Annotated in this window: 61 protein-coding genes and 1 rRNA gene (1 of these 62 only partly in view); 30 read left to right on the top strand and 32 right to left on the bottom strand. The window is 71.9% G+C overall.

Annotated elements, in window-relative coordinates; translation table 11 throughout:
* On the top strand, positions 1-573 hold the 3' portion of the coding sequence (locus tag ACZ3HQ_RS15730; RefSeq protein WP_467511194.1) for an aldo/keto reductase. The gene continues 465 nt to the left of window position 1, outside the view; the window shows 573 of its 1,038 coding nt (coding positions 466-1,038); its start codon lies off the left edge, out of view; it ends in the stop codon at positions 571-573.
* 3 nt (positions 574-576) lie between these two features.
* On the opposite strand, the gene ACZ3HQ_RS15725 is transcribed toward ACZ3HQ_RS15730, so the two are convergent.
* From ACZ3HQ_RS15725 to ACZ3HQ_RS15695, 7 genes are all read right to left on the bottom strand, one after another.
* On the bottom strand, positions 577-1,059 hold the full coding sequence (locus ACZ3HQ_RS15725) for an HAD domain-containing protein (RefSeq protein WP_467511192.1): 483 nt from the start codon (positions 1,057-1,059) through the stop codon (positions 577-579).
* Between the two features lie 54 nt (positions 1,060-1,113).
* Complete coding sequence (locus ACZ3HQ_RS15720) at positions 1,114-2,193, bottom strand: phosphotransferase family protein (RefSeq protein ID WP_467511190.1); 1,080 nt, start codon at positions 2,191-2,193, stop codon at positions 1,114-1,116.
* Between the two features lie 138 nt (positions 2,194-2,331).
* Positions 2,332-3,057: an HAD family hydrolase gene (locus ACZ3HQ_RS15715; RefSeq protein ID WP_467511188.1), complete on the bottom strand. Its 726-nt coding sequence runs from the start codon at positions 3,055-3,057 to the stop codon at positions 2,332-2,334.
* 38 nt (positions 3,058-3,095) lie between these two features.
* Entirely contained in the window at positions 3,096-3,974 is an 879-nt protein-coding gene (locus ACZ3HQ_RS15710) for a GntR family transcriptional regulator (protein ID WP_467511186.1), read from the bottom strand.
* Positions 3,975-4,062: 88 nt separating this feature from the next.
* Positions 4,063-4,971 carry a winged helix-turn-helix domain-containing protein gene (locus tag ACZ3HQ_RS15705; protein WP_467511184.1) on the bottom strand — a complete coding sequence of 303 codons (909 nt, stop codon included), beginning with the start codon at positions 4,969-4,971 and terminating at the stop codon, positions 4,063-4,065.
* Between the two features lie 303 nt (positions 4,972-5,274).
* Positions 5,275-6,513 carry a GNAT family N-acetyltransferase gene (locus ACZ3HQ_RS15700; RefSeq protein ID WP_467511182.1) on the bottom strand — a complete coding sequence of 413 codons (1,239 nt, stop codon included), beginning with the start codon at positions 6,511-6,513 and terminating at the stop codon, positions 5,275-5,277.
* A 61-nt stretch (positions 6,514-6,574) separates the two neighbouring features.
* A complete protein-coding gene (locus tag ACZ3HQ_RS15695; RefSeq protein WP_467511180.1) occupies positions 6,575-7,162 on the bottom strand; it encodes an RsiG family protein in 588 nt (195 codons plus the stop codon).
* Between the two features lie 162 nt (positions 7,163-7,324).
* Here ACZ3HQ_RS15695 and dtd point away from each other — a divergent pair, with 162 nt between their 5' ends.
* Positions 7,325-7,750: a D-aminoacyl-tRNA deacylase gene (gene dtd / locus ACZ3HQ_RS15690; RefSeq protein WP_467511178.1), complete on the top strand. Its 426-nt coding sequence runs from the start codon at positions 7,325-7,327 to the stop codon at positions 7,748-7,750.
* Between the two features lie 9 nt (positions 7,751-7,759).
* Here dtd and ACZ3HQ_RS15685 read toward each other — a convergent pair whose 3' ends face one another.
* The 4 genes from ACZ3HQ_RS15685 to ACZ3HQ_RS15670 form a co-directional block, all read right to left on the bottom strand.
* Complete coding sequence (locus ACZ3HQ_RS15685; protein ID WP_467511176.1) at positions 7,760-8,170, bottom strand: hypothetical protein; 411 nt, start codon at positions 8,168-8,170, stop codon at positions 7,760-7,762.
* Positions 8,171-9,136, bottom strand: a complete 966-nt coding sequence (ygfZ, locus tag ACZ3HQ_RS15680) for a CAF17-like 4Fe-4S cluster assembly/insertion protein YgfZ (protein ID WP_467511174.1) — start codon at positions 9,134-9,136, stop codon at positions 8,171-8,173. It lies immediately after the preceding gene.
* Between the two features lie 10 nt (positions 9,137-9,146).
* Positions 9,147-9,584, bottom strand: a complete 438-nt coding sequence (locus tag ACZ3HQ_RS15675; RefSeq protein WP_467511172.1) for a Fur family transcriptional regulator — start codon at positions 9,582-9,584, stop codon at positions 9,147-9,149.
* 69 nt (positions 9,585-9,653) lie between these two features.
* Positions 9,654-10,229 carry a heme-binding beta-barrel domain-containing protein gene (locus ACZ3HQ_RS15670; protein WP_467511170.1) on the bottom strand — a complete coding sequence of 192 codons (576 nt, stop codon included), beginning with the start codon at positions 10,227-10,229 and terminating at the stop codon, positions 9,654-9,656.
* Positions 10,230-10,494: 265 nt separating this feature from the next.
* On the opposite strand from ACZ3HQ_RS15670, the gene ACZ3HQ_RS15665 reads away from it, so the two are divergent.
* Entirely contained in the window at positions 10,495-10,857 is a 363-nt protein-coding gene (locus tag ACZ3HQ_RS15665) for a DsrE family protein (protein ID WP_467511168.1), read from the top strand.
* Between the two features lie 24 nt (positions 10,858-10,881).
* Complete coding sequence (locus ACZ3HQ_RS15660; protein ID WP_467511166.1) at positions 10,882-11,262, top strand: VOC family protein; 381 nt, start codon at positions 10,882-10,884, stop codon at positions 11,260-11,262.
* Here ACZ3HQ_RS15660 and ACZ3HQ_RS15655 read toward each other — a convergent pair.
* The 8 genes from ACZ3HQ_RS15655 to ACZ3HQ_RS15620 form a co-directional block, all read right to left on the bottom strand.
* Positions 11,259-11,522, bottom strand: coding sequence for a DUF3099 domain-containing protein (locus ACZ3HQ_RS15655; protein ID WP_467511164.1), 264 nt, complete (start codon positions 11,520-11,522; stop codon positions 11,259-11,261). The two genes, ACZ3HQ_RS15660 and ACZ3HQ_RS15655, sit on opposite strands and share 4 nt — an antisense overlap.
* Positions 11,523-11,620: 98 nt before the next feature.
* Positions 11,621-11,908, bottom strand: a complete 288-nt coding sequence (locus ACZ3HQ_RS15650; protein ID WP_004986406.1) for a DUF1416 domain-containing protein — start codon at positions 11,906-11,908, stop codon at positions 11,621-11,623.
* 66 nt (positions 11,909-11,974) lie between these two features.
* A complete protein-coding gene (locus ACZ3HQ_RS15645) occupies positions 11,975-12,820 on the bottom strand; it encodes a sulfurtransferase (RefSeq protein ID WP_467511162.1) in 846 nt (281 codons plus the stop codon).
* A gap of 127 nt (positions 12,821-12,947) precedes the next feature.
* The gene (locus tag ACZ3HQ_RS15640) at positions 12,948-13,028 is read right to left on the bottom strand and encodes an Ms5788A family Cys-rich leader peptide (protein WP_350751515.1); all 81 of its coding nucleotides are present in this window, start codon (positions 13,026-13,028) and stop codon (positions 12,948-12,950) included.
* 229 nt (positions 13,029-13,257) lie between these two features.
* Positions 13,258-13,995, bottom strand: coding sequence for an LmeA family phospholipid-binding protein (locus ACZ3HQ_RS15635; protein ID WP_467511160.1), 738 nt, complete (start codon positions 13,993-13,995; stop codon positions 13,258-13,260).
* Positions 13,996-14,183: 188 nt separating this feature from the next.
* Positions 14,184-15,272 (bottom strand): hypothetical protein, encoded by a 1,089-nt coding sequence (locus tag ACZ3HQ_RS15630; protein WP_467511158.1) that lies wholly within the window; start codon positions 15,270-15,272, stop codon positions 14,184-14,186.
* 4 nt (positions 15,273-15,276) lie between these two features.
* Positions 15,277-15,531 carry a MoaD/ThiS family protein gene (locus ACZ3HQ_RS15625; RefSeq protein WP_391299468.1) on the bottom strand — a complete coding sequence of 85 codons (255 nt, stop codon included), beginning with the start codon at positions 15,529-15,531 and terminating at the stop codon, positions 15,277-15,279.
* A 67-nt stretch (positions 15,532-15,598) separates the two neighbouring features.
* Positions 15,599-16,441, bottom strand: a complete 843-nt coding sequence (locus ACZ3HQ_RS15620; protein ID WP_467511156.1) for an alpha/beta hydrolase — start codon at positions 16,439-16,441, stop codon at positions 15,599-15,601.
* 111 nt (positions 16,442-16,552) lie between these two features.
* Between ACZ3HQ_RS15620 and ACZ3HQ_RS15615 the strand changes: the two genes are divergently transcribed.
* From ACZ3HQ_RS15615 to ACZ3HQ_RS15590, 6 genes are all read left to right on the top strand, one after another.
* On the top strand, positions 16,553-17,347 hold the full coding sequence (locus ACZ3HQ_RS15615; RefSeq protein WP_467511154.1) for a response regulator transcription factor: 795 nt from the start codon (positions 16,553-16,555) through the stop codon (positions 17,345-17,347).
* 107 nt (positions 17,348-17,454) lie between these two features.
* Positions 17,455-18,480: a LacI family DNA-binding transcriptional regulator gene (locus ACZ3HQ_RS15610; RefSeq protein WP_467511152.1), complete on the top strand. Its 1,026-nt coding sequence runs from the start codon at positions 17,455-17,457 to the stop codon at positions 18,478-18,480.
* A 102-nt stretch (positions 18,481-18,582) separates the two neighbouring features.
* Positions 18,583-19,611 carry a S1C family serine protease gene (locus tag ACZ3HQ_RS15605; protein ID WP_467511150.1) on the top strand — a complete coding sequence of 343 codons (1,029 nt, stop codon included), beginning with the start codon at positions 18,583-18,585 and terminating at the stop codon, positions 19,609-19,611.
* 57 nt (positions 19,612-19,668) lie between these two features.
* The gene (locus ACZ3HQ_RS15600) at positions 19,669-19,902 is read left to right on the top strand and encodes a hypothetical protein (RefSeq protein ID WP_467511148.1); all 234 of its coding nucleotides are present in this window, start codon (positions 19,669-19,671) and stop codon (positions 19,900-19,902) included.
* 90 nt (positions 19,903-19,992) lie between these two features.
* Positions 19,993-20,727 (top strand): response regulator transcription factor, encoded by a 735-nt coding sequence (locus ACZ3HQ_RS15595; RefSeq protein ID WP_467511146.1) that lies wholly within the window; start codon positions 19,993-19,995, stop codon positions 20,725-20,727.
* Entirely contained in the window at positions 20,724-22,169 is a 1,446-nt protein-coding gene (locus ACZ3HQ_RS15590; RefSeq protein ID WP_467511144.1) for a sensor histidine kinase, read from the top strand. The genes ACZ3HQ_RS15595 and ACZ3HQ_RS15590 overlap by 4 nt, the downstream gene beginning before the upstream one ends.
* Here the strand turns inward: ACZ3HQ_RS15590 and ACZ3HQ_RS15585 are convergent.
* Positions 22,166-23,785 carry an ABC-F family ATP-binding cassette domain-containing protein gene (locus tag ACZ3HQ_RS15585; RefSeq protein ID WP_467511142.1) on the bottom strand — a complete coding sequence of 540 codons (1,620 nt, stop codon included), beginning with the start codon at positions 23,783-23,785 and terminating at the stop codon, positions 22,166-22,168. The genes ACZ3HQ_RS15590 and ACZ3HQ_RS15585 overlap by 4 nt on opposite strands.
* Before the next feature lie 88 nt (positions 23,786-23,873).
* Here ACZ3HQ_RS15585 and mshD point away from each other — a divergent pair, with 88 nt between their 5' ends.
* The 7 genes from mshD to ACZ3HQ_RS15550 all read left to right on the top strand — a co-directional run bounded on the left by mshD (position 23,874) and on the right by ACZ3HQ_RS15550 (position 31,074).
* Entirely contained in the window at positions 23,874-24,800 is a 927-nt protein-coding gene (gene mshD / locus ACZ3HQ_RS15580) for a mycothiol synthase (protein ID WP_467511140.1), read from the top strand.
* 105 nt (positions 24,801-24,905) lie between these two features.
* A complete protein-coding gene (locus ACZ3HQ_RS15575; RefSeq protein WP_467511138.1) occupies positions 24,906-25,292 on the top strand; it encodes a GntR family transcriptional regulator in 387 nt (128 codons plus the stop codon).
* Positions 25,289-26,173: an ABC transporter ATP-binding protein gene (locus tag ACZ3HQ_RS15570; protein ID WP_467511136.1), complete on the top strand. Its 885-nt coding sequence runs from the start codon at positions 25,289-25,291 to the stop codon at positions 26,171-26,173. Before ACZ3HQ_RS15575 ends, ACZ3HQ_RS15570 begins: the two co-directional genes overlap by 4 nt.
* Positions 26,170-27,126 carry an ABC transporter permease gene (locus ACZ3HQ_RS15565; RefSeq protein ID WP_467511134.1) on the top strand — a complete coding sequence of 319 codons (957 nt, stop codon included), beginning with the start codon at positions 26,170-26,172 and terminating at the stop codon, positions 27,124-27,126. Before ACZ3HQ_RS15570 ends, ACZ3HQ_RS15565 begins: the two co-directional genes overlap by 4 nt.
* A gap of 216 nt (positions 27,127-27,342) precedes the next feature.
* Complete coding sequence (locus ACZ3HQ_RS15560) at positions 27,343-29,595, top strand: RNA degradosome polyphosphate kinase (RefSeq protein WP_467511132.1); 2,253 nt, start codon at positions 27,343-27,345, stop codon at positions 29,593-29,595.
* Positions 29,576-30,619, top strand: coding sequence for a CHAD domain-containing protein (locus tag ACZ3HQ_RS15555; RefSeq protein WP_467511130.1), 1,044 nt, complete (start codon positions 29,576-29,578; stop codon positions 30,617-30,619). Before ACZ3HQ_RS15560 ends, ACZ3HQ_RS15555 begins: the two co-directional genes overlap by 20 nt.
* Before the next feature lie 23 nt (positions 30,620-30,642).
* Positions 30,643-31,074, top strand: a complete 432-nt coding sequence (locus tag ACZ3HQ_RS15550) for an NUDIX hydrolase (protein WP_467511128.1) — start codon at positions 30,643-30,645, stop codon at positions 31,072-31,074.
* Between the two features lie 26 nt (positions 31,075-31,100).
* Here the strand turns inward: ACZ3HQ_RS15550 and ACZ3HQ_RS15545 are convergent, their stop codons facing one another.
* Positions 31,101-31,265 carry a hypothetical protein gene (locus ACZ3HQ_RS15545; protein ID WP_350904633.1) on the bottom strand — a complete coding sequence of 55 codons (165 nt, stop codon included), beginning with the start codon at positions 31,263-31,265 and terminating at the stop codon, positions 31,101-31,103.
* Positions 31,266-31,420: 155 nt separating this feature from the next.
* Here ACZ3HQ_RS15545 and ACZ3HQ_RS15540 point away from each other — a divergent pair, with 155 nt between their 5' ends.
* Together ACZ3HQ_RS15540 and ACZ3HQ_RS15535 are read left to right on the top strand one after the other, a co-directional pair.
* Positions 31,421-32,293 (top strand): SCO4651 family lipoprotein, encoded by an 873-nt coding sequence (locus tag ACZ3HQ_RS15540; protein ID WP_467511126.1) that lies wholly within the window; start codon positions 31,421-31,423, stop codon positions 32,291-32,293.
* A gap of 80 nt (positions 32,294-32,373) precedes the next feature.
* Positions 32,374-32,547: a hypothetical protein gene (locus tag ACZ3HQ_RS15535; RefSeq protein ID WP_467511124.1), complete on the top strand. Its 174-nt coding sequence runs from the start codon at positions 32,374-32,376 to the stop codon at positions 32,545-32,547.
* Here ACZ3HQ_RS15535 and ACZ3HQ_RS15530 read toward each other — a convergent pair.
* Positions 32,544-32,849: a metal-sensitive transcriptional regulator gene (locus ACZ3HQ_RS15530; RefSeq protein ID WP_161190550.1), complete on the bottom strand. Its 306-nt coding sequence runs from the start codon at positions 32,847-32,849 to the stop codon at positions 32,544-32,546. The genes ACZ3HQ_RS15535 and ACZ3HQ_RS15530 overlap by 4 nt on opposite strands.
* A gap of 206 nt (positions 32,850-33,055) precedes the next feature.
* Here ACZ3HQ_RS15530 and ACZ3HQ_RS15525 point away from each other — a divergent pair, with 206 nt between their 5' ends.
* Positions 33,056-33,676, top strand: coding sequence for a DUF47 domain-containing protein (locus ACZ3HQ_RS15525; protein ID WP_030804247.1), 621 nt, complete (start codon positions 33,056-33,058; stop codon positions 33,674-33,676).
* Between the two features lie 7 nt (positions 33,677-33,683).
* A complete protein-coding gene (locus ACZ3HQ_RS15520; RefSeq protein WP_350904637.1) occupies positions 33,684-34,682 on the top strand; it encodes an inorganic phosphate transporter in 999 nt (332 codons plus the stop codon).
* Between the two features lie 105 nt (positions 34,683-34,787).
* On the opposite strand, the gene pstB is transcribed toward ACZ3HQ_RS15520, so the two are convergent.
* The 4 genes from pstB to pstS all read right to left on the bottom strand — a co-directional run bounded on the left by pstB (position 34,788) and on the right by pstS (position 38,891).
* Positions 34,788-35,564, bottom strand: a complete 777-nt coding sequence (pstB, locus tag ACZ3HQ_RS15515) for a phosphate ABC transporter ATP-binding protein PstB (protein ID WP_467511121.1) — start codon at positions 35,562-35,564, stop codon at positions 34,788-34,790.
* Between the two features lie 36 nt (positions 35,565-35,600).
* Positions 35,601-36,662: a phosphate ABC transporter permease PstA gene (pstA, locus tag ACZ3HQ_RS15510; RefSeq protein WP_467511119.1), complete on the bottom strand. Its 1,062-nt coding sequence runs from the start codon at positions 36,660-36,662 to the stop codon at positions 35,601-35,603.
* Positions 36,659-37,660 carry a phosphate ABC transporter permease subunit PstC gene (gene pstC, locus ACZ3HQ_RS15505; RefSeq protein ID WP_467511117.1) on the bottom strand — a complete coding sequence of 334 codons (1,002 nt, stop codon included), beginning with the start codon at positions 37,658-37,660 and terminating at the stop codon, positions 36,659-36,661. Before pstC ends, pstA begins: the two co-directional genes overlap by 4 nt.
* Before the next feature lie 106 nt (positions 37,661-37,766).
* Positions 37,767-38,891 carry a phosphate ABC transporter substrate-binding protein PstS gene (pstS, locus tag ACZ3HQ_RS15500; RefSeq protein WP_467511115.1) on the bottom strand — a complete coding sequence of 375 codons (1,125 nt, stop codon included), beginning with the start codon at positions 38,889-38,891 and terminating at the stop codon, positions 37,767-37,769.
* Between the two features lie 322 nt (positions 38,892-39,213).
* On the opposite strand from pstS, the gene ACZ3HQ_RS15495 reads away from it, so the two are divergent.
* Complete coding sequence (locus ACZ3HQ_RS15495) at positions 39,214-40,767, top strand: FAD-binding oxidoreductase (RefSeq protein ID WP_467511113.1); 1,554 nt, start codon at positions 39,214-39,216, stop codon at positions 40,765-40,767.
* Between the two features lie 58 nt (positions 40,768-40,825).
* Here the strand turns inward: ACZ3HQ_RS15495 and ACZ3HQ_RS15490 are convergent, their stop codons facing one another.
* From ACZ3HQ_RS15490 to ACZ3HQ_RS15475, 4 genes are all read right to left on the bottom strand, one after another.
* Positions 40,826-41,530 carry a phosphatase PAP2 family protein gene (locus tag ACZ3HQ_RS15490; protein WP_467511111.1) on the bottom strand — a complete coding sequence of 235 codons (705 nt, stop codon included), beginning with the start codon at positions 41,528-41,530 and terminating at the stop codon, positions 40,826-40,828.
* 229 nt (positions 41,531-41,759) lie between these two features.
* Complete coding sequence (locus ACZ3HQ_RS15485; RefSeq protein WP_467511992.1) at positions 41,760-42,704, bottom strand: C40 family peptidase; 945 nt, start codon at positions 42,702-42,704, stop codon at positions 41,760-41,762.
* Between the two features lie 171 nt (positions 42,705-42,875).
* A complete protein-coding gene (locus ACZ3HQ_RS15480; RefSeq protein ID WP_467511109.1) occupies positions 42,876-43,643 on the bottom strand; it encodes a trypsin-like serine peptidase in 768 nt (255 codons plus the stop codon).
* A gap of 117 nt (positions 43,644-43,760) precedes the next feature.
* Positions 43,761-44,702 (bottom strand): oxidoreductase, encoded by a 942-nt coding sequence (locus tag ACZ3HQ_RS15475; RefSeq protein ID WP_467511107.1) that lies wholly within the window; start codon positions 44,700-44,702, stop codon positions 43,761-43,763.
* An 89-nt stretch (positions 44,703-44,791) separates the two neighbouring features.
* On the opposite strand from ACZ3HQ_RS15475, the gene ACZ3HQ_RS15470 reads away from it, so the two are divergent.
* From ACZ3HQ_RS15470 to ACZ3HQ_RS15440, 7 genes are all read left to right on the top strand, one after another.
* Entirely contained in the window at positions 44,792-45,409 is a 618-nt protein-coding gene (locus ACZ3HQ_RS15470) for a TetR/AcrR family transcriptional regulator (RefSeq protein ID WP_467511105.1), read from the top strand.
* Positions 45,410-45,707: 298 nt separating this feature from the next.
* Entirely contained in the window at positions 45,708-46,016 is a 309-nt protein-coding gene (locus tag ACZ3HQ_RS15465; RefSeq protein WP_003991275.1) for a hypothetical protein, read from the top strand.
* Positions 46,017-46,127: 111 nt separating this feature from the next.
* The gene (locus tag ACZ3HQ_RS15460) at positions 46,128-46,946 is read left to right on the top strand and encodes a DUF8175 domain-containg protein (protein WP_467511103.1); all 819 of its coding nucleotides are present in this window, start codon (positions 46,128-46,130) and stop codon (positions 46,944-46,946) included.
* Positions 46,936-48,264, top strand: coding sequence for a hypothetical protein (locus ACZ3HQ_RS15455; RefSeq protein WP_467511101.1), 1,329 nt, complete (start codon positions 46,936-46,938; stop codon positions 48,262-48,264). Before ACZ3HQ_RS15460 ends, ACZ3HQ_RS15455 begins: the two co-directional genes overlap by 11 nt.
* Positions 48,261-49,820 (top strand): SCO6880 family protein, encoded by a 1,560-nt coding sequence (locus tag ACZ3HQ_RS15450; protein WP_467511099.1) that lies wholly within the window; start codon positions 48,261-48,263, stop codon positions 49,818-49,820. The genes ACZ3HQ_RS15455 and ACZ3HQ_RS15450 overlap by 4 nt, the downstream gene beginning before the upstream one ends.
* A gap of 9 nt (positions 49,821-49,829) precedes the next feature.
* Positions 49,830-51,242, top strand: a complete 1,413-nt coding sequence (locus ACZ3HQ_RS15445) for an ATP-binding protein (RefSeq protein ID WP_350904662.1) — start codon at positions 49,830-49,832, stop codon at positions 51,240-51,242.
* 9 nt (positions 51,243-51,251) lie between these two features.
* Positions 51,252-52,703 carry a type VI secretion protein gene (locus tag ACZ3HQ_RS15440; RefSeq protein WP_467511096.1) on the top strand — a complete coding sequence of 484 codons (1,452 nt, stop codon included), beginning with the start codon at positions 51,252-51,254 and terminating at the stop codon, positions 52,701-52,703.
* Here the strand turns inward: ACZ3HQ_RS15440 and ACZ3HQ_RS15435 are convergent.
* The gene (locus tag ACZ3HQ_RS15435; RefSeq protein WP_467511094.1) at positions 52,692-53,240 is read right to left on the bottom strand and encodes a GNAT family N-acetyltransferase; all 549 of its coding nucleotides are present in this window, start codon (positions 53,238-53,240) and stop codon (positions 52,692-52,694) included. The two genes, ACZ3HQ_RS15440 and ACZ3HQ_RS15435, sit on opposite strands and share 12 nt — an antisense overlap.
* 35 nt (positions 53,241-53,275) lie before the next feature.
* Here ACZ3HQ_RS15435 and ACZ3HQ_RS15430 point away from each other — a divergent pair, with 35 nt between their 5' ends.
* Entirely contained in the window at positions 53,276-53,824 is a 549-nt protein-coding gene (locus ACZ3HQ_RS15430; RefSeq protein WP_467511092.1) for a cysteine hydrolase family protein, read from the top strand.
* Positions 53,825-53,875: 51 nt separating this feature from the next.
* Here ACZ3HQ_RS15430 and rrf read toward each other — a convergent pair.
* Positions 53,876-53,967, bottom strand: a 5S ribosomal RNA gene (rrf, locus tag ACZ3HQ_RS15425); the annotation flags it as partial.

Genomic DNA, 53,967 nt, shown 5'->3' with positions numbered 1-53,967 from the left:
TACCCGGCCTCCGACATCGTCGAGGCGCAGTGGGTCGCCGAACACCACCGGCTCCAGCGGTTCCGTACCGAACAGCCGACGTATTCGCTGCTCAACCGGGGTATCGAGCGCGAGGTGCTGCCGGTGTGCGAGCGGTACGGGATGGGGACGCTGATCTACAGTCCGCTGGCCGGGGGCATGCTCACCGGGCGCTACCGCAAGGACCGGCCCGCCGACACCCACCGCTCCACCTACGGCTTCCGGTACCTGCGCGACGAGCGGCGCCTCGACACCGTGGAGCGGCTGGTCCCGGTCGCCGAGGAGGCCGGTGTCTCGCTGACGCACCTCGCGCTGGCCTTCGTGATCAGCCACCCCGGTGTCACCTCCGCGATCATCGGCCCGCGCACGATGGAGCAGCTCGACGACCTCCTCGCGGGCGGCAAGGTCACGCTGTCCGACGAGATCCTGGACCGTATCGACGCGGTGGTGCCCCCCGGTACGGACGTGGGCGCGCTCGACATGGAGTACGCCCCGCCCGCGATCACCGAGGCGCACCTGCGGCGCCGGTGGGCCGGGGAGCGGTCGGCCGCCTGAGGGTCAGTCCGGCGGGTTCCTGCCCAGCCACTCCCGCAGGGTGGTGAAGTCGGCCGGGGTCAGGCCGTAGTCGTGGTCCACGCGGTGCAGCAGGGCTCGGGCGGGGTGGTGGACGGCGACGTAGGCCCGGTCGGCCTCGGTGATCTCGTCGTCGATCCAGATGAACGGCCGGCCCGCCGCGAACTCGACCAGTGGGCGCGTCTTCCAGTGGATCAGCGCGGGCGGCGCCTCCTCGTCCGGCCACGGCACCACGGGCAACGGCGGCAGCCCCAGCCACGGCGCGACCACCGCGTTGGCGTCGTCCATCCAGGTCGACGCCCACACCAGCTCACACCCCAGCGCCACCAGCTCGGCGCCGAGCCCCGGATCGACCCGCCCCAGCAACGGATGCCCACCCGTGCCACCGCCCCGCTGGAACTCCGGGTACGCGGCGTCGGGCGCGCCGAAGGGGATGAGCGGACCGTCGATGTCGAGAAAGAGCAGCATCACCCCTCAGCATCGGCCATCCACCGGCGCCGGGCGGCAAACGGCTCGCCCCCGTCACCTCTCGCGCCCCTCCAGCCGGTGCCACCGCACCAGCGCGGCCGCCACCCGCCCCGCGTCCGGCACCTCCGCCACCCCCAGCGGGCCCGCACCCCGCGCCAGGATCTCCCGCAGCTTCACCGCAAGGACCTCGGCCGGTGGAGCGTCGGGGGAATCGAGTGCCAGGGCCGAGCGGATGACGTCCGTGAAGACGGACTGGGCCCGCTTGTAGGCGAGGAGGGGTGGCAGGTCGTCGGCCCAGCCGCGCACGCTCCCCGGGCGGACCGCCCGCACGGTCGTGTGCCAGCGGGCGGCGATCTCGCGGGACTGGGCGGCGGGGTAGCGCATGAGGTGGAGGTGGGTGGCGAGGTCGTAGAGGGGGTCGCCGGCCATGGCCAGTTCCCAGTCGATGGTCCACAGCCGGTCTACGGGATCGACGATGAAGTTCTCGCGGTGCAGGTCGGCGTGGAGAAGGCAGAAGGGGCGCCGGGACAGGCCGTGCACATGGGCCCGCAGATGCCTGAACGAGGTCTCGGTGAGGCCGAGTTCGGCGAAGAGCCGCTCGAAGCGGTCGAGGTTGCGGCGGTAGACGCGGTGCTCGGTGAAGTGGACGAGGCGTTCCAGGAAACCGTCGCTGTCGCCGTCCGCCGGGCGGTCCTCGGCGGCGCAGCGGCGCTCGGCGGTGATGTCGTCCGGGCCGATCGCGGCCAGCCTGCCGAACAGCTCGGTGATCTGGCGGCACAGCGCCTCCGGCACCTCGGTGCCGGAGGGGTGGAGCGTGCCGAGGGTGGTGCCCTCGATGAACCGCATCAGCCGCAGTCCGCCGACCTCCACCAGGCCGGGGACGCGCGGCACGCGGTCGCCCAGCGCGGTGAGCAGGCGCTCCTCCGAGGCGAAGCAGCGCCGGTCGAACCAGAGCAACCCGTCGCGGGGCTCCCGGCACTTCCACCGCCCCGGATGGAGCCGCGCGGCCTCACCGGCCAGCGGGAAGACATACGTCTCGTGGTGGTAGCCCTGGAGCGGGCCCTCGACCACCTTGTCGTCGCCGCTGGCCTCGGCCGCGTTCAGCCAGGCAGTAGAAACCGTTTCGGGGGACATGGCCCGTTCTCTCGCCGTGCGCCCTGCCGAAAGGGGCGGAAGTGGCAGCACGGTACCGCCTCGGGAGCGGGTCCCGGCCCCACGACTCCGGGCTGGTTCCCCCGTACCGGGGACCGGGCGTACGCGCGTACGAGCCCGCTAGCCGCGCAGCGCGAGCAGCAGGGGTTCCAGGGAGGTGAGGACCGTGTCGGCGCCCGAGGCGCGGAGCTGCTTGGCGCGGCGCTCGCCGCTCGCGTAGCCGAGGAAGCGGACCCCGGCCCGCTCGGCGGCGACGAGGTCGGTGGGCGAGTCCCCGATCATCAGCGCGGACTCCGGGGCGGCGCCCAGGGCGGCGAGGGCGCGGTCGAGGCAGTACGGGTCGGGTTTGAGGCGGTGCAGCTCGGCGGTGCGGCCGTAGATGTGCGCGGCGAAGCAGCCGGTCAGGCCGCGTTCGGCGAGGTAGGCGTGGACCACGCGCGGGGAGTTGTTGGTGGTGACGGCCAGCCGGGAGCCGACGGCGGCCCAGGTGCGGATCAGCGGATCGGCGTACGGGGTCGGCCACGCGGAGGCGGCGGCCAGCAGCTCGTCCTGGGTGAGGCGCTCCTCCAGTTCGGCGACGAGGTCGCTGCCGGGGTGGCGGCGGTCCACCGCGCGCAGCACCACCTGCGGGTCCAGCGTCTCCCGCTCGTCCTCGGTGAGCAGCCCGCGCAGTCCGCGCCCGGCCAGCCACTCCACCAGCCCGGCCGCGACCCGCTCGGCGCGGTGCCGGGCGAAGAGACGGCAGACCGGGCCGTCGAAGTCCCAGAGGACGACCCGCGCGCCGATCAGTTCCCGTAGCTTCTCGATCCCCTGGTCGCTCTTCTCCTCGACCGTTTCGGTCGCCATCAGCTCATGCTGCGTCGTTTCCGGCGTCTTGGAAGTCACTAGGAGAGTGTCAGGTCCGTGGTGATGGTTTCCCAGAGGGCGTCGAACCACTTCTGCGACTGTTCCACGAAGGAGGCGTCCCGTTGACCCGACCGCTTCTCGAAGGAGAACAGCATGGACTCCGAGCCCAGGGTGTCGAACATCTCCAGGATGCCGGTGTCGGTGGGTTCCTCGCGCCGGGTGACCATGTAGTACGCGTACAGCGCCTCCGCGCCGTTGAGCAGGTACAGCTTGGCCGGCGGGGTGAAGGGCAGTGCGCGGAAGGTGACATGGACGTCGATGTCGTGCGTGGCCCGCAGGGCGTTGAGGTTGTACTGGAGCACCTGCCCCTGGGCGTTGCGCATCGCCAGCCAGCGCCGGTGCACCGGGTCCGCGTCGTCGCCCTCGGGGTCCACCGGGACCGGGAAGGCGAGGCTGATGTCGCGCGAGGGCAGCAGGACGCGTACGTCGATGCGCTCGGGGCGCACCCGGCCCTCGTGGATCAGCCGCAGCGGCTCGCCGAGGGCGGGGATCAGGCTCTGCGCGGTCAGGCAGACGGCGTCGACGCGGACGTGGGACGCGGTGAACGCCTCCGCCAGCCGGTGGGCGAGGGCGACCATCGTGGGCTGGGGGGCGTCCTGCGCGGGCGCGGGTTCCGCGACGCGCGGCGGGCTGCCCTTGGTGACGCCGGTGAGCAGGCCCTCGTCGTGCAGCAGACGCAGTGCCTGGCGGACCGCTCCGCGCTCCACGCCGAACTCCTCGGCCAGCTCGGCCTGGGTGGGCAGCCGCTCGCCCGCCCGCAGCTCACCGGCACGGATGCGGGCGCGCAGGGCGTCGGCGATCTCCTGGGCGGTGAACCGTCTGCCGCTCACTGCCACGTTCTCCTGGGTCACGACCAAACGGTACAACCTCAGCCCATCTACGGGCAGTTGTAGGTGACTAACTGCCAAGTACTGACCAATCAAGTCCAGTTGGCCGCCATCTTGGCTACCCCAGCACCAGCTCCGAGCTGATCGTCTCCCACAGCGCGTCGAACCAGAGCCGGGACTGCGACACGAACTCGGTGTCCCGCGCCCCGGCCCCCCGCGTGAAGGCGAACAGCATCGAGCGGGTGCCCTCGGCGTCGTACAGCGCCATGTGCTCCGGGCCTATGTCCCGCTCACGCCGGGCCAGCGTGTAGTACGCGAACAGCGCCTCGGAGCCGTTGAGCAGGTACAGCTTGACCGGCGGGGTGAAGGGGAGCGCGCGGAAGCGGACCCGGACGTCGATGCCGTGCGTGGTGCGCAGCGCGAGCAGGTTGTGCCGGAGCACCTGACCCTGGGCGTTGCGCTGCGCCAGCCAGCGCCGGTGCAGCAGCTCGGTGTCGGCGGCGTCCACCGGCGCGGGGAAGGCGAGGGCGATGTCACGGCTCGGCAGCAGCAGCCGTACGTCGATCTTGGCCGGTTTCAGTCCTCCCGCGTGGATCTGCCGCAGCGGTTCCCCGATGGCGAGGGTGAGCGAGACGGAGGTCAGGCAGAGGGCGTCCACCCGCACGTGCGGGACCGCGAAGGCGGCCGCGACGCGGGGCGCGAGGCCCGCCATCGTGGGCTGCGGCGGCGCGGCCGGGCCCGGCGCGCCGGGCGGGACGGCCACCGTGGCCGGGCTGCCCTGCGACGATCCGGCGAGCAGCCGCTCGACACGCAGGATGCGCAGCGCCTCGCGGACCGTGCCGCGCTCGACCCCGAACTCCTCGGCCAGCTCCGCCTGGGTGGGCAGCCGTTCGCCGGGGCGCAGCACACCGGTGTCGATGCGGGTGCGCAGGATGCCGGCCACCACGCGAGAGGTGACGCGTGAGGGGTGTGACCGTGGTGACCTCTTCCGCCCAGTGGCGGAGACGTGTTCCGGGTCCACGGACAAAGGCTACAACTTCCCGCCATCTTGCGGCAGTTCGCGGGATGATGGTTATGAGCCGCTTCCACGCGGCTATAACTACAGTGAAGTTGGCAGCCAACTTGACCGACATGGTCGAGCTTTCCGGCGGTTGGCCGACCGGGCTCCCCTTCCGGAGGGGAGCCGGGAGCCCGGCAGGGGACGGCCACGGGAGCGCACAGTCACAACTGAACACCCGCACAGCCACAACCGAACAGCGTCAGCGCACAGCCACAACCGAACAGCACGCTACGGATGAACGGCCGCCGGCACGGCGGCGGGCGACCGGGGTCAGAAGGAGTCCGGGCACCACGGGCGCCCGGACGTGCGGAACAGGGCGTCGGCCGCACGGGCGGCGCCCTCCCGCTCCTCCTGGACACGCCCCAGCGCCGCCAGCCGTGCCGTCGAGCCGTCTCCGAGCCACACCGTGGCCAGCTCGGCCACCGGCAGCGTCAGCTCGGCGGACGCGCCGCCCGCCGGGGTGCACGACGCGCCCTCGGGGGACGCCTCCAGCCGGTACCGCCCGCCCGCCGTGCCGTCCTCGTCCAGCACCTCGATCACCAGCGACCCGGACCGCTCGTAGCTCCGCGCCTCCAGCGCCCGTACGACGTCCAGCAGCCGGACCCACAGCCAGTCCGTGTGCGTGTCGACACGGGCCGCGCGGACGTCGGGCAGCAGGAAGGGCAGCAGGGAGTCGGGGGCCCGCCAGCCGCTCTTGACGTGGGCGATCCAGTCGATCGAGCACAGGTAGCGCCACAGCGCGGCCTCGGCCGCCGGGGTCGCGGCGGTCAGCCAGTCCACCTTGGCCGTGTTGTCCGGCTGCTGCCCCTCCCACTTGCTCTCGCAGCGGTACGACACCATGCCCTCGACCTCGCCGGAGGCGGCCCGGTACACCGCGTAGAACGGCTCGGTCCAGTCCCGGCCGAAGCGGGCCACCCCGGTACGGGCGTCCCACCACAGCTCGTCCCGGCCGACCGCGCCCGGCGTCACGGCGCGCACCCGCTCGGACAGCTTCGGGCCCAGCGCGCGCACCTCGGCGCCGTCCACCAGGTCGATCCGGGCGCCGTCCTCAGGTCCGGCCCAGCGCGGGTCGAGCCCCGAACGGCCCACGTCCACAGTCCAGTTGGTCGCCCAGGTCGCGGGGCCGAAACCATGCTTGCCGTAGATCGGGTACTCGGCGGCGATCAGCGTGGCGATCACGTCCCCGCGCTCCCGCGCGGCCGCCAGGTCCTCGCGCATCATCCGCGTGAGCAGACCACGACGGCGGTGGGTCGGGGAGACGGTGACGTTGGTGACCGCGTTGGAGGGGACGTACGCGCCGCCGACCGCGGTGACCTCCTGCGCGAAGGAGCGGAAGGTGCCCACGCAGCGGCCGCCGTCGAAGGCGCCGAGCAGGCGGCCCGGCACGAACTGGCGGAGCCTCGCGGCCCGTTGCCCCGGCGTGATCACCGGGTCCTGGAGGAAACCGGTGTCCATCGCGCGGTGCCAGTTGTCGAACTCGTGCTCGGCCACGGGGCGTACGTCGATCATGGGGCCACGGTAGGCGCGGGACCCGGCTTGTGTCGCGCGCATTTCCCGCACCCCGCCCGGCTCAGGCCAGCAGGTCGTCCACCTGGGCCTCGCCCGCCCGGTACCGGCGTGCGACCTCGCCCCCGCAGGCGTCGGCGGTGCGCTGGAGGCCCTGGCGGCGGTGGGAGATCTCCTGCTCGTACCCGGTCAGCCGGCCCATCGCCTCCGCCAGCTCGGCGTCCGTGCGGGCGGTGAGGTCGGACAGCTCGACCTCGGCGAGCATCTCCGCCGCGAGCTTGCCGTACTCCTCGCTGTGCGGGGTGCCGAGGGTGACATGGCGGGCGGAGGAGCGGTGCCGGGCCGGGGCGTCGGCGAGGATCTCCGAAAGCCGCTCCACCACGGACCCGTCCACCGGGACCGGAAGGTGCTCGCCGCCCCGGCGGGCCAGCTCGGCGCGCAGGATGTCGATCCGGCCCTGGAGGAGGCGCCGGACATAACTCAGGTCGGCCTCCTCGCGCTGGGCGTCCCGGCGCAGGGCGCGCAGTTCGGGCAGGCTCAGCGGGGCCAGGACGGATGCGCCCGGCTCCTCGGGCGGCGGGCTCGGCGGGCTCTCGGCGCGCTGTGCGGGCGGCCGGTGTGTGACCGGACCACTGGTACTCGGTGTGCTCATGTGTGGTGGACCGTCCCCTCGACCGGCGTGTGGGAAGCATCGTGCCACCCCCGGTGGCCGCTATGTGACCGACTGCCCCCGAACGGCCCTGGATGGGGGGTATGGATTGGTTGCGGACCCCCCGGACCGGGGCACCCCCGGCCGCACGGCATGATGGGGCGCATGCGTGCGGTGGTACAGCGGGTGGACGGCGCGAGCGTCGTCGTGGACGGCGAGACGGTGGGCGCGATCGAGGGCGAGGGCCTGTGCGTCCTGGTCGGCGTGACCCACGAGGACACCAAGGAGAAGGCGGCCCAACTGGCCCGCAAACTCTGGTCGGTACGCATGCTCTCCGACGAGAGGTCGTGCAGCGACACCGACGCCCCGCTCCTGGTCATCAGCCAGTTCACCCTCTACGGCGACGCCCGCAAGGGCCGCCGCCCCACCTGGAACGCGGCCGCCCCCGGCCCGGTCGCGGAACCCCTGGTCGACGAGGTCGTCGCCCAGCTCCGCGCCCTCGGCGCGACGGTCGCCACGGGCCGCTTCGGCGCCCAGATGCGCGTGTCCCTGGTGAACGACGGCCCGTTCACGATCCTGGTCGAGGTCTAGGGCCTGCCGCTAGTAGCCCCGCCAGGCACGCCCCGCCGCGCCACTCAGCACCCAGGCGTACGCCCCGAGCCCGAGCGCGGTGCGGGCCAGGGCGTCGAGCCACATCCCGTTGTCGCCCCAGCACAGCAGCATGGTGAACGCGGCGGCGATGGCAATGGACACCCGGTACCGCGCCCACGTCCCGCGCCCGAGCCACGCGCTCAGCAGCCCGGCCGGGATCTGGACGGCGACGTGCAGGCCGAGCACGAGCAGCGGCACGACGAGCAGCACCATGAACGGGGCGTCCGCCGTCGGATCGTCGGGCGGTGTCGCGTAGGCCGCCTCGGCCAGCCAGAAGGGCGGGACCAGGAACGAGCACAGCAGCACGAAGCCGCTCAGATGCATGGCCCCGATGTGCCGCAGCACAGGTCTGCCGCTCATCTACGGTTCGACCACCGTCTCCTGGGCCGCCGCCGTGTCTCCGGCCAGGAGGCGGGCGTCGGTGGGGACGTTGCGCTTGATGACGGCCAGGGCGACCGGGCCGAGTTCGTGGTGGCGTACGGAGGTGGTCACGAGGCCGATCTTGCGGCCGTCGGGGCCGTCGTCCGCGAGGCGGATCTCGGTGCCGGGCGGGGGGAGGTGGACGTCGCTGCCGTCGAGGTGGAGGAAGACCAGGCGGCGCGGCGGCTTGCCCAGGTTCTGCACGCGGGCGACCGTCTCCTGGCCCCGGTAGCAGCCCTTCTGCAGGTGCACGGCGGTGCCGATCCAGCCCAGCTCGTGCGGGATGGTGCGGTGGTCGGTCTCGAAGCCGAGGCGGGGCCGGTGCTGCTCGACCCGGAGCGCCTCGTGGGCGAGGAGACCGGCGGCCGGGCCGGAGCGGGCGGCGAACTCCTCCAACTGCTCGCGCGGCAGGAAGAGATCACGGCCGTACGGCGTCTCGCGGACCACCGCGCCCTCGGGGACCTCGGTGATGGAGCCGGCGGGCAGGTGGACCACCGCGGTGTCGGCGGTGCGGTCGGCGACCTCGACGCGGTAGAAGAACTTCATCGACTCCAGGTAGGCGATCAGCGCCTCCTGGGTGCCGGGCTCGACGTGCGCCCAGACGGTCGTACCGTCGTCCACCAGGTACAGGGCGTGCTCGATGTGCCCGTTGGCGGAGAGGACCAGCGCCTCGGTGGCCTCACCGACGGGGAGGTCGCTGACGTGCTGGGTGAGCAGCAAATGCAGCCAGCTCAGCCGGTCCGCGCCGGTCACGGCGACGACGCCCCGGTGGGAGAGGTCGACGAAACCGGTGCCGTCGGCGAGGGCGCGCTGCTCGCGGAACAGGTCGCCGTAGTGGGCGGCGACGCCTTCGTCCACGCCCTCGGCGGGAACGGCGCCGGGCAGGGACAGCAGGGGGCTCTTCATACGGGCCAGCCTACGACGGGGTGGTTGAACTCTTCAGCGTGCAGTCCGCGCAGCGGCCGAAGATCGCGAAGTGCTTCATGTCGGTGTCGAACCCGAACTGCTCGCGCAGCCGCGCGGTGAAGTCCGCGGCGACCTCCACGTCCGCCTCGATCACGTTCTCGCAGTCCCGGCACACCAGGTGGAGATGGTGATGGCGGTCGGCGAGGTGGTAGGTCGGCGCACCGTGCCCGAGGTGGGCGTGGCTGACCAGGCCCAGCTCCTCCAGCAGCTCCAGGGTGCGGTACACGGTGGAGATGTTGACCCCGGAGGCGGTCCTGCGGACCTCGACGAGGATGTCGTCCGGCGTCGCGTGCTCCAGGGAGTCCACGGCTTCGAGCACGAGTTGCCGCTGCGGCGTCAGCCGGTAGCCGCGCTGCCTGAGATCACTCTTCCAGTCGGTGCTCACCACACTGGAAGTGTAGGGCCGCCGGGCCGGACGCCCCGCTCGGACGGGACGCCGGCCGGGTTCGGCTCGGGCCTACTTGAAGAAGGCGATGCCGTCGTCCGGCATGTCCTCGGGGAGGTCCTTCGCCCAGCGCTCGACGTCCTCGGGGGTGACGGCCTTCTTGAGCTGGGCCGACATGTAGGGGCGCAGCTCGACCTCGGGGGTCTGCTTCTCGCCGACCCACATGAGGTCGCCCTTGACGTAGCCGTACAGCCGCTTGCCGCCGGTGTACGCCGGGGACTCCGGGGTGCGGGCCACCGCGTCGGTGACCAGGTCGATCTGGGGCTTCTTGTCCGCCAGCTCGCCGTACCAGATCTCCACCACGCCGTCATCACGGGTCATCGTCACCGTGATCTTGCGCTCGGCGTCGATCCGCCAGAAGCCGGCCTCGGACTCCAGCGGGCGGACCTTGTTGCCCTCGTTGTCCAGGACCCAGGTGCGGGACTGGTACTCCAGGAAGTCCCGGCCGTCGTGGGTGAAGCTCACCTCCTGGCCGAAGTTGCACTTCTCGGAGCCGGGGAAGTCGTGGACCCCCGCGCCCGCCCAGTTGCCCAGCAGAAAGGCGAGGGGGACGAGGTCCTTGTGCAGGTCAGACGGGATCTCGATCATGAGCGGCCGTTCCTGTCGGTTCTGGGGCGATGCTTCAGCGCTGGCCCTGGTACAGCTTCTTCACGGTCAGCCCGGCGAAGGCGAGCACGCCGACGCAGACCAGGACCAGCAGCAGTTCGAAGAAGATCTCCACGGATGTGCTCCTTGAGCGGAAGTGGACGTACGACAGAGCCGCGCCCAGCTTACGCGGCCGGGGTCGGAGTCTCCTGGCGAGGTCCGGATGCGGGGCGGGAAACCGGGCGGAGGCCCGCATTACGATCGCCGCATGGCGAACAAGCTCGTGATCAAGGTGACCTCCGGGGCCGATGCTCCGGAGCGGTGTTCTCAGGCGTTCACCGTGGCGGCGGTGGCCGTGGCGAGTGGGGTGGACGTTTCGGTGTGGCTGACCGGGGAGTCGGCGTGGTTCGCGTTGCCGGGGCGGGCGGCGGAGTTCGAATTGCCGCATGCGGCGCCGTTGCAGGACCTGCTGGAGTCGGTGCTGGCGGCGGGGCGGGTCACGTTGTGCACGCAGTGCGCGGTGCGGCGGGACATCGGTGAGGGGGACGTCCTGGAGGGCGTGCGGATCGCCGGGGCGCAGGTCTTCGTGCAGGAGGTCATGGCGGACGGCACGCAGGCCCTCGTCTACTGATCAGCCGCCTGCCAGAATCGGCGCATGCTGAGGCTCGGGACGATCGTGATGGGCGCCGCCGACGTGCGGCGGGCCGCGGAGTTCTGGGGGCGGGCCCTCGGGTACGTCCCGCGTGACGGCGTGGTGGACGAGGACTGGACGGTGCTCGTCCCGGCCGACGGGGAGGGGACCGCCATCGCGCTCGGCCGGAGTGCCTCTCCGGTGCAGGAGAAGCCCCGGGTGCATGTGGATCTGTATGTCGGGGACCGGGCGGAGCAGGAGGCCGAGGTGGCCCGGCTGACCGGGCTCGGCGCCGAGCGCGTCGACTGGGAGCTGTACCCCGAGGACCCCGATTTCGTGGTGCTCGCCGACCCCGAGGGCAACCGCTTCTGCGTCATCGACGCGAGCCACACCCCGGCGGATTAGGACCGCGGGCGCTTCTTGCCGTCCAGCTCGTCCCACCAGTCGTCGGACTCGGGGTCCCCGGAAGGGGCGTCCCACCACCGGTCCTCGGGACCGCGCCGGTTCGCGACCATCGCGGCCACCGGCGGGATGACCATGGCGAACAGGCACATCCCGACCGCCGCCGGGACGGACCAGATCCGGACCACCGCCCAGGCGAGGACGAAGATGACGACGCAGACCCCCATCATCACGAAGTACCAGCGACGCCGCCGTGCGTACATGAGTCCAGAGTAGGGCCGGACAGCCGGAAGGGCCGCGCCCCAGGTGTCCAACCCGGTGGGCGCGGCCCCTGCCCCGGCAGCGAGCGTCCGCGTACGTCTCAGACCGCGATGGCGACCTCGGCCAGACCGCCCTGCTGGGCGACGACCGTGCGGTCGGCGGTGCCGCCGGGCACCAGGGCGCGTACGGTCCACGTGCCCTCGGCCGCGTAGAAGCGGAACTGCCCCGTGGCGGAGGTGGGGACCTCCGCGGTGAACTCGCCCGTCGAGTCCAGCAGGCGGACGTAGCCCGTCACCGGCTCGCCGTCCCGCGTCACCTGCCCCTGGATGGTGGTCTCACCGGGCTTGATCGTCGAGGCGTCCGGGCCGCCGGCCTTCGCTCCGCACATGTCTTTCTCCGTAAGGGGTCTGACCGGAAGGCCGGTCGGGATGGACTCTGTCTGCCCCGAAGGGACTTACTTGGCCGCGCCCAGCTCGATCGGCACGCCGACCAGCGAGCCGTACTCGGTCCAGGAACCGTCGTAGTTCTTGACGTTCTCCACGCCCAGCAGCTCGTGCAGCACGAACCAGGTGAGCGCCGAGCGCTCGCCGATGCGGCAGTAGGCGATGGTGTCCTTGGCGAGGTCGACGTCCTCCGCCGCGTACAGCTCCTTCAGCTCCTCGTCGGACTTGAAGGTGCCGTCGTCGTTGGCGTTCTTCGACCACGGGATGTTGCGGGCGCTCGGCACGTGGCCGGGGCGCTGCGACTGCTCCTGCGGGAGGTGGGCCGGGGCGAGCAGCTTGCCGGAGAACTCGTCGGGCGAGCGCACGTCGACCAGGTTCTGGTTGCCGATCGCTGCCACCACGTCGTCGCGGAAGGCGCGGATCGCGGTGTTCTGCGGCTTGGCCTTGTACTCGGTCTTCGGCCGCTCGGGCACCTCGTCGCCGGGGACCAGCTCGCGGGCGTCCAGCTCCCACTTCTTGCGGCCGCCGTCGAGGAGCTTGACGTTGTCGTGGCCGTAGAGCTTGAAGTACCAGTACGCGTAGGACGCGAACCAGTTGTTGTTGCCGCCGTAGAGGACGACCAGGGTGTCGTTGCCGATGCCCTTCTCCGACAGGAGCTTCTCGAAGCCCTCCTGGTCGATGAAGTCGCGGCGGACCGGGTCCTGGAGGTCCTTGGTCCAGTCGACGCGGATCGCGCCCCGGATGTGGTTCTTCTCGTAGGCGGACGTGTCCTCGTCCACTTCCACGAGGGCGATGGTCGGGTCGTCGAGGTGCTCCTGCACCCAGTCGGCGTCGACCAGGACGTCGCTGCGGCTCATGCTTTTCTCCTCCGGGGCAGTCACGGTGGCGTGCGGTGAGAGGGGTGCGCGCGCATACGGGTGCGGCGGCGCACGAATGCCCTTCCAGCAGGGCGGCATGGAGATGCGGGAGTGCGGTGACTTCCGCTCAGAAGGGGCGACAGAGCATGGCGGCAACGCGGCACAGGTCCACTGCCCGCCGCTTCGTGAGATCCGCCTGTCGCTTCATGCCGTCGATCGTAAGGAGATCCGGGCGCACGTGTCACCGGCGTGTCGGATGATGAGACGCGATCGTCCGGATACTGGTCACCAGCCGGGCGCCCGGACCCACGGAAAGCCCCCCAGGAACCGGATTCCGGGCCCAGGGGCGCTTCCGCCACTCTTCACGTCCGCCGCACATCTGCCCTACGGACAGCACGTCTCGCCACTCGGACGGGTGTACGAGGCTCTCGCGGGTCCTACCCGGCCAGCTTCAGCTCCGAACCCGTCACGCCGATCCGCACCCCCTCCGCCGTGGCCCGCACGCTGCTCACCGCGATGCCGCCCGGCAACTGGTCCAGGGCCTGCTGGAAGTCGGTGATCTGGCGGAAGGTGCCGTCCGCCAGGTTGGCGCCCGCGATGACCGGCAGCGCGTCGGCGTGCACGGAGACCTTGCCGCCCTTGACGTCGATCGAGCTGAGCACCGGGACGGTCCGCTGGATGCCGAGGGCCGGGATGCCGAGCTTCACCGAGACCTTGATCTTGCCGTCACCGCCGTCGCCGAGCTGGGTGATCTGGGCGGTGATGCCGGGCGCCAGCTCGGTCGGCTCGGTCTTGGCAGCCTGCATGAGCTGGTCGTAGGCAATGGTCGCGGAACCGGTGCCGCTCCTGGCGGTGGCCGAGGAGTAGTCGCCGGAGAACTTCACGTCCTTCAGGTCGGCCTTGAGGTCGTCGATGCGGATCGTGCGTCCCTCGGTGCCGGTGGGCGCCGGGTAGGACTCGATGCCCAGCTCCACGTCGTCCAGCGAGCCGGCCGCCACCTGGGTGAGGAACGGGAAGCCCTTGATGTCCACCTCCGGCGTCGAGGCGAGGTTCTCCCGCGCCCGCACCCGGTCCGCGACCTCCCCCTCGGCGAAGTGCACCGCCACCCGGTCCCCGATCACGAAGAGCCCGCCCAGGATCACGACGAGGATCAGAAGTATTCGCAGGGCCCGCATGTTCTCCCCAAGGGTCGGCGGCTCGGTTCCGGCGCCGCCACCGTAGCCCCGCCGGAGCCGCGGGGGCGGAAATTGTGGATCACCTGTGACGGACCCACGCCGTCCTGCGGCTTTTCCCGCGTTTACCCCCGGCGCTTTCGAGAAACCCCGGCCGGAAATCACTCCCGGCCGGGGTGGGGCGGCGCCGGTCAGGCGAAGACGCGGCCCAGGAGCCAGACGGCCGGGGCGGCGGCTGCGAGGGGGAGGGCTACGCCCGCGGTGAAGTGGACGAAGCGGGAGGGGTAGTCGTAGCTCGCGACGCGGTGGCCGATGAGGGCGCAGACGGCGGCGCCCGCGCCGAGGGCCGCGCCCCGGGTGCCGAGGTCGGTCAGGCCGCCCACGGCGAAGCCGGCGCCCGCCGCCGCGAGCAGGGAGACGACGACCGACACCGGGGTGGGCAGGGGCAGCGCGCGGACCAGGACGGCGACCGCGACCGCCGCCGCGCCGGCCGAGACGGCGGCCGGGGAGGCGCCCAGGTAGCCGGTGGCGAGGATGGCGAGCGCCGAGGAGGCGACCGTGGCCATCAGGCCGTACATCCGCTCGTCGGGCGACGCGTGCGAGCGGAGCTGGAGGACCAGGGCCAGCAGGACCCAGATGCCGAGCGGGCCGAGGATCGCCACCGGCGCCTGCTCGCGGCCCGCCGCCAGCACGGCCGCGTCGGCGACCAGGCCACCGAGGAAGGCCAGCGCGATGCCCTGCCGGGCGGGCCACATGCCGTTCAGCCGGAACCAGCCGGCCGCCGTCACGGCCTGGAGCAGCACCAGCGGCACGACGAGGGCGTACGAGCCGAGCGGCGCGGCCACGGCGAGCAGGGCGCCGAGCAGCGCGGTGAGCGCGGCGGGCTGGATGCCGGGCTCGATGACCGGGGAACGGCCCTCCAGGCGGGCCCGCTGCGCGTCGGTGATCCGGGCGTTCCCGGCGAGGGTGGCGGGACCGTAGCCCGGCTCGGGCTCGGGCTCGGGCTCCCGCACCGGCTGGGGCGCGGGGGCCTGCTGGGGCGCGGGGGCCTGCTGGTACGGCTGCTCGGCCACCGGCACCCGCGCGTGGTTCTGGGTGTCCCAGGTCTGCCCCTGCCACTGCTGGGCCGCGCCCTGCTGGGGGGACCCGTAGGGGTCGGCGTAGGGGTTCGGGAACTGCGGCTGCCCCGGGGGCGGGGCCCAGTTGCCGGGGCTCTGCGGCTGCCCGTAGGGGTCGTACCCCGAGTACGGGCCGCCCTCGTACGACTGCTGGTCGCTCAACGCCTCATCCTCCTGCGAACGGCGGGAGCACCTCGACCGTGCCGCCCTCGGCCAGCCGTACCGTCTCATGCGCGCGGGTCCCGACGGGAGCGCCGTCGACGAGGAACGCGCACCTCTGCAGCACGCGGGTGAGTTCGCCGGGGTGCCGCTCGCGCACCGAGGCCAGCGCCTCGGCGAGCGTGCCGGCGTCGTACGGCTCGTCGGCGGTCCCGGCCGCGGCCTTGGCGGCGGCCCAGTAGCGCACCGTGACCTTGGGCATCTCGTTCCTCATCGGACGGCGGAAACAACAAAGAAAGAAACAACAAAGAAAGACGGTGCCGCCAAGGCTAGTCCGTCCCCCGCCCGGTGTGCGCCCGCGCCCAGCGGCCGATCCGGGCCAGCAGCTCCTCACCGGCCGCGTTCTCCGCGTGGCCCATGCCCGGCTCCAGCCAGAGTTCCCCCGCCTCCCCGGCCGCGTCCGCGAGCATCCGGGGATGGTCGAGCGGGAAATAGCCGTCGCTGTCGCCGTGCACCACCAGCAGCGGCACCGGCGCCAGCCTGGCGGCCGCCTCCACCGGGGAGAGCGGGACGGGGTCCCAGTCGCGGTGGTGGATACGGGTGCGGAAGCCGTACCGGCCGACCAGCCGGCCCGAGGGACGGGTGACCAGCCAGTGCAGCCGGCGCATCGGCGCGGTGCCCCGGTAGTACCAGCGGGCGGGCGAGCTGACCGAGACCACCGCGTCGACCGTGCCGGGGTTGAGGGCCGCGTGCCGCAGCACCACCGAGCCGCCCATGGAGAAGCCGACGCTCACCACGCGGGCGTGCCCGAAGCCGCGCGCCCAGTCCACCGCCGCCGTCAGGTCCAGCACCTCCCGGTCGCCCACCGTGGAGCGCCCGCCGGATGCGCCGTGCCCCCGGAAGGAGAAGGTCACCACCGCCCCGTACGCGGCCAGCGCGCGGGCCACCCGGCGCACATGCGGCCGGTCCACGTCCCCCGTGAAGCCGTGCGCGACCACGAAGACCACCTCCGCCGGCTCCGTTTCGTATACGGCGGGCCCGGGATCGTATACGGAATCCACCGGAATTCCGTCGGCCGTACGCAGAAAAGTCCGGACACCAGGCGTTTGGCCCGTCTCGGAATTCGGACGAATGGTGGAACGTGCCGCATGGCCCGCCGGACGATTGCTCATGTGGGCTATTCTGCTGGGCAGAGGACTCGGGCAGCGAAGCCCCCGAGTCCTTTTGTGCTTTCGGTACCGCACCGGACGCGTCCTCGCAGGGACCGAGGAGGAACCAGACGTATGAGTTCGCTGCTGCTCCTGACCAACGCCCTCCAGCCGTCGACGGAGGTGCTCCCCGCCCTCGGCCTGCTGCTGCACAACGTCCGGGTCGCCCCGGCGGAGGGCCCCGCCCTCGTCGACACCCCCGGCGCCGACGTCATCCTTGTCGACGGCCGCCGCGACCTCCCCCAGGTGCGCAGCCTGTGTCAGTTGCTGCGCTCCACCGGGCCGGGCTGTCCGCTCGTCCTGGTGGTCACCGAGGGCGGGCTCGCCGCGGTCACCGCCGACTGGGGCATCGACGACGTACTGCTCGACACCGCGGGCCCGGCCGAAGTCGAGGCCCGGCTCCGGCTCGCGATGGGCCGCCAGCAGCTCGTCACCGACGACTCCCCCATGGAGATCCGCAACGGCGACCTCTCCGTGGACGAGGCCACCTACTCCGCGAAGCTCAAGGGCCGGGTGCTCGACCTGACCTTCAAGGAGTTCGAGCTGCTGAAGTACCTCGCCCAGCACCCCGGCCGCGTCTTCACCCGCGCCCAGCTCCTCCAAGAGGTCTGGGGCTACGACTACTTCGGCGGCACCCGCACCGTGGACGTGCACGTACGGCGGCTGCGGGCCAAGCTCGGCCCGGAGCACGAGTCGCTGATCGGCACCGTCCGCAATGTGGGATACCGCTTCGTCACCCCGGAGAAGCCGGACCGGGCCGCCGAGGAGGCCCGTGCCGAGGCCCGGCGGGCCGCTTCGGGCCGGGCAAAGGCGACGGAAGGGGACGCCTCCCCCCTCACCGAGGACAGCGGGGTCGCGGCGGAGGCTTAGAGCCGTCCCGGCCGGGGTAGTGCCATGGCACCCCCGGCTGTCGCCGGCCCTCGGTCCACGCCACGAATGCCCTGCCCAGGGCGGGTCAATCCGCGTAGACTCCGCGCGTGGCGAAGGTGACTCGGGATGATGTGGCACGGCTGGCGGGGACCTCCACCGCCGTGGTCAGTTATGTCATCAACAACGGACCCCGGCCGGTCGCCCCGGCCACGCGCGAGCGTGTCCTCGCGGCCATCCAGGAGCTGGGGTACCGCCCGGACCGGGTGGCCCAGGCGATGGCCTCGCGCCGTACCGACCTGATAGGTCTGATCATCCCGGACGCCCGCCAGCCCTTCTTCGGGGAGATGGCGCACGCGGTCGAACAAGCCGCCTCCGAGCGCGGGAAGATGGTCCTGGTCGGCAACACCGACTACATCGCCGAGCGCGAGGTCCACTATCTGCGGGCCTTCCTCGGCATGCGCGTCTCCGGTCTGATCCTCGTCTCGCACGCGCTGAACGACCAGGCCGCCGCCGAGATCGAGGCGTGGGACGCCCGCGTGGTGCTGCTGCACGAGCGCCCGGAGGCCATCGACGACGTCGCCGTCACCACCGACGACCTCGGCGGCGCCCAGCTCGCCGTCCGCCATCTGCTGGAGCACGGGTACGAGTACGTGGCCTGCATGGGCGGCACCGCCGACACCCCGGCCGTGGGCGACCCGGTCTCCGACCACGTCGAGGGCTGGCGCCGGGCGATGACCGAGGCCGGGCTGTCCACCGAGGGCCGCCTCTTCGAGGCCGCGTACAACCGCTACGACGCCTACAAGGTGGCCCTGGAGATCCTGGCCGGGCCGCGCAGACCGCCCGCGATCTTCTGCTCCACCGACGACCAGGCCATCGGCGTGCTGCGGGCCGCCCGCGAGCTGCGCCTCGACGTGCCGCGCGAGCTGGCGGTGGCCGGGTTCGACGACATCAAGGAGGCGGCGCTCGCCGACCCGCCGCTCACCACGGTGGCCTCCGACCGCCCGGCGATGGCCCGCGCGGCGGTCGACCTGGTGCTGGACGACGGTCTGCGCGTGGCGGGCTCGCGCCGGGAGCGGCTGAAGACCTTCCCCTCCCGCCTCCAGGTCCGGGCGAGCTGCGGCTGCGCGGGCTGAAACCCGCAGGTCAGAGCGGTCTCATAGGAACCGAAGGCGGTTCTGCCGGGCTTCTCAGCCGGGCCTCACGAAGCTCTCATGGTCGCGGGACATGCTCCTCGTATGACCGAGAGCACGCGCCGCGGCGGCGGCCACGAGGACGGGCACCCCGAGGGCACTCCCGCACCGCCGTACGCGGCCTTCCCCGCGGCCGGTGCGCACCCCGAGTGGCCGCCACCGCCGGCCCACGCCCCCACCGCGGGGGCCGGGCACCGGCGGGGGCGTCCCGGCGGTCCGGTCACGCTGCTCGCGGCGGTCGCACTGGTCGCGGCCGCGGTCGGCGGAGGCACCGCCTACGCCTTCCAGCAGCTCACCGGGCACGGCACCACCGCCACCGACACGGCCACCCCGGTGGTCGCGGCCGGCAAGAAGGGCGACGTGGCGAACATCGCCGCGGCGCTCACCCCGAGCGTGGTCGAGGTCAACGCGACCCTCGCGAACGGCTCGTCCACCGGCTCCGGCGTGATCGTCAGCGGCGACGGCGAGATCGTCACCAACAACCACGTCGTCTCCGGCGCCTCCTCGGTGAAGGTGCGCACCAGCGACGGCACCAGCCGCACCGCCCGCGTGGTCGGCACCGACAGCTCCAAGGACCTGGCGCTGCTGAGGGTGGAGGGCGCCTCCGGGCTCAAGGCGGCGCCGCTGGGCACCTCTTCGGGCCTCCAGGTCGGTGACACGGTCGTGGCGATCGGCTCCCCCGAGGGGCTGACCTCCACCGTGACCAGCGGCATCGTCTCCGCGCTCGACCGGGACGTGACCGTCTCCACCGACGAGAGCCGAAGCGGCCAGGGACCGGGCGGCGACGAGCAGTGGCCGTTCCAGTTCGGCGGCCGTGAGTTCAACGGCGACACCGGCTCCTCCACCACCACCTACAAGGCCATCCAGACCGACGCCTCGCTCAACCCCGGCAACTCCGGCGGCGCCCTCATCGACGCCTCGGGCCGGGTGATCGGGATCAACTCCGCCATGTACTCCTCGGGTTCCCAGGCTTCCTCGTCCTCGGACGCGGGCAGCATCGGACTCGGCTTCGCCATCCCCGTCGACACCGTCAAGGCCGACCTGGCGAAGCTCCGGGCGGGTTCCACGAGCTGACAGCCCCGTACACGCGACTCAAGCACCAGCGCAGTACCGAGCAGCAGGGAGAACGTCATGATCAAGCGCGTCTCGCACCAGGCCCCTGTCTCCGGACCGGCGAACGTCGCCGTCGCCCTCGAGGTGGCGCACGAGCTGCACACGCCCGACCCCAACCCCCGCCTGCCCGAGCTGCCCACCCCCGCGCCCCAGCTCATGGGCCTGCGCACCTCCGCCGCCCGCCCGCACCGCCGCAAGGTGCCGCTGAACCGCCTCACCGCCCTGACCCGGCTCACCCCGGCCGGGGTCTGACCCCCCGGCCTCGAACGCGGCGGAGCCGAAACGTGCGAGGCTGAGGACCGCCCGTCCACGACCCACCGCACCCACGAGGTACCGCCAGCGATGAGCCCCGCCGAAGGCGACCGTGACCCCCAGCGCATCCTGATCGTCGACGACGAACCGGCCGTACGCGAGGCACTGGAGCGCAGCCTCGCCTTCGAGGGGTACGACACCCGGGTCGCCGTCGACGGAGCGGACGCGCTGGAGCAGGCCGGGGACTACCGGCCCGACCTGGTCGTGCTGGACATCCAGATGCCCCGCATGGACGGCCTGACCGCCGCCCGCCGCATCCGGAGCACCGGGGACACCACCCCGATCCTGATGCTGACGGCCCGTGACACGGTCGGGGACCGGGTGACCGGGCTGGACGCCGGGGCCGACGACTACCTGGTCAAGCCCTTCGAGCTGGACGAGCTGTTCGCCCGCATCAGGGCCCTGCTGCGGCGCAGCTCGTACGCGGGGAGCGTGTCCGCCGAGGCCCGCGAGGACGAGGCGCTCACCTTCGGCGACCTGCGGATGAACCTCGCCACCCGGGAGGTCCGGCGGGGCGAGCGGCCGGTGGAGCTGACCCGTACCGAGTACACGCTGCTGGAGATGTTCATGGCGCACCCGCGCCAGGTGCTGACCCGTGAGCAGATCCTCAAGGCGGTGTGGGGCTTCGACTTCGAGCCCTCCTCCAACTCCCTCGACGTGTACGTGATGTACCTGCGCCGCAAGACCGAGGCGGGCGGCGAGCCCCGGCTCGTGCACACCGTCCGGGGCGTCGGGTACGTCCTGCGGCAGGGCGGCGCCGAGTGAGCAGGCTGATGCGCCGCTACCGGGCGCTGCCGATCCGGGCCAGGCTCGCGATGCTGGTCGCGGCGGCGGTCGCCTTCGCGGTGGCGGCGGTGTCGGTGACCTGCTGGTTCATCGTGCAGGGCAAGCTCTACGGCGAGATGGACGAGCGCCTGCAGAGCCTCGGCCGCCCGCTCAGCCCCGACCAGGTGACCACGCTGCTGCTGACCTGCCCGCAGTCCCCCGGTTCCGGCGAGGGGCCGCCCTCCTTCCTGTACCTGCAGATCGTCACGGCCGAGGGCAAGACCTGCGTCACCCCGTTCTCCGAGGGCACGGTCAAGACCACCGACGCGGACGTGGCCGCCGCCCGGCACGCCACCCTCGGCCGGCGCACCCTGCGCGACGGCGTCGACTCCAAGGGCGACGACGTACGGGTGATGACCAGCGCGGTGCCGGTCGGCGGGGCGCCGGGGACGCAGCCGTACCCGGAGGTCGCCGTGATGGTGGCCTTCTCCCTGAAGGACACCCAGCGCACCCTGAGCGACCTGGCGCTGATCCTGCTGCTCGTCTCCGGGATCGGCGTGGTGGGCGCGGGCGTGGCCGGGCTCGCGGTGGCGCGGGCCGGACTCCGGCCGGTGGACAAGCTGACCGAGGCGGTCGAGCACGTGGCCCGCACCGAGGACCTGGCCGTCCGTATCCCGGTGGCCGACGACAGCGACGACGAGGTGGCCCGGCTCTCCCGGTCCTTCAACTCGATGACGACCGCGCTGGCCGGGTCCCGCGACCTCCAGCAGCAGTTGATCGCGGACGCCGGGCACGAGCTGCGCACCCCGCTCACCTCACTGCGCACCAACATCGAGCTGCTGACCCGCAGCGAGGAGACCGGCCGCCCGATCCCGGCCGCCGACCGCAAGGCGCTGCTGGCCTCGGTGAAGGCCCAGATGACCGAACTGGCGGCGCTCATCGGGGACTTGCAGGAGCTGTCTCGCGCCGAGGGGCAGCGCGGGGAGCGGGTCCAGGTGTTCTCCTTCCAGGAGACCGTCGAGGAGGCGCTGCGCCGGGCCCGGCTGCGCGGGCCGGAGCTGACGATCACCGCCGGCCTGGAGCCCTGGTTCGTCCGGGCGGAGCCGTCCGCGCTGGAGCGCGCGGTGGTCAACATCCTGGACAACGCGGTGAAGTTCAGCCCCGAGGGCGGCACGGTCGAGGTCCGGCTGACCGACGGCGTGCTGACCGTACGGGACCACGGTCCCGGCATCGCGGCCGACGAACTCCCCTACGTCTTCGACCGGTTCTGGCGCTCCCCCAGCGCCCGCGCCCTGCCCGGCTCGGGGCTGGGCCTGTCCATCGTGGCCCGTACGGTGCAGCAGGCGGGCGGCGAGGTCACGCTCGACCGCGCCCCGGACGGCGGCACGGTCGCCACCGTCCGGCTGCCCGGCGCGCCGACACCCCCGCCGGACACGGTCTAACGGGCGCGCTCCACCCGGCGTTCGTCCCACACCGGCTCCGGGGTCTCGCGGACCCGGCCGTCGGAGCCGAAGACCAGGAAGCGGTCGAAGGAGCGGGCGAACCAGCGGTCGTGGGTGACGGCCAGCACGGTCCCCTCGTACGCCTCCAGCGCCTCCTGCAGGGCCTCGGCGCTCTCCAGGTCCAGGTTGTCGGTGGGCTCGTCGAGCAGCAGGGCGGTGGTGCCGGCGAGTTCCAGCAGCAGGATCTGGAGCCGGGCCTGCTGGCCGCCGGAGAGCCGCTCGAAGTTCTGCTCGGCCTGCCGGTCCAGGCCGTAGCGGCGCAGGACCGACATGGCCGGGCCGCGCGCCTGGGAGTGCTCGGACCACAGGATGTCCAGCAGGGTGCGGCCGACCAGCTCGGGGTGGGCGTGGGTCTGCGCGAAGTGCCCCGGCACCACCCGCGCGCCGAGCTTCCACAGCCCGGTGTGCGCGATGTCGACGCCCGCCAGCAGGCGCAGGAAGTGCGACTTGCCGGAGCCGTTGGAGCCGAGGACCGCGACCCGCTCGCCGTAGAAGACCTCCAGGTCGAACGGCTTCATCAGCCCGGTCAGCTCCAGCGCCTCACAGGTGATCGCGCGCACCCCGGTACGGCCGCCGCGCAGCCGCATGCGGATGTCCTGCTCCTTGGGCGGCTCGGGCGGCGGTCCCGCCTCCTCGAACTTGCGCAGCCGGGTCTGCGCGGCGGCGTACCGCGAGGCCATCTCGTGGCTGACCGAGGCCGCCTGCTGGAGGGTGACCACCAGCTTCTTGAGCTGGGCGTGCTTCTCCGACCAGCGACGGCGCAGCTCCTCGAAGCGGGCGAAGCGCTCGCGTCGGGCGTCGTGGTAGGTGGCGAAGCCGCCGCCGTGCACCCAGACGTCGGCGCCGCCCTCGGCGGGCTCCACGCTGACGATCCGCTCGGCGGAGCGGGCGAGCAGTTCCCGGTCGTGCGAGATGAACAGCACCGTCTTGCGGGTGGCCCGGATCTGCTCCTCCAGCCAGCGCTTGCCGGGCACGTCCAGATAGTTGTCCGGCTCGTCCAGCAGCAGCACCTCGTCGTGGCCCCGGAAGAAGTACTCCAGCACCAGCCGCTTCTGCTCACCGCCGGACAGGGTGTTCACCTGGCGCCACTGGGCCTGGTCGTAGGGGATGCCGAGCGCGGCCGTGGTGCACATGTCCCACAGGGTCTCCGTCTCGTACCCCTGGGCCTCGGCCCAGTCGGAGAGGGCCTGGGCGTACGCCATCTGCGCGGCCTCGTCGTCCACGGTCATGATCGCGTGCTCGGCCTCGTCGACCGCCTTCGCGGCGGTGCGGATGCGCTTGGGGGCGACGGAGACGAGGAGGTCGCGGACGGTCGACTCGTCCCGGACGCCGCCCACGAACTGCGGCATCACCCCGAGTCCGCCGCTGACGCTCACCTTGCCGCCGTGCGCGTCGAGTTCACCGGCGATGATCCTGAGCAGCGTCGTCTTGCCCGCGCCGTTCGGGCCGACCAGCGCGACGGCCGAGCCCTCGCCGACGCGGAACGACACATCACCGAGCAGCGCCCGCCCGTCCGGCAGGTAGTACTCGAGATGCGCCACGTCCAGATGTCCCATGCCCCGCATTCTCCCCGCCGGACCCCGCCGGACGGAAACGGATTCCCGCGCACCCGGCGCCGGCCGCGCGCGCCGTACCCTCGTACGCATGAGCAGCGACGACTCCGTACGGTCCATCCCCGCCCGCTCCCTTCAGACGCACGCCGCACTCACGCCGGGCCAGGCCGAGGCCGTGCTCGCACTCCTCGCCGAGGCCGCCCGCGCCGACGGGCAGCAGCCGGTGTCCGAGCAGGGCCGGCTGCAACTGCGCGGCGGCGCCCGCCCGGGCGTCTCCCATCTGCTGCTGTACGCCGGGGACGACCTGGTCGGCTACGCCCAGTTGGAGGACACCGACCCGGTGGAGGCACCCGCCGCCGAGCTGGTCGTACGCCCCTCGCACCGGGGACACGGGCACGGCCGGGCGCTCGGCACCGCGCTGCTGGCCGCCTCCGGCAAGCGGCTGCGCGTCTGGGCGCACGGCGGCCACCCGGCGGCCCGGCACCTGACCCAGGTGCTCGGCCTGACCCTGTTCCGCGAACTGCGCCAGATGCGGCGCCCGTTGACCGACCTGGACCTGCCCGACCCCGTCCTGCCCGAGGGCGTGACGGTACGGACCTTCGAGCCCGGCCGGGACGAGGAGGCGTGGCTCGCGGTCAACGCGGCGGCGTTCGCCCACCACCCGGAGCAGGGTTCGCTGACCCGGCGCGACCTGGACGACCGGGAGAGCGAGGCGTGGTTCGACCCGGCCGGGTTCTTCCTGGCCGAGCAGGACGGCGAGCTGGTCGGCTTCCACTGGACCAAGGCGCACGCCGAGGAGGGGCTCGGCGAGGTGTACGTGGTCGGGGTGCGCCCCGGCCGCCAGGGCGGCGGCCTCGGCAAGGCGCTCACCACGATCGGCCTGCGCCACCTGGCCGGGCGCGGCCTGCCCACCGCGATGCTCTACGTCGACGCGGACAACAAGGCCGCGGTGTCGGTGTACGAGCGGCTGGGCTTCACCACCCACGAGACGGACCTGATGTACCGCACGGAGACGTGAACCCTCCCTGACCTGGACCGAGTTGAGGGGCGCCCGGAGCTTGACGGGCGCCCCTCTTCTGCATCACTCTTCCACTACTCAATTAGTGAAAGGGTGGTTCAGCGCGTGGTCGAATACCGCATCGACCGGCACAGCGGGGTCGCCACCTACGTGCAGATCGTCCAGCAGACCAAGCAGGCCCTGCGCCTCGGACTGCTGCGCCCCGGAGACCAACTGCCCACCGCCCGTGAGGTCGTGGAGGCCACCGCCATCAACCCCAACACCGTCCTGAAGGCGTACCGCGAGCTGGAGCGGGAGGGACTGGTGGAGGCGCGGCGCGGGATGGGCACCTTCGTCCGCCGCTCGCTCGGCGCCGCCCCGGCCGACTCGCCGCTGCGGGCCGAGCTGGAGGAGTGGGCGGCGCGCGCGGTCGGTGCCGGGTGGGACCGGGACGACATGGCGGCCCTCTTCACGGCCGTCCTCGACAAGAACTTCCAGGGAGAACGTTCATGAGCGACACCGCGATCGAGGCGGTCGGCCTCGGCAGACGGTACGGGCGCCGGGAGAACTGGGCGCTGCGGGACTGCTCGTTCCGGCTGCCCGCCGGGCGGGTGTGTGCCGTGGTGGGCCCCAACGGGGCTGGCAAAAGTACCCTGTTCGCCATCGCGGCCGGTCTCATGCCGCCCACTGAGGGCGAGTTGCGGGTCCTGGGCACCTCGCCGGCCGAGGCGCGGCCCCGCGTGGGTTACGTCGCGCAGGCCAAGCCGCTGTATCCGCAGCTCACGGTCGCGGAGACGCTGCGGATGGGTGCCGATCTCAACCCCGGCCGCTGGGACGCGGCCGGTGCGGAGCGGATCGTCGCCGGGGGCGAGCTGGACCCCGGTGCGCGGATACGGTCCCTCTCCGGCGGCCAGCGCACCCGCGTCGCGCTCGCCCTCGCACTGGGCAAACGGCCCGAACTCCTGCTGCTGGACGAGCCGATGGCCGACCTCGACCCCCTCGCCCGGCACGATCTGATGGGCGTGCTGATGGGCACGGCCGCCGAGCACGGCACCACCATCGCCATGTCCTCCCATGTCGTCGCCGAGGTGGAGGAGTCCTGCGACCACCTGCTGCTCGTCGGCTCCGGCCGGGTGCGGCTGGCCGGGGACATCGACGGGCTGCTCGCGGCCCACCTGCGCGTCGCGGGCTCCGCCGAGGAGGGCGCGCTGACCGGGCACACGGTGGTCGACTCCCGTACCACCGGGCGGCAGCTCTCCGCGCTGATCCGGCCGACGGGGCCGCTCCCGGGCGACTGGCGCACCGGGCGCCCCACCCTGGAGGACCTCGTCCTCGCCCACCTGCGCGGCGCGGACGCGCCCGCGCTCACCCTGAACGAGGAGCGTGCCGCGTGAGCAGCCTTTCCGTTTCCGCCCGCTGGACGTTCCGGCTGCACCGGTGGGCGCTGGTCACCTGGGCGGTCCTGGTAGTCGTGGGCGCCGGGCTTCTGGCGTGGCTGGCGGGGCCGCTCGTGGACCAGGCCGCGCGAGGCTGGCAGCAGGTCCAGGCATGTGGTGAAGGGCCGTGCAGCGTCCGCGACGACGGCTTGAGCCTCTACATGAGCACGTACGACCTGGTGACCGACGCGCTGTTCCTCATGCCGTTCCTGGTGGCCGCCTGGGCGGGTGCCACCCTGACCGCGCGGGAGCTGGAGTCCGGCACCGCGCCGCTGGCCTGGACCCAGGGCATCACCCCGGCCCGCTGGCTCGCCTCCCGGCTGGCGCTCCCGGCCGTGGTCGTCACCGCGGGCGCGGGCCTGCTGGTGGCCCTGCACCGCTACGCGTGGTCGTCGTCCGAGGGCCGGACGGGTACCCGCGCGGGCTGGTGGCTGCTGCGCACCTTCTACGCCAACGGTCCCGCCCTGGTCGCCGTCTGCCTGGCCGCCCTCGCCCTGGGTGCGCTGACCGGCCTGCTGGTCCCGCGCACGCTGCCCGCCCTCGGCATCACCGTCGCCGTCACCGCGCTGCTGTTCACCGCCGCCCACTGGCTCATGCCGTACCTGTGGCCGTCGGTGACCGAGGTGAACGACTTCGGCGACGGCTATGCGGGCGAGTTCTCCGGTATCGAGGTCACGCATGGCATGGTGACCAGCACCGGGACCCACGTGCCCACCCCCTACTGCGCGGCCGACATCACGGACCGGTGCGAGCGGCTCTACGAGCGCCATGGCGGCACCGGGTTCTTCTCCTCGTACCACCCCGAATCCCACTACTGGCCCCTCCAGCTCACCACCAGCGCCCTGCTGCTGGTCGTGACCGCCCTGCTCACCGCCGCCTCCTTCGTGGTGCTGCGGCGGCGTACCGGCTGACCGGCGGGGGCGGCCCCTGGGGGCCGCCCCCCGATTTCCCGCACGTCATGTGCCCGTAACCCTTGATTCAGAACCGCTTGCGACCCTCGGGCGATGGAACCCGTGGCCCCCCACTTTCAGCCGCGGCCCGAGGGGGCCGAGGGTGGCGCGTCCGTTCCCGCGGATCACTTGAGAACAGACGCTGCCGTAACGCCCCTGGCGCGGAAGAATGGGTTCATGAGTCAGCGAGAAGCCCAGGTACCGGCCCACCCGTCCCCCGACGCCACCCTGCGGCCGCAGCCCCCCGTGGGCTCGATCGCGGCCCACCGGCCGCACACGGTCGCGGCGACCGTATCCGACCTGGAACCCGATCTCGACGCCGGCCTCGACGTGTACGAGGAGCGGGTCACCGACGGCGCCCCGCTGCCCCAGGGCCGCTTCCTGGACCGGGAGCGGAGCTGGCTCGCCTTCAACGAACGCGTGCTGGAGCTGGCCGAGGACCCCACCACCCCGCTGCTGGAGCGCGCCAACTTCCTCGCGATCTTCGCCAGCAACCTGGACGAGTTCTTCATGGTCCGGGTGGCCGGTCTGAAGCGCCGCATCGCCACCGGGGTCGCCACCCGCTCCGCCTCCGGTCTCCAGCCCCGCGAGGTGCTGGAGATGATCTGGTCCCGCTCGCGCGAGCTGATGGCGCGGCACGCCGCCTGCTACCACGAGGACGTCGCCCCCGCGCTCGCGGAGGAGGGCATCCACCTGGTCCGCTGGAGCGAGCTGACCGACAAGGAGCAGGCCCGCCTGTTCACCCTGTTCCGGCACCAGATCTTCCCGGTGCTGACCCCGCTCGCCGTGGACCCCGCGCACCCCTTCCCGTACATCTCCGGCCTCTCGCTGAACCTGGCCGTGGTCGTACGGAACCCGGTCAGCGGCCACAAGCACTTCGCCCGGGTGAAGGTGCCCCCGCTGCTGTCCCGCTTCCTGGAGAGCAGCCCCGGCCGGTTCGTCCCGCTGGAGGACGTGATCGGGGCGCACCTGGAGGAGCTGTTCCCCGGCATGGAGGTGCTGGAGCACCACGCCTTCCGGCTCACCCGCAACGAGGACCTGGAGGTCGAGGAGGACGACGCGGAGAACCTGCTCCAGGCGCTGGAGAAGGAACTCATGCGGCGCCGCTTCGGGCCCCCGGTGCGCCTGGAGGTCGAGGAGGACATCGACCGCGAGGTGCTGGACCTCCTGGTGCGCGAGCTGAAGATCTCCGAGGCCGAGGTCTACCCGCTGCCCGGCCCGCTCGACCTCACCGGCCTCTTCCGCATCCACAGCCTGGACCGACCGGAGCTGAAGTACCGCAAGTTCATCGCGGGCACCCACCGCGACCTCTCCGAGGTGGAGTCCGCCTCCGCACCGGACATCTTCGCCGCGCTGCGCCAGCGGGACGTGCTGCTGCACCACCCGTACGACTCCTTCTCCACCTCGGTGCAGGCGTTCCTGGAGCAGGCCGCGCAGGACCCGGACGTGCTGGCGATCAAGCAGACGCTGTACCGCACCTCCGGCGACTCCCCGATAGTGGACGCCCTGATCGACGCGGCCGAGTCCGGCAAGCAGGTTCTCGTCCTGGTCGAGATCAAGGCCCGCTTCGACGAGCACGCCAACATCAAGTGGGCGCGCAAGCTGGAGGAGGCCGGCTGCCACGTCGTCTACGGCCTGGTCGGGCTGAAGACGCACTGCAAGCTGTCGCTGGTGGTCCGCCAGGAGGGCGAGACCCTGCGCCGCTACAGCCACGTCGGCACCGGCAACTACCACCCGAAGACGGCCCGGCTGTACGAGGACCTCGGGCTGCTCACCGCCGACCCGCAGGTCGGCGCGGACCTCTCCGACCTCTTCAACCGGCTCTCCGGCTACTCCCGCCGCGAGACCTACCGCCGGCTGCTGGTGGCCCCCAAGTCCCTGCGGGACGGCCTGATATCGCGCATCGACAAGGAGATCCAGCACCACCGCGCGGGCCGTCCGGCCTTCGTCAAGATCAAGGTCAACTCCATGGTCGACGAGGCGATCATCGACGCCTGCTACCGGGCCTCCCAGGCGGGCGTCCCGGTCGACGTCTGGGTGCGCGGCATCTGCGCGATACGGCCCGGCGTGGAGGGGCTCTCGGAGAACATCCGGGTCCGCTCGATCCTCGGCCGGTTCCTGGAGCACTCCCGTGTGTTCGCCTTCGGCAACGGCGGCGAGCCCGAAGTCTGGTTCGGCAGCGCCGACATGATGCACCGCAACCTCGACCGCCGGATCGAGGCGCTGGTCCGGGTCACCGACCCCGGCCACCGGGCGTCCCTCAACCGCCTGCTGGACACCGGCATGTCCGACACCACCGCCTCCTGGCACCTGGGCCCCGACGGCGAGTGGACCCGGCACGCGACCGACGCCGACGGACACCCCCTGCGCAACGTACAGGAGATGCTCATTGACGCCCGGAGGCGCCGGCGTGGCACCACGACACCCTGACCGTCCCCACCCGGAGACCGTCCCGGCGGGGGCCGCCGTCCCCGCCGGTACGGCCCCCGCCGGGGACGACCTCGCCGCGTATCTCCGGGCGCAGGCGACCGAGTTCCTGCGCGCGCTGCGGGCCCAGCGGGAGAACGGCAACGGGGCCGAGGGAGCCGCCGACGCGGGGCGGGCGCTGCGCCGTTCCGCCCGCCGGATCAGCGCCGCCCTGCACACCTTCCGGACCCTGCTCGACCCCGCCTGGGCCGACTCGATGCGGCCCGAACTGGCCTGGGTGTCCGGCACCTTGGCGCTGGAGCACTCCCAAGAGGCCCGGCTGGACCGGCTGTTGCTCGCGCTGCACCGGCTCTCGGGGTCGACTCCGGTGCCGGTGGGGGCCGTGGTGCACGCGGGTGCCCCGGCGCCCGTTCCCGAGCGGGGCAGTCTCACCGTCGGCGCGGTCAAGGCGGGCGCGCTGCTGGAGCGCCGGCTCACCCTGGCCCGGACCCGCGCCCACTCCGCCGCGCTGGAGGCGCTGGGCTCCGCCCGCTTCCACGCCGTCGCCGACCGGGTCGCCCTGCTGGCCAGTGAGGTCCCGCTGGCGCCGGGTGCCGCGACCGCCGACCTGCGCCCGCCGGCCGCGGCCGCCGAGGACCGGCTCGCCGGTGCCGTCTCGGTGCTGCCCCTGGTCACCGCCGGGGACCCCTACAACGCGCAGGCCCTGATCCACGGCCTCTCCCCCGACCCCGCCCCGCACCCCCAGGACGGCCCCTGGCACCAGGTACGGCTCCTGCTCCGCCTGCACCGCTACGCCCGCGAGATCCCGCACACCGCCCCCGCCGACCCCCGTCTGCGCCCCGCCGCCGAGGCCCTCACCCGCCACCGCGACGCCGCCGAGGCCGCCGCCGAGGCCGCCCAGGCCGCCCGCACCCCCCGCATCGCACCGGCCACCGCCTACGCCCTCGGCGTCCTCCACGCCGACCAACGCCACGAGGTCGAAGCCGCGAGATTCACCTTCCAGCAGACCTGGCAGCAGATGCCCTGACCCCCTGACCCCGAGGAGCCCCCGTGCCCAGCGGCCCCCACGCGCTCCCCAAGCTCATCCGTGCCGCCGGCTGCGTCCTGTGGCGCCGGGCGCCCGGCACCGGCGCCCTCGAGGTGTGTCTCGTGCACCGGCCCCGCTACGACGACTGGTCGCATCCCAAGGGCAAGCTGAAGCGCGGGGAGTCCGCTCAGGCGGCGGCCGTGCGGGAGGTGGGCGAAGAGACGGGCTACGCGGCCGAGCTGGGGGCGGAGCTGCCGACGCTGCGGTATCCGGTCGACGGACGCCCCAAGCAGGTGCGGTACTGGGCCGCCGAGGCCGTCTCCGGGGCGTTCGTGCCCAACTCCGAGGTGGACCGGGTGGTGTGGCTGGCGCCCGCCGAGGCGCGTACCCGGATCAGCCACCCCCGTGACCGCGATCTCCTCGACGCCCTCACCCAGCGGCTCGAACACCACTGAAAGCGGGGGCAAAAAGACGGGTGCGCTCAGGCTCCCCCGTGGTGACCCTCCGCGTCCGTCCGCGCCTGGCTGCGCGCCCGCCGGGCGGGCCCCCGCCAGCCGCAACTGCACCGCGCCACGCAGAAGCGCCCCTGCTCGGTCGTCTCCGTACGGTGTTCCCGCGCCCCCTCGGGGCCCTCCTCAGACGCCACGGCGCCACGCTACCGGCCGCGCTCCGGGACGTGCGCACGCCCCCTCCCGCCTCCTTTCGGGGACCGGACGGCGCGTGACAACACTCCCTACCCGTCGTTAACCGGAACGACAGGGGGCCAGTGACGGACATAACCGGCTGGGGGTAAGGCAGGCCATGGATCGGCGGCAGCACACGCGCGCGGGCAGGACGGGCGTCGCGGTGGGGATCATGGGACTCACGGTCGGGCTCGGGGCGGGCGCCTCGGGGTGTTCCGGCAGCGGGGCCGCCGCCGAGGGGGTGAACGGCGCGGGCGGCGAGCCGGTGGCCGTGCTCCGGCAGGCCGCCGACACCCTGCGCGCGGCGGGCACCGCCCGGGCCACCACCTCCATGGAGATGGCCACCGGCGGCACCCGGGTCACCATCCGGGGCCGGGGCGTCTACGACTTCAGGCGGCGCCTGGGCGAACTGACCGTGGTCCTCCCGGCGGACCCCACCGGCACCCCGGAGCACCGGCCCATCACCGAACTCCTCGCCCCCGGCGCCCTGTTCATGAAGAACCGGGGCGCGGGCGTGCCCGCCGACAAATGGGTCCGGATGGAGGCGGCCACGGCCTCCGACGGCAACCTGGTCACCGGCGGCGCGACGGACCCGTACGCCGCCGCCGAGGTGCTGCGCGGGACCCGTACCGCGGCCTACGTGGGCCGCACCAGCGTCGGCGGCACCGCCGTACGGCACTACCGGGGCACCGCCGACCTGGCGGGCGCGGCCCGCGCGGCCTCGACGGACAACCGGGCGCCGCTCGCGGCGGCGGCGAAGGGGTTCGCCACGGCCGAGGTCCCCTTCGACGCGTACCTGGACGACGAGGGACGCATCCGCAAGCTCCGCCAGCGCTTCAGCTTCGTCAACGGACGGCAGGCCGCGGCCGTGGCGGTCGCCTCCACCACCCTGCTGCACGCCTTCGGCACCGAGGTCGACGTGACGCTGCCGCGCGAGGCCGACATCTACGCGGGCCGTCTCGCGGAGGGCCAGGGGGCCCCGGCGGACTAGCCCGTCCGTGCCATGCGCGGCGCGTGGCGCGATCCCTACTCTAGGAAGCCGGTACCGGCAGGCAGGACCAAGAGGAAGAGGTGACGCGCGTGGCTCCGGTCGGCGGTACGGCGGTGCAGGACCACGTTGCCCTCGCGGAGATAGAGCTGTGCGGCGAGCTGATCATCGCCGCCTCGGCCGCCGAGGACCGGCTGAGCCTGGCGAGCATAGACGAGGTGCTCCGGGTCACCGAGGAGCGCGGAGCGCTCGCCTAGGTGCGCAGCAGCCGCCCGATCGCCTTCGTCGCCTCGTCGACCTTCGCGTCGATCTCCCCGCCGCCCTTGACGGCCGCGTCCGCGACGCAGTGCCGCAGGTGCTCCTCCAGCAACTGGAGCGCGAAGGACTGGAGCGCCTTGGTGGAGGCGGAGACCTGGGTGAGCACGTCGATGCAGTACGTGTCCTCCTCCACCATCCGCTGGAGCCCCCGGATCTGGCCCTCGATCCGGCGCAGCCGCTTGAGGTGCTCGTCCTTCTGGTGGTGGTAACCGTGCGTGGCGCCGGCCTCGGTCGTCGTCATCGCGGGCCTCCATCTCGGGACGGGCGGGGACAGATACCCCTGGTGGGTATATCGTAACGAATTCCACGGGGTAGCGGACCGGTCGAAGGTCCCCCGTGCCGAGCACTGTGCCCGATGGGCGACACTGGGGGATGGCCCGATAGCCGTGGCCGGATGATGCGCCTAGCATCAGCCTGACCGAAACCAAAGCATCCCGAGGACCACACGTGCGCTTTCGTCTGACCCCCAGGGAGACGAGCTTCTACGACATGTTCGCCGCGTCCGCGGACAACATCGTCACCGGCTCGAAGCTCCTGATGGAACTGCTCGGGGCGGACTCCTCCGCCCGAGCCGAGATCGCTGAGCGTATGCGGGCCGCGGAACACGCCGGTGACGACGCCACGCACGCGATCTTCCACCAGCTCAACTCCTCCTTCATCACGCCGTTCGACCGCGAGGACATCTACAACCTCGCCTCGTCGCTCGACGACATCATGGACTTCATGGAGGAGGCCGTCGACCTGGTCGTCCTCTACAACATCGAGGAGCTGCCGAAGGGCGTCGAGCAGCAGATCGAGGTGCTGGCGCGGGCCGCGGTGCTGACGGCGGAGGCCATGCCGAACCTGCGCACCATGTCCAACCTCACCGAGTACTGGATCGAGGTCAACCGGCTGGAGAACCAGGCCGACCAGATCCACCGCAAGCTGCTCGCCCAGCTCTTCAACGGCAAGTACGACGCGATCGAGGTGCTGAAGCTCAAGCAGGTCGTGGACGTGCTGGAAGAGGCGGCGGACGCGTTCGAGCACGTGGCGAACACGGTGGAGACCATCGCCGTCAAGGAGTCCTGAGGCGTCGATGGACACCTTCGCTCTGATCGTGACCGTCGCGGTCGCGCTCGGTTTCACGTACACCAACGGCTTCCACGACTCCGCGAACGCGATCGCCACCTCGGTGTCGACGCGCGCGCTGACCCCGCGCGCCGCGCTGGCGATGGCGGCCGTGATGAACCTGGCCGGTGCCTTCCTCGGCTCCGGCGTCGCCAAGACCGTCTCCGAGGGCCTGATCGAGACCCCGCACGGCTCGAAGGGGATGGCCATCCTCTTCGCCGCGCTGATCGGCGCGATCGTGTGGAACCTCGCCACCTGGTACTTCGGCCTGCCCTCGTCGTCCTCCCACGCGCTGTTCGGCGGCATGGTGGGCGCGGCGCTGGCGGGCGGCATCGACGTGCTGTGGAGCGGGGTGGTCGAGAAGATCGTCATCCCGATGTTCCTCTCCCCGGTGGTCGGTCTCATCGGCGGCTACCTGGTGATGACGGCCATCCTCTGGCTGTTCCGCAACGCCAACCCGCACAAGGCCAAGCGCGGTTTCCGCATAGCCCAGACGGTGTCGGCGGCGGGCATGGCGCTCGGCCACGGTCTCCAGGACGCGCAGAAGACCATGGGTGTCGTGGTGCTCGCCCTGGTGATCTCCGGCAACGAGACCTTCGGCGATCCGATCCCGGTCTGGGTCAAGATCGCCTGTGCGCTGATGCTGTCGCTGGGCACCTACGCGGGCGGCTGGCGCATCATGCGCACCCTCGGCCGCAAGATCATCGAGCTGGACCCGCCGCAGGGCTTCGCCGCCGAGGCGACCGGCGCGTCGATCATGTTCACCACGGCGTTCCTGTTCAAGGCGCCGATCTCCACGACCCATGTCATCACCTCGGCGATCATGGGTGTGGGCGCGACCAAGCGGGTCAACGCGGTCCGCTGGGGCGTCGCCAAGAACATCGTGCTCGGCTGGTTCATCACCATGCCGGCCGCCGCGCTGGTCGCGGCGGGCGCCTTCGAGCTGGTCAATCTGGCCGTGCTGTAGGACCCCGCGCACGGAGAAAGGGCCCGCCCCCAGAACACTGGGGGCGGGCCCTTCTCACTTCCTCGCGGTGGCACCGCCATGCAGCACCGCGAGGGGCTCGGCGGCTCAGCCGAAGCGGCCGGAGATGTAGTCCTCCGTCGCCTGGACCGACGGGTTGGAGAAGATCCGCTCGGTGTCGTCGATCTCCACCAGCCGGCCCGGCTGCCCCACCCCGGCCAGGTTGAAGAAGGCCGTACGGTCCGAGACGCGCGCCGCCTGCTGCATGTTGTGCGTCACGATGACGATCGTGAACCGCTCCTTCAGCTCGCCGATCAGGTCCTCGATCGCGAGGGTGGAGATCGGGTCGAGCGCGGAGCAGGGCTCGTCCATCAGCAGCACCCTCGGCTGCACGGCGATGGCGCGCGCGATGCACAGCCGCTGCTGCTGGCCGCCGGAGAGGCCGGAGCCGGGCTTGTTCAGCCGGTCCTTGACCTCGTTCCACAGGTTGGCGCCGCGCAGCGACTTCTCCACCACGTCGTCCAGCTCGCTCTTGCGGTGGCCGCCGTTCAGGCGCAGGCCCGCCGCCACGTTCTCGAAGATGGACATGGTGGGGAACGGGTTCGGGCGCTGGAACACCATGCCGACCTCGCGCCGCACCGACACCGGGTCGACGCCGCTGCCATACAGGTCCTCGTCGTCCAGCAGCACCTTGCCCTCGACGCGGCCGCCGGGGGTCACCTCGTGCATCCGGTTCAGGGTGCGCAGGAACGTCGACTTGCCGCAGCCGGAGGGGCCGATGAACGCCGTCACCGAACGCGGTTCCACGGTCATCGAGATGTCCTCGATCGCCTTGTGGGCGCCGTAGAAGGCGGTGAGTCCGCTCACATCGATTCGCTTGGCCATTGCTTCACTTCCAGTCGGTCACTGAGGGGGCCGCGGTCAGCGACCGGTCTTGGGGGCCTTCCAGCGGGCGATGCCGCGGGCCACCAGGTTGAGGATCATCACGAACGCGATCAGCGTCAGCGAAGCGGCCCAGGCACGGTCGTAGGCCGCTCCCGAGCCCGCGCTCTGCGCGTACTGCTGGTAGATGTACAGCGGCAGCGACGCCTGGGCGCCCTCGAAGGGGTTGGCGTTGATGAAGGGGTTGCCGAACACCAGCAGCAGCACCGGGGCGGTCTCGCCCGCGATCCGGGCGACGGCCAGCATGACGCCGGTCGTGATGCCGCCGAGCGAGGTCGGCAGGACCACCTTGAGGATGGTCCGCCACTTCGGGATGCCGAGCGCCAGGGACGCCTCGCGCAGTTCGTTCGGGACCAGCTTCAGCATCTCCTCGGTGGAGCGCACCACCACCGGCATCATCAGGATCGCCAGGGCCAGCGAACCGGCGAACCCGAAGGGCTGGAGGTCGAGGATCAGCATCAGGCTGAGGATGAACAGGCCCGCGACGATGGACGGGATGCCCGTCATCACGTCCACGAAGAAGGTCACCGCCAGGGCGAGCCTGCCCCGGCCGTACTCCACCAGGTAGATCGCGGTGAGCACACCGATCGGGGCACCGATCGCGGTGGCGAGGCCGACCTGCTCCAGGCTGCCGAGGATGGCGTGGTAGATGCCGCCGCCCGGCTCGGAGTCGGCGACCAGGCCCATGGAGTGGCTGAGGAAGTAGCCGTCGAGGACCTTCACACCGCGCGAGACGGTCGTCCAGACCAGCGACACCAGCGGGACCACGGCCAGCAGGAACGCCACCCAGACCAGCGCGGTGGCGACCCGGTCCTTGGCCTGGCGGCGGCCCTCCACGCGGGTCGCGACCAGGTAGGTGCCGAGGACGAACAGCAGCGCGGCGATCAGGCCCCACTGGACGTGGCTGGTGAGGCCCGCCACCAGGCCGATGCCCACGGCCAGGGCGACCGAGCCGGCCGCGACGGCCCACAGGGACCACTTCGGCAGCCCGGCGCCGCGCCGCACACCGGCGCCGTCACGGGGAGAAAGTGCGGTGCTCATGCGTTGGCCCCCGAGTACTCCTTGCGGCGGGCGATGATCGCGCGGGCCGCGCCGTTGACCAGCAGGGTGATGACGAACAGGACCAGACCGGAGGCGATCAGCGCGTCCCGGCCCTGCACGGACGCCTCACCGAACTTGGAGGCGATGTTCTGGGCGAAGGTGCCGCCGCCGGGGTCGAGCAGGCTGGCCTGGATGTCGTAGCTCGGGGAGAGCACGGTGGCCACGGCCATCGTCTCGCCGAGCGCGCGGCCGAGGCCGAGCATCGCGGCCGAGATCACACCGGAGCGCCCGAAGGGCAGCACCGCCATGCGGACGACCTCCCACCGGGTGGCGCCGAGCGCCAGCGCGGCCTCCTCGTGCATCCGGGGCACCTGGCGGAAGACCTCGCGGCTTACGTTGGTGATGATCGGCAGGATCATGATCGCCAGCAGGATGCCGACGGTGAGCATCGCGCGCGGGGCGCCGCCGTTCCAGGCGAAGATCCCGGTCCAGCCGAGGAACTGGTCCAGCCAGCCGTACAGGCCCTGCATGTGCGGGACGAGGATCAGGGCGCCCCACAGGCCGTAGACGATCGAGGGCACGGCGGCGAGCAGGTCGATCACATAGGCGATCGGGCCGCTCAGCCGGCGCGGGGCGTAGTGCGTGAGGAACAGCGCGATGGCCACCGCGACCGGCAGGGCCAGCCCCATGGCGACGATCGAGGAGACGACCGTGCCGAAGGCCAGCACCGCGATGCCGAAGACCGGCGGGTCGGTGTTGGTGTTCCACTCGAAGGTGGTCAGGAAGTTGCCGTCGTCGGCGCTGATCGCCAGGCACGCCCGGTAGGTGAGGAAGACCGCGATCGCGGCCATGATCACCAGCAGCAGGATGCCCGAGCCGCGCGAGAGGGCCAGGAAGATCCGGTCGCCGGGGCGGGTCACGCCCCGGGCGGTCCGCCGCTCGTCGGCGTCGGGCCGGGGGGCGGAGGGGGGTACTTGGGTGGTCGTCGATATGTCCATCGGGTTCTCCGGTCTGCTGAGCCGCGCGGGGCGGCTCGGGCGGCGGTGCACCGGACGGTGCGCCCGGCCCCGGGCAGCGGGGCCGGTGCGCACACTCGGGATCGGGTCAGCTCAGGCCGTCGACGGTGGTGCGGACCTTGGCGATGATCTCTTCGGGGATGGGCGCGTAGTCGTTCTCCACGAGGACCTTCTGGCCGTCCTCACTGGCGAGGTAGCGCAGGAACGCCTTGGTCGCGGGCAGCGTCTCGGGCTTGTTGCCCTTGTCGCAGACGATCTCGTACGTGACCAGGGTGAGCGGGTAGGCGCCCTCGGCCTTGGTGTTGTAGTCCAGCTTCAGCGCGAGGTCCTTGCCCGTGCCGACGACCTTGGCGGCCGCGATGTCGGCGGTGGCGGACTCGGTGGAGGGCTTGACCGGGGTCTTGGCACCGGTGGCGATGGCCACGGTGGTCATGTCCTTGGCGTAGGACAGCTCGAAGTAGCCGATCGCGCCCTGGTTCTGCTTGACGCCCTGGGCCACACCGGCCGACCCGGAGGCCGCCTGGCCGTCCTTGGCCTGCCACGCCTTGCCGCCCTCGTACTTCCAGTTCTCCGGGGTGGTGGCGATCAGGTACTTGGTGAAGTTGTCCGTGGTACCGGAGTCCTCGGAGCGGTGGAACGGCTGGATCTTCAGGTCGGGCAGCTTCGCCGAGGGGTTCAGCTTCTTGATCGCCGGGTCGTTCCACTTCTGGATCTTGCTGTCGAAGATCTTGGCGAGCGTCGGGGCGTCCAGCACCAGGTCGTCCACGCCGGGCACGTTGTAGCCGAGCGCGATCGGGCCGCCGACCATCGGCAGGTCGATGCCCTGGCCGCCCTTGCAGACCTTCTTGGAGGCGGCGACCTCTTCCGGCTTCAGCGCGGAGTCGGAACCGGCGAAGGCGATCTGGCCCTGGTTGAACGAGGTGACACCCGCGCCCGAGCCGGCGCCCTTGTAGTTGATCTGCACACCGCACGCCTGGGAGAAGTTCTTCACCCACGCGTCGATCGCGTTCTTCTGCGCCGAGGAGCCGTCCGCCAGGAGCTGGCCCTTGGCGTCGTCGCACTTGATCGAACCGGCGGCGGCCGACGACGAGGCGTTGTCGCCCGTCTTCGTGCCCGTGTCGTCGGAACCGCACGCCGTCAGGGCCAGGGCACCGGAGACGGCGACCGCACCGAGCGAGAGGGCGCGCAGCCGGTTCTTGCGCTGAAGCTTCACGTTCGGAAGTTCCTTCCAGGAGCCGCCGCTAGGGGCGGCGTGCGACGTTGGGTGGTACGCGAGTGCATCCTGTCCGCACTCCGTACCGGCTACGGCCGAAATTAGGCAGAACAGGTGAAGCCGCCGATGGCCCGAAGTGAACGAGGGGTGAACCCCTGCCGTCGGCCCGGTGAGGTGACGGAACGCTTACGGCCAGGACACACGGAGGTCGCGGCGCCCGGCCCCCTCTGACGCGTTCTCGCCCCTGTCCGGAACCCCGGCCCCCCGGGCGCCGTCTGGCTCCCCGAAGGGTCACCGCAGGGGCGAGGGGACGGCGAGCGACATGGACCGGCGGACGTTTCTCACGGGGGGCGCCACCGCCCTCACCGCACTCACCGCCTGCGCACCGGGGGGTGGTGACACCCCGGCCCGGCCGGGCGCCCTCGGATCGCGGGTGTCCACCACCCTGACAACGGCGTCCGTGAAAGCCGCCGCCGACTGGAAGGCACTCGCCCGCGACCTCGACGGCACCCTCATCCGCCCCGGCGACGCCTCCTGGACCCCGGCCCGCCGCCTCTACAACACCCGCTTCGACTCCCTGCGCCCGGCCGCCGTCGCCTACGCGGCCCACGCGGCCGACATCCGCACCCTGCTGGCGTACGCCCGCGCCCACCGGATCAAGGTGGCGATCCGCAACGGCGGCCACTCCTACGCCGGTTACTCCTCCGGCGACGGCCGCCTGATCGTCGACGTGTCCGCCCTGAACCGGGTCAGCTCCTCGGGCGGGCACGCGGTGGTGGGCGCGGGCGCCAAGCTGATCGACGTGTACCGGACGCTGGGCGCCAAGGGCGCGGCCATACCGGCCGGTTCCTGCCCGACGGTCGGGATATCCGGCCTGGTGCTCGGCGGCGGCCACGGTGTCGCCTCCCGCGCCTACGGCCTCACCTGCGACAACCTCACCCAGGCCACCCTGGTCACGGCGGACGGCCGTACCCTTACCGCCAACTCCCGTGAGAACGCGGACCTGTTCTGGGCGCTGCGCGGCGCGGGCAACGGCAACTTCGGCGTCGTCACCGAGCTGCGCCTCACCACCCACCGCGCCCCGCAGGCTGTCACCGCCTACCTGCGCTGGCCCTGGGCGAAGGCGGCGGCGGTGCTGAAAGCCTGGCAGGAGTGGGGGCCCGCCCAGCCGGACGAGATCTGGTCCGCCCTGCACCTGGCACGCGCCGGGGGCCGCACCCCGACCGTCTCCGTCTCCTGCTTCTCCCTGGGCTCCCGGCGTGACCTGGAGAACGCCGTCGACCGTCTCGCCCACCGCGCGGGCGCCGACGCCTTGGCCGTCTCCCTGCGCGCCCACGGCTACGAGGAGGCGATGGAGATCTACGCCGGCTGCTCCGCCTTCGCCACCGACGCCCAGTGCCATCTGCCGGGCACCACCCCCGGCCGCTCCCCGCGCGGCGCCCTGCACCGCGAGACCTACGCGGCCCGCTCCGACTTCTTCGACCGCTCGCTGTCCACCGCGGGCGTGAACACCCTGCTGAAGCGGGTCGGCGCGATGTCCGGCGGCGCGGGCAGTGTGGCGCTCACCGCGCTGGGCGGCGCCGTCAACCGGGTCTCCCCCACCGCCACCGCCTTCGTGCACCGCCGCTCCCGGATGCTGGCCCAGTACCTCGCCTCCTGGGGCGCGGGCACCCCCGGCTCGGCCGCCCGCTCCTGGCTGGACTCGACCCACGCCGCGATGCGTCCCCACGCCTCGGGCGCCGCCTACCAGAACTACACCGACGCCGCCCTGCCCGACTGGCGCCGCGCCTACTACGGCAGCGCCGGCCCCCGGCTCGCCGAGGTGAAGAAGCGGTACGACCCGGAGCGGTTCTTCGGGTACGCGCAGGGGCTGTGACACGGAAGAAGGCCGCGGCGACCGAGCCGCGGCCTTCTCACCGACTCCTGACGACCGCCTACGCGGCCAGGTCCTTCTCCCCCGACCCCGCCGGCTCGCGGCCGCCCGCGAACAGCGCGTCCCCGCGCTCCTGGCCCACCGGACGGGCGCTCACCAGCCGTCCCGCGCGCGGGGAGCGGGCGATGGCCCGCACCAGCGGGGTGAGCAGCGCGGTCGCGGGCGGGGAGAGCAGCAGCGCGACCGCCGTGCCGAGGGCGAAGCCGCCGATGACGTCGGTCGGGTAGTGCACACCCATGAAGACCCGGCAGAAGCCCTCCAGCAGGGCGAGCGCGATACCGGCGATGCCGAAGCGGCGGTTGGCGACGAAGAGGCCGACCCCGATCGCCATGGTGATCGTCGCGTGGTCGCTGACGAAGGAGTAGTCGCTCTTGCCCGCGATCAGAACGTCGAGCCCCTGGTGGTCCATGAAGGGGCGGGGCCGCTCCACGAAGCCCCGGATGGGCACGTTCACCAGCACCGCGACGGCTGCCGCCAGCGGCGCCCAGACCAGCGCGGCCACCGAGGACACCGCGTCCGGGCCGCCCCGGCGCCGCACCGTCAGCCAGCAGCCGAGCACCAGCAGGACCATGGCCACCGGGAGTCCGTACTCGCCGACGAACTCCATGACCCGGTCGAACCAGTGCGGGGCGGCCTTCGCCAGGCCGTTGATGTCGTAGAGCAGCTCGACGTCGGGGTTCGATCCGGATTCGGCGAGTACAGCCATGGTGCTGCGGCCCCTTCGTCGTCTTACCGGACGCACCCAGTGTGCGTCGCGCCAACCCCCCGTGGGTCGTAGATCCGCTTCCGTTGCACTGGCGCACTGACGTCTGCTCGGCTACGTGAACAGGAACGCACAGCCTCCCTGAATACGTTCCACCCTCCACCGAATGATCACTCAGACGTTATCGAAGAGATACCCGTCCGCGCAGCTCAGGGGGTGGGTTGACGCTCCGCTACACATGCGTGGGGAGCGCTTTCGCGCCATCCTCGGTGACCCGCGTGGCACCGAAGTAGTCGCCCCCGTCGATCGGGTCGAACCGGATCACCGCACCCGTGCGCGGCGCGTCGATCATGTACCCGCCGCCGACGTAGATGCCCACGTGGTGGATGGCCCGCGAGTCGGCCGGATCGTGCGAGAAGAACACCAGGTCCCCGGGGAGCAGCTCGTTCCGCGCCGGATGCGGACCCGCGTTGTACTGGTCGTTGGCCACACGCGGCAGCTTGATCCCGACACTGTCGTACGCCGCCTGGGTCAGCCCCGAGCAGTCGAACCGCCCGCTCTGCGCGGCCGTGCCGGTGCCGCCCCACAGATACGGGGTGCCGAGCTTGGTCTGCGCGTAGGCGATGGCACCGGCGGCCTGCCGGGAGGGGTCGACCCGGGCGACGGGCGCGGCGAAGCTCTTCGCCAGCGTCGTGATGGTCTTCACGTAGTTCCGGGTCTCCCGGTAGGGCGGCACGCCCCCGTACCGGATGACCGCGTACGCGCCCGCGTTGTAGGCGGCGAGCATGTTGGCCGAGACGTCTCCGGGAACGTCCTTGACGTACTTGGCCAGTTCGCAGTCGTAGGAGGCCGCCGAGGGGATCGCGTCGTCCGGGTCCCACACGTCCCGGTCGCCGTCGCCGTCCCCGTCCACCCCGTGGGTGGCCCAGGTGCCGGGGATGAACTGCGCTATCCCCTGCGCCTTGGCGGGGCTGCGCGCACCGGGGTTGAACCCGCTCTCCTGGTACAACTGGGCGGCCAGCAGCGCCGGGTTGATGGCCGGGCACAGGTTGCCCCACTTCTGCACCAGCGCCTGGTACGCCGCCGGGACCGCGCCCTTGGCCAGCCCGACACCGCCGGCGGCCACCCCGCCCGCGAGGTTCCCCGCGACGATGTAGACCCCGACGGCGAGCAGCATCACGAAGCTCAGGCCGAGCCCGATCGCGGCGCCTGCGGCCACCCATACTTTGCGCACGGGTCAACTTTCCCCCATGAAGGGCCGGTTCAAGACCTCTTTGCCCTCGCACGCGCCCCGCGGACCAACAATTCGGCCTATCCGCGACCGTTCGACGCTCCTTCAGGAACCCTTTCAGCTCCCGGTCGCCGTCCGGTAGAGCGCGGCGGCCGCGCGGCCCAGCACCACGCTGTAGGAGACGTCCGCCGTCGACCCGCCCCGCTGGTGACCGCCGAGCACCCCGACCACCTGTCCGGACCCGTTCAGCCACGGGCTCCCGCTGGTCCCGCCGGTGAAGCCGGGGCAGTGCACCCGCTGCTGGGTCATCCCGCGCGCCACCGGCCGGTCGGTGCACATCACCGGCGTCTCGCGGACGTCCGGGAGGCCGAACAGGGTGACGGCACTCGCCCCGGTCGCGGTGCCGGCGGCGAACCGGTTCCCGCCGACCACGTCCTCCACCCGTCTGCCGTCCACGTCACCGACGTGCGCGAAGGCCACGTCGCTGTCCTCGTCCTGGTCCGCCGTCCACCCCTCGGGCAGCACCCGCTCCCCCACCGGCCACATCCCGTACGGCGCCCGGCCGTCGCGGTAGCCCGGCGCGAAGAACAGCTTGCCGTCGGCCTGGGTGAGACAGTGCGCGGCGGTGACGAGGAGGTCGTGGGCGGGGCTGTGCACGACCGAAGCGGTGCAGAAGTGGCCCCGCTCCGGCCGGCCGGTGGCGTCCGCGCCGAACAGCGCGCCCACCCGCGCGGTCCGCGCGTCGGCGGGCGCGGTGACGGTCACCTCCAGCGGACCGCTCCCGTCGTCGGCGGCCGCGACGGAGGCCGAGGTGAGGGCGAGCATCACGACCGCGCCGAGCAGGGCGGGCCGCGAGGTGACCGGGTTGCGTGCGCTGCGCTTCATCAGTCCTCACTCTGTCCCCCCAGGGTGAGAAACCTGCCCGGCCGTCGCCGAGTTTTTCCTGTGAACCGGAGTGCCGTCCACCCTACCGACGCCGGTCACGCTCCGCTGCCCCTGCGCTCACGCGCTGTCGACACTCCCGGCTGCGGGCGCCGCGAGCCCCCAGGTGACGCCGGTCAGCTCCTCGGAGAGGGTCCACAGCCGACGGGCCGCCTCCGGGTCGCTCGCCGCCGCGCTGCGGCCGACCAGCGCGGGGGCGCCGCGCATCTCGCCGAGGCCGCCGGGGCCGACGTAGGACGCGCCGGGCAGGTCCTCGGTGGCCGCGTACAGGGTGGGCAGGGAGCCGCCCTTGTCGTCCTGGGCGAACACCTTGTTTCCGACGCCCATGAAGAGGCGGGCCAGCGGGTTCGCGGCATGGCTCTGGAGGTTGGTCGCGGCGTAGCCGGGGTGGGCGGCGAGGGCGCGCACCGGGGACCCCGCCTCGGTGAGGCGGCGCTGGAGCTCCAGGGTGAACAGGAGGTTGGCCAGCTTGGACTGGGCGTAGGCGCGGGTCGGGGTGTAGCGGCCGCGCAGATTGACGTCGTCGAAGCTGATCCGGCCGTCCCCGCCCCGGTGCAGCCCGGAGGAGACGGTCACCACGCGGTCGGTGAGGTGCGGCAGCAGCAGGTTGGTCAGGGCGAAGTGCCCGAGGTGGTTGGTGCCGAACTGGGTCTCGAAGCCCTGCTTGGTCCGCCCCTCGGGGAGCATCATCACGCCGGCGTTGTTGATCAGCAGGTCCAGCGGGCGGTCCCAGCCGGCCGCGAACCCGGCGACCGAGTCCAGGTCCGCCAGGTCCAGGCGGCGCACCTCGGTGCTGCCGGTCACCCGCCCCGCCGCGGCGGCGCCGCGCGCCAGGTCCCGCACCGCGAACACCACGTGCGCCCCGGCCCGGGCCAGCGCGGCGGCGGCCATGAAGCCGATCCCGCTGTTGGCACCGGTCACCACGGCCGTACGGCCGCTCAGATCGGGCAGACGGTCCACATTCCACTGGCGCGCACCGCGCGCTTCGCTCGTCTCGGCCATGGACTCAATGCAGGCAACGCCAACAATGATGTCAACGACAACAATGCAGTCATCGCCAACAAAGCTGGCGCCGACAACATCGGGATACGATGACCCCCATGCCGCGCACCCCCGCAAGCCGCCCGTACCACCACGGCGACCTGCGCGCCGCCCTGCTCCAGAGCGCCGAGCGCACCCTGCGCGAGAAGGGCGTCGCCGCCCTCTCCCTGCGCGAGCTGGCCCGCGCCACCGGCGTCAGCCATGCCGCCCCCGGCCGCCACTTCAAGGACAAGCAGGCCCTCCTCGACGCCCTGGCCCTCGCCGGCTACGAGCGCCTGAACCAGGCCCTCACCGCCGCGACCGCCGACCGCCCCGACGCGGACTTCGAGCAGCACATGACCGCTCTCGCCCGCGCCTACCTCGGCTTCGCCGTCGACAACCCCGAGCTGCTGGAGCTGATGTTCACGCGCAAGCACGAACCCGACAGCTCCGGGCACCTCGCCGCCGCGGTCGACCAGACCCTCGGCGCCCTCACCCGCACCTTCGCCCGCGCCCAGGAACGCGGCGAGATCGTCCAGGGCGACCCCGAGCGCGTCACCCTGGTCGCCGCCGCCAGCCTGCACGGCCTCGCCGCCCTCATCGCCGGCTGCGCGCTGGACGCCGAGGAGACCCTGGCCGGTCTCGACACCCACGTCCACCTGCTGCTGCACGGGCTCAAACCGCACTGACGCCGCGTGAGAACATCGTCTCGACGCCTCACCCGACCAGCCGTCAGAAACCGGACGGAGGACGGAAGTGCCGTAAGAGAGCCCAACGACGGAACCACACCACAGGTTTCGCTCTCGCGTCATTGCCCGGCGTGACCTGCCGTGATACACAGAGTGACCGTACGCGCCAAATGTACGAGACCCGCCTGTGAATGCCGCCAAGTCGACTTACGACGGCGACGTTGTCGGCGACAATGAGTCCTGACCTCTGCACACCGCAGAGGAGCGGCACAACTACCCACCAGGGGCGGTGACTTACATGCTCTTTGCGGCCGACAAGGGAGACATCAACACCATCATCGGCGGAATCGCTCCGGACTGGGGGCCTTTCGGCAGCCTGGGCAACGAAGCGAAGGTGATGATCGAGGTCGTGATGGCCGTCGCCATCCTTCTCTGCCTCGGCATCGCCATCTGGGGCGCGGCCAAACAGCGCATCGGCGCCACCGCGCTGCGGGACACCTTCAGCGCGGAGCAGGGCAAGGGACTCATCATCGCGGGCCTCACCGGGGTCTTCATCATCGGCTCCCTCGGCACGCTGTTCACCATCGTGTACGGCATGGCCGTCTGACGCCCGGACTCGAGGTCGCGTTTCCCTGATGTCCAGTCACCACACCGCGCCCGCGCGAGGACCAGCCCGGCTACCGTCGTATGAACACGAGGCGGAGAGGGCGGACGCGGCATGAGCACATCAGGCGAGCACGGTTACCCCGACACCGGGCACACCCGCACCCACCTCCCCGGCGGCGACCCCTACGGCGGCGCCCCCCGCCGCACCCCCCGCTCCTCCTCCCGCAGCCTCATCACCGTCGTAGGCGTAGTAGTCCTCCTCATCGCAGCCATCGCCTTCGCCAACCGCGACAACTCCTCCTCCCCGAACACCCCGGCCAAGGGCGCCCCCCACCAACCGGCGGCCCCCACAGCGGCCTCCGGCACCACCCCGGTCCCCACCACAGAAAACGGCATCCCCACCCGCTTCCCCCACACCCAGCAGGGGGCGGAGAGCGCGGCGGCGAACTATGCGGTGGCATTGGGGTCTGACGGGATGTTCAACACCGCCAAACGGCACGCGATCGTGCAGACCATCGCGGTGCCCAGTTCCACAGGCCGGCTTCAGTCCGGGTTCGACGCGGATTACTCCGCCGCCTTCCTCAAGAAGGTCGGGCTCACCGACGACGGCAACGCCCCCGCGGGCAGCACCTTCGTGAACCGCACCCTCCCGGCCGGCTCCAAGGTCACCTCGTACAGCGACAGCGCGGCCACCGTCGAGGTGTGGTGCAACGGCATGTTCGGCCTCGCAGGGGACCGCTCGACGAACCCGGTGACCAGCAGTTGGTTCACCGTGACCCTGAAGCTTCGCTGGAGCGACAACGACTGGAAGGTCCTCGAATCCAGCCAGCGGACCGGGCCCACCCCGGTCACCGGGGACAACCCGGTGTCCGGAGCCGATGAGATCAGCAAGGCGGTCCAGGAGTTCGGAGGCTTCACCTATGCCCGGTAGCCAGTACCGCGCGCTCAAGCTCACCGGCTTGGTCGCCGCGATTCAGACAGCCACCGTGCTCTTCGCCACGAACGTCATGGCGGCCCCCAGCCCTACCCCCACCAAGAGCGGTGACCCCTGCGCACTGATCGCCGGCCCCGCCAAGAAGTACTGCGAACAGAACAACCACGGCGGAGGCGGCGCTCGCAAAGGGCTCACCACCGACAACCCCCTGACCTCCTCCCTCGACCCCCTCGCCTCGCTCGCCAAAGGCTGTGCGGATGCCGCGTCGTGGACGATCGGGAAGTTGAGCGACGCCGTGAAGGAGACGGCGAACGTCGACTTCACGAATCCGAAGTTCCTCCAGCAGTACGCGGTGGTCTTCGCCGCCTCCACGATCCTCACCCTCGTCCTGTGGCTCCTCGCGGTGGCCAAGCGAGCGGTGAGGGGCGTCCCCCTCACCACCGCCATCTCGGAAGCCGTCGGCTTCCTCTGGCTCACGGTGCTCGCCTCCGCCTTCACCCCCCTGATCCTCTACACCGTCGTCTCCGCGGCCGACGGCGTCACCGACGTCCTGGCGAAAGCCACCGGCGACCAGGCCGACACGTTCTTCGGCACCTTCTCCGGCGCCCTGGAGAAGGGCGACGACATCGGCGGCGGCCCCATCATGCTGATCGTCGTCTCCCTCGTCAGCATCCTCGCCGCAGGCGTCCTCTGGCTCGAACTCGTCATCCGCGCCGCCCTGCTGTACGTAGGCGCCCTCCTCGGCACCGTCGTCTACGCGGGCCTCGTCGACAAGAACCTGTGGGGCCACGTCCGCCGCTGGGCCGGCATCATGATCGCCGTCATCATGGTCAAACCGGTCATCGTCATCGTCCTCGGCCTCGCCGGCGCCCTCTCCGGCGACAGCGGCCCCGACGCCTTCGGCGCCGTCGTCTCCGGCCTCTCCATCATCCTGCTCGCCATCTTCGCCAGCGCGATGATCTACCGCTTCGTCCCCGGCTTCGGCGACGAGATCGCCGGCTCCCGCAACAACCGCATCATGCAGGGCGCCGAGGGCAAGGCCGCCGCCGTCATCAGCTCCCCCGCCACCCTCGTCGCCCAGGGCATCAAAACCCACAGCACTCGCGCCGACACGGGCGCGGGCGGTGGCGGACAAGGCGCCGGCCCCCGCCCCGCCAACCCCGCCTCCGGCGGCGTCGCCGCCCACAGCGGCCGCAACCCCCAGAACGCCCCCGCCGCGGCCCCCGCGCCCCGCGCCCCCAGCCCGGTCAACACCCCGCACGCAGGCAACACCCGCAACAGCAGCACCAACCGCTCTGGAGGTGAAGGGCGTTGACGACCGAGGCCCACCTGTCCCATCCGGTCACGCCCCGCCGTACGTATCTCATCGGCCGCGCCCGGCCCAACGCGATCATCGGCCGCAACCGCGAGTCCGGCGAGATCGCGCTGATCGTCGCCGGCGCGTTCCTCGGCATGATGTGCGGCCTCCTCGTACCCGCCCTCCCCCTGCGCATCGCGCTCCTCAGCGGCTTCCCGATGCTCGCGGTAGCCGCGGTCTACGTGCCGTACAAGCGCCGCACCTTCTACAAGTGGTTCGAGATCAACCGCTCCTACAAGCGCACCGTCAAGCGCGAGGCCGTCTACCGCTCCGCCGTCATGGAGTCCGGCACCCGCCTCGACGGCCGCGAGGTCGAGATCGGCCCGCCGCCCGGCATCGGCCGCGTCAACTGGCTCGCCGCGCCCTTCGGCCCCGACGAGATCGCCGTACTGCTGCACGCCGACCGCAAGACCGTCACCGCCGCCATCGAGATCGAGGGCCCCGGCGTCGGCCTGCGCGACTCCGAGGACCAGGAAGCCCTCGTCGACCGCTTCGGCACCCTCCTCAAGCACGTGGCCAACGGCGACGGCTTCGTCAACCGCATCCAGATGCTCGCCCGCACCCTCCCCGCCGACCCCGACGCCCACGCCAAGGACGTCGTCCTGCGCGGCGACGGCCGCTCCCCGGAGTGGCTCCAGCGGTCCTACGACCAGCTCCAGTCCATGGTCTCCACCAGCAGCGAGCAGCACCGCGCCTACCTCGTCGCCTGCATGACCTTCACCCGCGACCTGGCCGCCGAGGCGCACGCCATGGCCCGTGCCGCCCGCCCCCAGGCCGGCCGCAAGCTCGACCGCGACGCCGGGCTCGCCATCGTCATGGCCCGCGAGCTGACCGACATCTGCTCCCGCCTCCAGGAAGCCGACATCCGGGTCCGCCAGCCCCTCGGACAGGGCCGCCTCTCCTCCCTGATCCACTCCATGTACGACCCGGACCACCCCATCGACCACATCCAGGCCATGACCCAGCGCAACGCCTGGCCCGCCGAACTCAACGCCATGGAGCCCACCTACCTCCAGGCCAAGACCCGCGAGTCCACCACCCGCGCCCCCTGGTGCCACGCCACCGCCTGGGTGAAGGAGTGGCCGATGACCCCCGTCGGCGTCAACTTCCTCGCCCCCCTCCTCGTCCACACCCCGGACGTGATCCGCACCGTCGCCGTCACCATGGACCTCGAACCCACCGAGATCGCCATCGAGCGCATGCTGACGGAGAAGACCAACGACGAGGCCGAGGCGTCCCGCGCCGCGAAGATGAACCGCACCGTCGACCCACGCGACGTCGCCGCCCACTCCCGCCTCGACCAGCGCGGCGAGGACCTCGCCAGCGGAGCCGCCGGCGTCAACCTCGTCGGCTACATCACCGTCTCCGCCCGCTCCCCCGAGGCGCTCAACCGCGACAAGCGCACCATCCGCGCCTCGGCGGGCAAGTCGTACCTGAAGCTGGAGTGGTGCGACCGCGAGCACCACCGCGCGTTCGTGAACACCCTCCCGTTCGCCACCGGCATCCGAAGGTAGAGGCTCTCCATGCGAGATCCGCTGTCCGTCCTCACCGACGCCTTCACGTCCTTCCTCTTCGGGAAGGTCGAGACCACCCGCCTCCCGGTGCGCACCTCCACCGGGCAGGCCCAGGCGGTCTACCTGCCGACGGCCGCCCCCGGCCTCGGCGACTCAGGCGTCATCATCGGCCGCGAGGTCTACTCCGGGAAGGGCTACATCTACGACCCCTTCCAGCTCTACGGCCAGCAGCTCCCGGCCCCGCACTGGCTCGTCCTCGGCGAGTCCGGCAACGGCAAGTCGGCGCTGGAGAAGACGTACGTCCTGCGCCAGCTCCGCTTCAAGGACCGCCAGGTCGTCGTCCTGGACGCCCAGGGCGAGGACGGCGTCGGCGAATGGAACCTCATCGCGGAGGAGCTGGGGATAACCCCCATCCGGCTCGACCCGACCGCCGCGCTCAACCACGGCATCCGGCTCAACCCGCTCGACCCCGCGATCACCACCACGGGCCAGCTCGCGCTGCTCCGCACCATCATCGAGGTCGCACTCGGCCACGGCCTGGACGAACGCTCCGGCTTCGCCCTCAAGGTCGCCCACTCCTACGTCAACGAGACCATCGTCGACCGCCAGCCTGTCCTCATGGACATCGTCGAGCAGCTCCGCCACCCCGAGCCGGAGTCCGCCGAAGCGATGAACGTGGCCCTGGACGATGTACGCGCCTGGGGCCTGGACGTCGCCCTGGTCATCGACCGGCTGGTCGACGGCGACCTGCGCGGCATGTTCGACGGCCCGACCACGGTCGGCATCGACCTGGACGCCCCGCTGATCGTCTTCGACCTCTCGCACATCGACCGCAACTCCATCGCCATGCCCATCCTGATGGCGATCGTCGGCGTGTGGCTGGAGCACACCTGGATCAGGCCCGACCGCAAGAAGCGCATCTTCCTGGTCGAGGAAGCCTGGCACATCATCAACAGCCCCTTCGTGGCCCAGTTGTTCCAGCGGCTGCTGAAGTTCGGCCGGCGCCTCGGCCTGTCCTTCGTCGCCGTCGTCCACCACCTCTCCGACGTGGTCGACGGCGCGGCGGCGAAGGAGGCGGCCGCCATCCTCAAGATGGCCTCCACCCGGACGATCTACGCCCAGAAGGCCGACGAGGCCAGAGCGACCGGCCGGGTCCTCGGCCTGCCCCGCTGGGCCGTGGAGATCATCCCGACGCTCACCCCCGGCATCGCGGTCTGGGACGTCAACGGCAACGTCCAGGTGGTCAAACACCTGGTCACCGAGACGGAACGCCCGCTGGTCTTCACCGACCGGGCGATGACCCAGTCCTCCGACGACCTGGCGGCCGACGACGCCCTGCGCGCCGCCGAGCTGGAGGCAGAGCAGCGGGCCGCCGCCTTCGTGGAACAGCACGTGGGCGACTCCGAGTCGACGGTGGCGTAGGGAGAGCACGTGCGAGCGGACGAGCGGGGCGGCGGCCGGGACGCCGGACGCGCGGGCGAGAGCGGCGGGATTCCGGACGGCCTCCTGGTCGGCCTGCTCGCCTTCCTCCTCGGCATGACGGTCCTGGTGTGGACGGCCACCGGCCTCGCGGCCCTCTTCGCCCGCGGCTCCTGGCCGGCCCCGCTGGCCTTCACCCGCACCCCGCTGGCCATACGCCATCTCGTCGCCCAGCCGCACGACATCGCCGGCGCCTGGGCGGGCACCCCACCGGATCAGCTTCCCGGCTGGGGACTCTTCTGGGGCCTGTTCATCGGCCAGTTGCTGATCCTGCTGGTCCTGACGGTCTTCGTCCTCGGCACGGTCGCCCGCTGGCGCGCCGGCCGGGTACGCAGGCTCGCGCAGCCGCCCCAGGCTCCGGCGGCGGAGAAAGCGGTGCCGGAGCCCCGGATCGAGCAGCCGCCGCTCCTCACCGCACCCGTGGTCATGGAGAAGCCCCAGCCGGTCGTGGAGCCGCCCCCGCCCGCCGCAGAACAGCCGCAGGGCCCCCTCCGCTACGGCACCCCCGAGACCCGCCACGCCTCGGCGCTCGCGGCCCTCCAGGACGCCCCCGGCCCCGCGCTGGTCGTCACCTCGAACCCGGCGCTCTGGCAGGAGACCAAGGACGCGCGGGCCAAGCTCGGCCCCGTCCTCCTCTACGACCCCACCCACCGCTGCGACACCCCGGCCCGCCTGCACTGGTCGCCCACGGCGGGCTGCGAGGACCGCCCCACCGCGCTGAGCCGCGCCACGGCGCTTCTCGCCCCGGTCCGGCCCACGGCCCGTATCGACCAGGCCGTCACCGACACCGCCACCACCCTGCTGCGCAGCTTCCTGCACGCCGCCGCGCTGGACGGCCGCACCATCCGCCACGTCCACCGCTGGACCCAGGGCACCCAGCTCCAGGACGCGGTGCGCACCCTGCGCACCCACCCCAAGGCGGCACCCGGCTCGGCGGGCGAGCTGGAGGCGGCGCTCACCTCGTACCCGGAACGCCGGGACATCGCCCAGGAGTTGACCAGCCGGGCGCTCTCCGCGCTCCTCACGGTCAACATCCGGGAATCGTGCACCCCACACCGAACCGACACGCTCGCCCTGGATTCCTTCGTGCACGAAGGGGGCACGCTCTATGTGGTCGGTGAACCCATCGAGGACCCCAGGACGCGGCCGGGCGCGATGCCCCTGCTGACGGCCCTCGTCTCGAGCGTGGTCGAGCACGGCCGGCGCATGGCCGAACGGTCATCCTCCGGTCGGCTCGACCCACCACTCACGCTGATCCTGGACGACGTGGCCGCGGTCGCCCCGTTCCCCCAGCTCCCCGAGCTGCTCGGCACCGGCCCCGCCGAGGGCCTGCCGGCACTGGCCCTGCTCCGCTCCCGCGAACAGGCCCGCGCCCGCTGGCCCCACGAGGACCTACCGGTCTAGCGCGAACTCCTGCTCCCGCTCGTCCTCGTTCTTGGAGAACGACACCACGAGCCCGGTCGGCTTGAACCCCGCCCGCACATAGGCTCCCTGGGCGCGCGGATTGTCGGCGTGCACGAACAGCCGCACCCGCTCGGCCCCCTGTTCCCACGCCCAGGCGACACCGGCGTCCAGCAGCTCCTGGATCAGCCCGTTCCCCCGGTGCTCGGGCCGCACGAACACCCCGACGACATGCCCCTGCCGCCGCTCGACCGCATACCCGGCCCAGTCCTCGGACCCGGCCTCCTCCAGCAGCACGGTCACCGTCCCGGCCCACTCCCCGCCGGGCGCCTCGGCGATGAACTGCCGAACCCCACTCCCCTGAGCGGCCCGCTCCTGCCAGAACGAGTCCGGCCGCGCGGCAGCCGTCTCATACGTCTCCAGGAACGCGAGATGAGCGACGGGGTCCCGCAGCGCGTCCAGCCGCAGCCGCTTCACCTCCGCCCACTCCTCCGCCCGCACAGCCCGGACCACATACCCCTGACCACCCACAACTCCCATGCCCCTAAAGGTAGTACGCCCGTACAGTGACCCCTATGACAACCCTCCCCGACCGTGACCGCACGGCCCTCCTCGTCATCGACGTCCAGAACGACGTGGTTGCCGACAACCACGACCGTGACGGCGTCATCGCCCGCATCAACACCCTGATCGACAAGGCCCGCGCGGAGGACGTGCCGGTGATCTGGGTGCAGCACCACGACGACGAGCTGTGGCGGGACAGCGCCGGCTGGGAGTTCGTCCCCGAGTTGAAGCGCCGGGAGGACGAGCCCCTCGTGCACAAGAGCTACCGCGACTCCTTCGAGGACACCGAATTGGAGTCCGTCCTGGCCGAGCACCGCGTGGGCCGGCTCGTCGTCACCGGCGCCCAGACCGACTTCTGCGTCCGCTCCACCCTCCAGGGAGCCCTGGTCCGCGGCTACGACGCGCTTCTCGTCGCCGACGCCCACACCACGGAAAACCTCAGCAAGTACGGCGCCCCGACCCCGGACCTGGTGATCGCGCACACCAACCTGTACTGGGGCGGCCAGCATGCCCCCGGCCGTAAGGGCGGCACGGTGAATACGGCCGAGGTGGTCTTCTAAAACGCAGAAAACCCCCGCACCAAAGGTGCGGGGGTTTCCCATTCAAAATTAGTTCGGCGGCGTCCTACTCTCCCACAGGGTCCCCCCTGCAGTACCATCGGCGCTGTGAGGCTTAGCTTCCGGGTTCGGAATGTAACCGGGCG

The organism is Streptomyces sp. NPDC018263 (genome assembly GCF_055562575.1).
Note: the sequence above shows the minus strand (reverse complement) of the source record. Positions and strands in the feature narration are given on the sequence as shown.

Bases quoted from the DNA above. Each gene is read 5' to 3' on its own strand.
- ACZ3HQ_RS15725 (WP_467511192.1), bottom strand. From the start codon at position 1,059: ATGCTGCTCTTTCTCGACATCGACGGTCCGCTCATCCCCTTCGGCGCG.
- ACZ3HQ_RS15720 (WP_467511190.1), bottom strand. From the start codon at position 2,193: ATGTCCCCCGAAACGGTTTCTACTGCCTGGCTGAACGCGGCCGAGGCC.
- ACZ3HQ_RS15715 (WP_467511188.1), bottom strand. From the start codon at position 3,057: ATGGCGACCGAAACGGTCGAGGAGAAGAGCGACCAGGGGATCGAGAAG.
- ACZ3HQ_RS15700 (WP_467511182.1), bottom strand. From the start codon at position 6,513: ATGATCGACGTACGCCCCGTGGCCGAGCACGAGTTCGACAACTGGCAC.
- ACZ3HQ_RS15695 (WP_467511180.1), bottom strand. From the start codon at position 7,162: ATGAGCACACCGAGTACCAGTGGTCCGGTCACACACCGGCCGCCCGCA.
- dtd (WP_467511178.1), top strand. From the start codon at position 7,325: ATGCGTGCGGTGGTACAGCGGGTGGACGGCGCGAGCGTCGTCGTGGAC.
- ACZ3HQ_RS15685 (WP_467511176.1), bottom strand. From the start codon at position 8,170: ATGAGCGGCAGACCTGTGCTGCGGCACATCGGGGCCATGCATCTGAGC.
- ygfZ (WP_467511174.1), bottom strand. From the start codon at position 9,136: ATGAAGAGCCCCCTGCTGTCCCTGCCCGGCGCCGTTCCCGCCGAGGGC.
- ACZ3HQ_RS15670 (WP_467511170.1), bottom strand. From the start codon at position 10,229: ATGATCGAGATCCCGTCTGACCTGCACAAGGACCTCGTCCCCCTCGCC.
- ACZ3HQ_RS15665 (WP_467511168.1), top strand. From the start codon at position 10,495: ATGGCGAACAAGCTCGTGATCAAGGTGACCTCCGGGGCCGATGCTCCG.
- ACZ3HQ_RS15660 (WP_467511166.1), top strand. From the start codon at position 10,882: ATGCTGAGGCTCGGGACGATCGTGATGGGCGCCGCCGACGTGCGGCGG.
- ACZ3HQ_RS15655 (WP_467511164.1), bottom strand. From the start codon at position 11,522: ATGTACGCACGGCGGCGTCGCTGGTACTTCGTGATGATGGGGGTCTGC.
- ACZ3HQ_RS15650 (WP_004986406.1), bottom strand. From the start codon at position 11,908: ATGTGCGGAGCGAAGGCCGGCGGCCCGGACGCCTCGACGATCAAGCCC.
- ACZ3HQ_RS15645 (WP_467511162.1), bottom strand. From the start codon at position 12,820: ATGAGCCGCAGCGACGTCCTGGTCGACGCCGACTGGGTGCAGGAGCAC.
- ACZ3HQ_RS15640 (WP_350751515.1), bottom strand. From the start codon at position 13,028: ATGAAGCGACAGGCGGATCTCACGAAGCGGCGGGCAGTGGACCTGTGC.
- ACZ3HQ_RS15635 (WP_467511160.1), bottom strand. From the start codon at position 13,995: ATGCGGGCCCTGCGAATACTTCTGATCCTCGTCGTGATCCTGGGCGGG.
- ACZ3HQ_RS15625 (WP_391299468.1), bottom strand. From the start codon at position 15,531: ATGCCCAAGGTCACGGTGCGCTACTGGGCCGCCGCCAAGGCCGCGGCC.
- ACZ3HQ_RS15620 (WP_467511156.1), bottom strand. From the start codon at position 16,441: ATGAGCAATCGTCCGGCGGGCCATGCGGCACGTTCCACCATTCGTCCG.
- ACZ3HQ_RS15615 (WP_467511154.1), top strand. From the start codon at position 16,553: ATGAGTTCGCTGCTGCTCCTGACCAACGCCCTCCAGCCGTCGACGGAG.
- ACZ3HQ_RS15605 (WP_467511150.1), top strand. From the start codon at position 18,583: ATGACCGAGAGCACGCGCCGCGGCGGCGGCCACGAGGACGGGCACCCC.
- ACZ3HQ_RS15600 (WP_467511148.1), top strand. From the start codon at position 19,669: ATGATCAAGCGCGTCTCGCACCAGGCCCCTGTCTCCGGACCGGCGAAC.
- ACZ3HQ_RS15595 (WP_467511146.1), top strand. From the start codon at position 19,993: ATGAGCCCCGCCGAAGGCGACCGTGACCCCCAGCGCATCCTGATCGTC.
- ACZ3HQ_RS15585 (WP_467511142.1), bottom strand. From the start codon at position 23,785: ATGGGACATCTGGACGTGGCGCATCTCGAGTACTACCTGCCGGACGGG.
- mshD (WP_467511140.1), top strand. From the start codon at position 23,874: ATGAGCAGCGACGACTCCGTACGGTCCATCCCCGCCCGCTCCCTTCAG.
- ACZ3HQ_RS15570 (WP_467511136.1), top strand. From the start codon at position 25,289: ATGAGCGACACCGCGATCGAGGCGGTCGGCCTCGGCAGACGGTACGGG.
- ACZ3HQ_RS15560 (WP_467511132.1), top strand. From the start codon at position 27,343: ATGAGTCAGCGAGAAGCCCAGGTACCGGCCCACCCGTCCCCCGACGCC.
- ACZ3HQ_RS15540 (WP_467511126.1), top strand. From the start codon at position 31,421: ATGGATCGGCGGCAGCACACGCGCGCGGGCAGGACGGGCGTCGCGGTG.
- ACZ3HQ_RS15530 (WP_161190550.1), bottom strand. From the start codon at position 32,849: ATGACGACGACCGAGGCCGGCGCCACGCACGGTTACCACCACCAGAAG.
- ACZ3HQ_RS15520 (WP_350904637.1), top strand. From the start codon at position 33,684: ATGGACACCTTCGCTCTGATCGTGACCGTCGCGGTCGCGCTCGGTTTC.
- pstB (WP_467511121.1), bottom strand. From the start codon at position 35,564: ATGGCCAAGCGAATCGATGTGAGCGGACTCACCGCCTTCTACGGCGCC.
- pstA (WP_467511119.1), bottom strand. From the start codon at position 36,662: ATGAGCACCGCACTTTCTCCCCGTGACGGCGCCGGTGTGCGGCGCGGC.
- pstC (WP_467511117.1), bottom strand. From the start codon at position 37,660: ATGGACATATCGACGACCACCCAAGTACCCCCCTCCGCCCCCCGGCCC.
- ACZ3HQ_RS15495 (WP_467511113.1), top strand. From the start codon at position 39,214: ATGGACCGGCGGACGTTTCTCACGGGGGGCGCCACCGCCCTCACCGCA.
- ACZ3HQ_RS15490 (WP_467511111.1), bottom strand. From the start codon at position 41,530: ATGGCTGTACTCGCCGAATCCGGATCGAACCCCGACGTCGAGCTGCTC.
- ACZ3HQ_RS15485 (WP_467511992.1), bottom strand. From the start codon at position 42,704: ATGCTGCTCGCCGTCGGGGTCTACATCGTCGCGGGGAACCTCGCGGGC.
- ACZ3HQ_RS15480 (WP_467511109.1), bottom strand. From the start codon at position 43,643: ATGAAGCGCAGCGCACGCAACCCGGTCACCTCGCGGCCCGCCCTGCTC.
- ACZ3HQ_RS15475 (WP_467511107.1), bottom strand. From the start codon at position 44,702: ATGGCCGAGACGAGCGAAGCGCGCGGTGCGCGCCAGTGGAATGTGGAC.
- ACZ3HQ_RS15470 (WP_467511105.1), top strand. From the start codon at position 44,792: ATGACCCCCATGCCGCGCACCCCCGCAAGCCGCCCGTACCACCACGGC.
- ACZ3HQ_RS15465 (WP_003991275.1), top strand. From the start codon at position 45,708: ATGCTCTTTGCGGCCGACAAGGGAGACATCAACACCATCATCGGCGGA.
- ACZ3HQ_RS15460 (WP_467511103.1), top strand. From the start codon at position 46,128: ATGAGCACATCAGGCGAGCACGGTTACCCCGACACCGGGCACACCCGC.
- ACZ3HQ_RS15455 (WP_467511101.1), top strand. From the start codon at position 46,936: ATGCCCGGTAGCCAGTACCGCGCGCTCAAGCTCACCGGCTTGGTCGCC.
- ACZ3HQ_RS15445 (WP_350904662.1), top strand. From the start codon at position 49,830: ATGCGAGATCCGCTGTCCGTCCTCACCGACGCCTTCACGTCCTTCCTC.
- ACZ3HQ_RS15435 (WP_467511094.1), bottom strand. From the start codon at position 53,240: ATGGGAGTTGTGGGTGGTCAGGGGTATGTGGTCCGGGCTGTGCGGGCG.
- ACZ3HQ_RS15430 (WP_467511092.1), top strand. From the start codon at position 53,276: ATGACAACCCTCCCCGACCGTGACCGCACGGCCCTCCTCGTCATCGAC.